The sequence below is a fragment of the Pseudarthrobacter sp. HLT1-7 genome, assembly GCF_059383435.1.
Genome location: NZ_JBWZCH010000004.1, coordinates 1 through 54,707, shown reverse-complemented (window position 1 = coordinate 54,707; position 54,707 = coordinate 1). Strand labels below are relative to the sequence as shown.

The following is a 54,707-nucleotide window of genomic DNA, read 5'->3' as shown; positions in this document are numbered from 1 at the left end:
TCCGACGCGGCTTGGGGGCGGTCTCGATCGTTGTCACTTGTCCCCCTCGCAACCGGGAGCGGCCGTCGTCGGAGCGGGCGCCGTCGGAGCGGCCGACGGTGCGGCCGTCCCGGTGGCCCCGGGGCTGGGGTTAGCCCCGGTGGCGGTGGCTGCAGTGGAGGGAGTGAGGCATTCATCCGCGGGTGCCGTGGTGCCGGTCCGCTCAAGGTTCTTCACGATCCGCTGCGCGTCGTAGAGGTCCCGCGCGGGGACCGTCTGGCGCACGCGCTGTTGGGAGAATTCGGGGAGGTCTGACATCCGGATTTTGGTCACCGCTTCCAGGGTGGAGAGCTGGATGGGTCCCAGTCGCTGGGAAACCCCGTTGAAGATCGCCACGTGCTGGTCTTGTTCGCCGATGTAGTACCGCGTTTGGGTCCAGGCATAGCCGAGCCACAGGCCAACGGCCAGCAGCGCCACGATGGCCGCTGCAACGGAGACAGTGAGCCAGCGGCGCCGGGCCGGCTTGTACTCCCCGGCTTCCTCCGTGACCTGCTCCGCTTTGTGGGTAAGCACCGTGGCCGCCCGTCGGGCCACGGTGCGTCCGGCAATGGACGGGATGGATCCCGACTCCGCTGCGGAGGCGGCGGCGCCCACGAGCTCGTGCGGGCGGCCGGAGAGCTCCTCCCGGAGGACTTCTGCCGAGAGATGCTCGCCGAGGTGCGGGTCGGTGGTCGTCTCGGGCTCTTTCGTGTCCGTTCCCTTGTCTGCCGCCCGCCCGGCCCGCGTCCCGTCGTCGGTCGTCGGGGAATCGGCGGGCTCCGCGGGGGCGCCAAAGGTGCTGCCGGTTTCCGCTGCGCCGGCATCCGTGGACGCTGCGGCAGTCCTGTCTGCCGTGATAACGGCCGTGACGCTCGCCGCTGCAGCCGGGGCCGCGACGATTTCGACGGCGGCGGTCCGGACGTCGTCGGGCGTCTGTTCGGCGATGTCCACCAAAACAACGGTGACATTGTCCGGGGCGCCGGCTTCGAGGGTGAGTTCGACCAGGCGTTCGGCGCAGTCGCGCAGGCTCTTGGTCTCGCGGACGGTGCGCTCCACGACGTGTCCGGCGACGTAGTTCAGGCCGTCGGAGCAGAGCAGCCAGCGCTCACCTGACTGGACCTCGAGGGTGTCGAGGTCCAGCTCGGGGCTCGCGTCGACGTCGCCCAGAACGCGCATCAGGACGTTCTTGTGCGGGTGCGTTTCCGCCTCTTCGGGGCGCAGCCGGCCCTCGTCGATGAGGCGCTGGACGAACGTGTGGTCCACGCTGACCTGTTCGAAGTCACCGTTACGCAGCCGGTAGGCGCGGGAATCTCCGATGTGGGCAAAATGGAGCTTGCCGTCGGCCAGGAGCAGCGCTGTGACCGTGGTGCCCATGCCCGCAAGCTTGGGGTTGATGTGTACCAGTTCGGAAAGCAGCGAGTTGGCGGTCTGGATCTCGTCGGCGAGGACGGTTTCGGCGTCGCCGTCGTGGTTGTCATGGTCCAGATGGATCATGTCCAGCACGGTCGCGGCCGAGGCCACATCGCCGCCGGCGTGGCCGCCCATGCCGTCGGCTACGACAGCGAGGTGCCGGCCCGCGTAAGCCGAGTCGTCATTCTTGGCGCGAACACGGCCGACGTCCGACCGCGCGGCGTAACGCATGACGAGCGGCCGCGTCGGGGCGGCTCCTTGTCCTGCTGCCTGGTCTGCGGGGCGGTCCGGTGCAGCCATGGCTACGGCCTCAATTCGATGACCGTCTTGCCGATTCTCACGGGGACACCCAGCTCTACGGGCAGGGCCCGGGTCAGCTGCTGGTCTGCCAGATATGTGCCGTTGGTGGAGCCGAGATCCTCAATGAACCAGCGGCTGCCCTGCGGAAACAGGCGGGCGTGGCGGCCCGAGGCGTAGTCATCCTCGAGGACGAGCGTGGCTTCCTGGGCGCGGCCGAGCAGGATGGGGCTCGCGGCCAGGGCGATGGTGGTGCCTTTGAGCGGGCCTTCGGTCACCACGAGCTGGCGCGCCTGCTGCTTCACCGGCGCCGCGGGCGGCTCGGCCAGCGCCGGGTTCTTGCGGACCTGGCGCGCCGTGGGGGCCCCGGCTGCCGCCTTGCGTCCAATCATCAGGTCCCGGCGCATGGCTGAGACGATGCTGAAAATCAGCACCCAGAGGAGCAGGAGGAACCCGAAGCGCAGAGCGGTGATAGTCAACTCACTCACTGGCGGCCCCCTGGGTTGGCGGGCAAAAGGCGGAAGATGATCTTGGTCCGTCCCATCGTGATCGTGGAGCCATCCGTGAGTTCTGAACTCCCCACGATCTTGTGGCCGTTGACGTAGCTGCCGTTCGTGGAACCCAGGTCGATGGCCTGGGTGGCGCCCGGGCTGGAGCGGATTTCCAGGTGGCGGCGCGAAACGCCGGTGTCGTCAATAAGAATGTCCGCTTCGGAGGAACGCCCAAGCACAACGGACGGGGCGTTCAGGGAATAGCGCTGGCCGTCGATATCCAGCACCGGCTGCATGCGGGACGGCTGGCGCGTCGGGGCGGCCGGCATGGTGCCCTTCGCGCCGGGCTGTGCCGGGGCGGAGGCTTTCTCGGTCCGTGACTTGATTTCGAAATCGCCGGCACGGCGTTCTTCGTCACGGCGGAAGCTGATCCGGACGGGGCCCTGGAGCGTGTACCCCTGGCTGCGCACGTGGTTGATGACAACGTCGCACAGTTCCTCCGCAAGTGGCGTTCCCCATTCCTGGGCCCGCTGGAAATCATCATCACTGAGAAGAACGTCGAAAACGTTGGGTGCCAGGGTGCGGCCTGCGGCGATGGTGATGGCCTTGTTGTCCACTTCGCGGCGGAGGTGGCTGGCGATCTCGACCGGCTCAACCTGGGCACGAGAACCGGTGGAGAAGACTCCGCGGACGGCCTTTTCGATGCCGCGCTCGACTTTGTCCAGCAATCCCATGGTCCTTCTCCTTTCCTGACGGCTGCGGGGCAGCATTCGTTCCGGAACTCGGTTTCCAACATTTGAAGGAGCCCGCCGTAGACGGGCACTCCCACATCAGATACTACTGGGCGAGGCTGGGAATGGCCTTAATGCGGTCCGCCACTCCGTAGGGAAAAGTCGTTGCGGACCGGTCCTGACATGCGGTGACACCGACCGGGCCGGCATGCCTGCGGGGTCCGGCGAGAGGTCGGGCAGCGGCCTTGAAGCGGCCAGGCCAGCCCGCTTCCAAGGCTTGCTGAGTGGGGATCGAAGGTGACTACGCGCCACGATTGGTGTTTTCCTGAGGTTGTCCGTTATGCTGAATCTCGCTGCTTTTACGAGGATGGCGGTCCGGGAATCGGACCTGATTCCAGGTGAAGGAAGTTGCGCGCGAGTGGCGGAACGGCAGACGCGCTGGCTTCAGGTGCCAGTGTCCGAAAGGGCGTGGGGGTTCAAATCCCCCCTCGCGCACGCAAATACGTAGAGAACCCCGGTCTTCGGACCGGGGTTCTTCTGGTTTAAAGGCCCACGTAACTCTAGTTGCCGAGGCGTGGCTGAACCGGCCCGAGCTTGACGCGGGCCCTGCCGGACCAGGGCCATGCCGCCCGGGCGGGATTCCAAAGCCGGGCCAGTCCGTCCGGAGCTGCAGCAACCGGCCGGCGCCACGGGTTAGGACCGAAGCTCGCCGAGCCCGGCGATGAGCGTCTCAAGGCCCAGGCTGAACGCGACATCGGCCTGGTTCTGGTCGCCCTGCTCTGCCAGCCGTGCGACCGCGGCCGCGAAGTTCGGGGTCGACGCCGCCATGCTGCCGGAATCGAAGATGTCCGCCGGGGCCGTGACATCGTAGGCGGAACCGAAGATGAAGGACTCCAGGGCCACTATGGCCGGGATGATCCGCTCCTGCGGGAAGCCGGCCCGGCTGAACCCGGCGCTGACGGCCTCATACATGGCCAAGGTTTTCGGCGCGTCGGTCACCGGCAGCACAGCGATCACCGGGATCAGCGGGGTGTGCTTGGAGAATACATCCCGGTAGCTCCAGGCCCAGTCCCGGACGGCCGCACCCCACGGCTCGGCGTCGAAAGCGGACACGTCCACGAATGAGGTCAGGTGGTCCTGGATAAGGACCAGCACCTCCCGTTTGGACGAGACGTGGTTGTAAAGGGCTGACGGTGCCACATTCAGCGTGCGGGCAAGGGCGGCCATAGTGAATCCGTCGTAGCCACTTTTCCGGACCAGCTGCAGGGCCGCGGCTGTGATGCCGTTCTGGTCCAGTACGGCCGCGGCAGGCCGGCCGACCCGGCGGCGCGGCCTGGCCTCGGGGCGGTGGGAATCAGCGGGGGCGCTGGCGGCTGCCGACATTCCGGACCTCTCTACGGGGGGTGTGCGGGGTGACTCTATTGTGCCCTTCTTTACGGCCGCGGTTCGATATGTAGCTTTCTTCGTCCAGGGTCTTCCCCGCCGGAGAGGAAGGGGCTATAGTCAAGTCTAAATGAATGGCATTCATTTAGTGGTCCGCATCACTCCCGCGGCCACAGAGAGGACACCATGCTGGAACTTGACCGCGACGTCGTCATCGTCGGAGCAGGCCCCGCCGGGCTGACCGCTGCCCGCGAACTGAAGAAAGCCGGCCTGAGCGTCGCCGTCCTGGAGGCGCGCGGCCGCGTCGGCGGCCGCACCTGGACCGACACGATCGACGGAGCCATGCTCGAAATCGGCGGCCAGTGGGTATCCCCGGACCAGACCGAACTGCTGGCGCTCCTGGATGAGCTCGGCCTCAAGACCTACTCCCGGTACCGCGAGGGTATGTCCGTCTACATCGGCGCGGACGGCAAGCGCATCTCATATTCCGGGGACTCTTTCCCGGTCGGTGAGAGCACCGCGGCCGAAATGGACAAGCTCACCGCGCTGCTGGACACCCTCGCCGCCGAGATTGGCCCCACCGAGCCGTGGGCGCACCCGAAGGCCCGGGAGCTGGACACCATCTCCTTCCACCACTGGCTGCGCGCGAACTCCGCCGACGAGGAAGCGTGCAATAACATCGGCCTCTTCATCGCCGGCGGCATGCTCACCAAGCCCGCACACGCCTTCTCCGCGCTGCAGGCAGTGCTGATGGCCGCCTCCGCCGGGTCCTTCACCCACCTCACCGACGAGGACTTCATCCTCGACAAGCGGGTCATCGGTGGAATGCAGCAGGTGTCCGTGCTGCTGGCCGGGGAACTCGGTGACGACGTCGTCCTTGACAGCCCGGTGCGGACCATCAACTGGGGTGTAGCCTCCGCAGGGGAAAATACCGGCGGCCACCGGGTGACCGTCGTATCGGAGCGGGCCACCGTGAAGGCGCGTTTCGTGATCATGGCCGTACCGCCGAACCTCTACTCACGGGTCTCCTTCGATCCGCCGCTGCCGCGCCGCCAGCACCAGATGCACCAGCACCAGTCATTGGGCCTGGTCATCAAGGTGCACGCCGTGTACAGCACGCCGTTCTGGCGCGAGGACGGGCTCTCCGGCACCTGCTTTGGCGCCGAGGCCATGGTCCAGGAGGTGTACGACAACACCAACCACGAGGATCCCCGGGGCACCCTGGTGGGATTCGTTTCGGATGAGAAGGCCGACGCGGTGTTCGAGCTCAGCGCCGACGAACGCCGGCGTGCCATCCTCGAATCGATCGCCGGATTCCTGGGGGACAAGGCCCTCGATCCCGAGGTCTACTACGAGTCGGACTGGGGCTCCGAGGAGTGGACCCGCGGCGCCTACGCCTCGAGCTACGACCTTGGCGGGCTGCACCGCTACGGCAAGGACCAGCACGCTCCCGTGGGACCGATCTACTGGTCATCCTCCGACCTCGCTGCCGAGGGGTACCAGCACGTTGACGGCGCGATAAGGATGGGACGGACGACGGCGGCCCGGATCGTCGCCGCGGCGGACCGCGCCTCAGTCTCTTCCCATTCAGCTAATTCCTAAGAATCCGCCCAACAGCTCAGAAAGGATCGGCCAGATGCGCTACGTAGTGGGGTATTCCGCCAATGCCAGAGGCCATGATGCCGTGAACCTGGCCATCTCGCTGGCCCGAGGCCGGGGAGCGACCCTGGACCTGGTGCTGGTCATTCCCGGAGGTGCGCACTCCGGTGCTCCGCATGCGACCAAGGCGGGATTCGAGAATCTGCTGAACGAGCAGGCCCGGCACTGGCTGGACGAAGCCCTGGCCCTGGTTCCGGCCGATGTCCCCGCAGAGGCCCACATCCGCAGCGGAGACTCCGATGCCCAGACGCTGATCGGGGCGGCAGAGGAGCTGGGTGCGGACATCCTCGTCATCGGGGCAACCAGCAACGGCCTGTTCAAACGGTTCACCATCGGTTCGGTGGCCAGTACGCTGCTGCATGCCTCCACCGTTCCGGTGGCCCTGGCACCCCACGGCTACCACCGCAAGGAGGCCCTGACCCGGATCAGCTGCGGACTCGGAACCCGGGCGGGAGCCGGGAAACTGCTCGACTTCGCCATCGGCATGGCCGCGAACCGCAAGGTCCCGCTGCGGGTAGTCTCGCTCCTGGCGCTCGACGACGGCGACTCCCCCGATGCGGCCGGAGCCGCGCGTGAGTACGCGGAGAAGACGGTCGCGGCAGCTGCGCCGGTCAACCAGTCGGGCGTCCAGCTGGCGGCCACGACGGAGGTGGTCGTTGCACAGGGCCGCAGCATCGAGGAAGCAGTGGACCGCCTCGACTGGGAAGACGGCGAGGTCATGGTGATCGGCTCCAGCCGGCTGGCGAGGGATCGTTCCATCTTCCTGGGCAGCACGGCCAACCGCATCCTGCGGGCTCTTCCCGTGCCCATGCTCGTGGTTCCCAGCGGCTACGAACTCAAGCAGCAGCCCCATTCAACGTCGAATGACCACTCCGGAGAGGCACAGCAATGAGCACCGAACACGCGACGTCCAGGACCTCGCAAAACGAACACGCAGGACTGAGCGCCAAGGGACTCAAGGCCGGGTCTGTGGGGCTGATCGGCGCCGTCGTCATCGGTGTTTCCTGCATTGCCCCCGCCTATACGCTGACCGCGGCCCTGGGGCCCACCGTCTCGGAAGTCGGGGTTCAGCTGCCGGCGATCTTCCTGGTGGGCTTCGTCCCGATGCTGCTGGTCGCGTTCGGCTACCGCGAACTGAACAACGCCATGCCCGACGCCGGCACCTCCTTCACCTGGGCATCGCGTGCCTTCGGGCCCTGGATCGGCTGGATGGGCGGCTGGGGGCTGATCGCGGCGACCATCATCGTGCTGTCCAACCTGGCGGCCGTGGCGGTGGACTTCTTCTACCTCATGCTGGCCCAGCTTTTCGGAAACCCTGAACTGGCAGACCTCACGCTGAACCTTCCGCTGAACATTGTCACCACCCTGGTTTTCATCGCCCTGGCCTGCTGGATCTCCTACCGCGGCATGGAAACCACGAAGGGAGTGCAATACGTCCTGGTGGCTTTTCAGCTGGTTGTGCTCGGCTGGTTCGCGGTCGCAGCGTTCAGCCACGTTGCCAACGGCACGGCCTTCGACGCTACGGCCATCACGCCGGAGTGGTTCAACCCGTTCGCCGTCGAGTCCTTCTCGGCCTTCGCCGCCGGGGTCTCGCTTTCAATCTTCATCTACTGGGGCTGGGACGTGACCCTGACCATGAACGAGGAAACGCGCAACCCGGAGAAGACCCCGGGCCGCGCAGCAACGGTCACTGTGCTGGTCATTGTGATCATCTACATGACCGTCGCGCTGTCCACCCTGACCTTCGCCGGCATCGGCGAGGAAGGCCTCGGCGCCGGCAACCCGGAGAACCAGGGCAGCATCTTCGCCGTCCTCGCCGGACCGGTGATGGGACCCTTCGCAATCCTGATGTCGCTGGCCATCCTGAGCAGCTCGGCGTCGTCGCTGCAGTCCACCTTTGTCTCACCGGCGCGGACGCTGCTGGCCATGGGGCACTACAAGGCGCTCCCGCACAAGTTCGGCAATATCAGCCCGAGCTACAAGTCCCCGAGCTACGCGACCATCGCTTCCGCCGCAGCCGCGGCCGCGTTCTACGTCGTCACCCGCATCCTGTCTGAGAACGCGCTCCAGGACACCATCACGGCCCTGGGCATCATGATCTGCTTCTACTACGGCATCACGGCCCTGGCCTGCGTCTGGTACTTCCGGGCTGAGGCGTTCAGCGGCGCGAAAGCGTTCCTCTTCAAGTTCCTGTCCCCCCTGCTGGGCGGCGTCATCCTGCTGGTGATGTTCTTCAAGACCGCCTACGACTCGATGGACCCGGCGTACGGCTCCGGGTCCTCGGTGGGCGGGATTGGCCTCGTGTTCATCCTCGGGATGGGCGTGATCCTGCTCGGCGTCGTGCTCATGCTGGTCATGTCCAGGATCCGGCCCGAGTTCTTCAAGGGGCAGGTCCTGGCCAGGGGCAAGGGTGTCAGCACGCTGTCCCGCTAGATCCGGACTGTAGACCCGGACAGAGACGGTCCTCCTTTTGCCGGCCCCGGTAAGTAAGCACACTCACCAACGGGCTGGTAAAAGGGGGACCTTCCCCCGTCCGGAACCGGAACGAGGTGGCAGCCTGCCGGATGCTCGATCATCAGTGGGTGTGGGTACGGCCTATTCAATAATTTTCAGTCCGGTGCCCCAATTGAGCGTTCCGTAGGCCGGATTGGCCTGCAGTGCCATGACCAGCAGCTGGAATCCCTCCAGTTCCCTGGCGTGGTGCAGCCCGCCGACCTGCAGCGGCCGGAGCCCCGCGGCGGCGGCAAACGCCGCAACCTCGTCGCGGGCCTTCTCGGAGTCCGAGGCGATGAAGACGTCCAGTGGCAGCCCGCCCGTGGTGCCCGCCGTCAGCGGACCGGCGAACGTCGTATTGAAGGCCTTCACGACGGCGGCGCCGGGCAGCAGCGCGGCGATGTCCTCGGCGGCAGAGGTGCCGGGTTCGACAACGAGGGAATCGAAGGTCTCCATGTTGACGGGGTTGCTGATCTCCACGACGATCTTGCCGCTCAGGGTGTCGCCATAGTGTGTGGCGACTTCCTTGGCCGGGCCGAAGTACAGGGCAAGGACCACGATGTCGCCTTCCGGGACGTCACCGAGGCCCCCGGAGGTGGTGCCGCCGCCCAGTTCGGCTGCGAGCGTGGCGGCGTGCTCCGGGGTCCGGTCCAGGATCTGGACCGCGCGCCCTGCGGCGACAGCCCGCGTTCCGATGGCCCGGGCCATGTTGCCGCTGCCGATGATGGTGATGTAGGTCATGGTGCATCCTTCCTAGATAACCAAGGACTGGCCGAGGCCTGACCGGGGACCGGCGGGCTCAGCTGCGCGCCGGATCCGCGGTGCGCGGTCCGGTGGTGAGCGGTCCGGCCGTGGGTCCGACGCCGGCGGCCCGCTCGGCCTCGGACAGCGCCTGTTCCAGCCGGGCAACCGCCGGTGCGTAGCCGGCATCGGCCGCGTCCCGGAGCTGCTCGGCAGCTTTCATGGCCCTGATCAGTGTTGCCGTTTCCTGCTGGTGAAGGTCGCTCATGGCCGGGTAGTCGATGCACTGGGCCGGATCCAGTTCGTACCGGCGCCACCGGGCCAGCGCGCTCTGGTGCCGGACCGCGGCAGCTGCATTCGCCGCTTCCGCCTCCCGGGCGGTCCGGCGGAGTTCAGACCGGCTGAACAATCGCGGCGTCCACAGATTGGCGCCCACAGCCGTGCCCGCGGCGACAAATCCCAGCAGCAGTCCGGCCCATGGGGAGGCCAGGGAAGGCAAAATCACCGCGGGTCCGACGACGGCGAGACCAGCGAAGCCATCCCAGAACACCGCATCCGGCAGACCGCCGTCGGCCGCCAGATGCTTCCGGGCCAGATACACGGTGCCTGCAACCGCGCAGACGACGACGGCGGCCAGGGCAAGCAACTGCCAGGCCGTTAGCGGGGTGGGTTCGAATAGAGCCGGCATGCCAACACCTCCAGGGACGCTGCCCGGGGCGGGCGCAGTTCCACTAATTCCATTGGAATCCATGGCGGCCGGGGCGTCAATGGTCCGCGGCATGCCCGGCCACAAGACACGTTCACATGCGGGCCGGTTCGGGCGCTCGCTCGTCGGCGCGCCGTTTCGATGGTTCCCAGCCAGCTAGACGGTTCGGAGCGTCGAGTGTGCACGGAACCGTCGAAACGGCTGCAGAGCGCGCACCGGCGGCTGGGCTACTCGGCCGCGGCGCGGGCCTTCTTGGCGTCCTTCTTTTCGGCCTCGTCCTTGACCCGCTGGGCTTCGGTGCGGACGGCAGCATGGGTGGAGCGCTCGGCCACCAGCCACGCGGGGGGAGCCTGCAGCAGCGCGGTGATTTCCGCCGTCGTGAGGGCTTCCTCAACGCCGCCGCGGGCGAGTCCGCTGATGGAGACGTTCAGCTTCTGCGCGACCACAGGACGGGGGTGCGGGCCGGTGCGGCGCAGTTCCGCCAGCCACTCCGGCGGGTCGGCCTGGAGCCCGGCGAAATCGGCGCGGGTGATGACCGAATCCTGGAACTCCTGGGGTGTTGCGGGCAGGTAGATGCCAAGCTTTTTGGCAACGGTGGCCGGCTTCATGGACTGGGAGTTTGCAGAGGTCATACTTCAAGGATATCCGGCCCGGGAGCTCGCAGGGCACCAGGCAGGCACCGGGGCGGGACCATACTCCGGCACTGGCGGTACTGTGAACATGTGTCCGCAGAAGATGAATCCTCCCGATCCCCCGACGAAACACCCGACGTAAAACCCGACGTAACTGACGCCGTCCCAGCCGTTGCGGCAGCACGGGAGCTGCGCTTCGCTTACGTCGCCGGTGTAACCCCGGGCAAGTGGATCCGGCGCTGGGAAGAGCGCATGCCTGATGTTCCGCTGCGCTCCTTTATGTCCGACGACGGCGCCCAGCTCACTGTGTTGAGCGACGGTTCCGCTGACCTCAGCTTTGTCCGGCTTCCGGTGGAGCGCGACGGCCTGAGCGTCATCCCGCTGTATGAGGAACAGCCGGTGGTGGTGGCGCCCAAGGGTCACGAGATTTCGGTGTTCGAGGAAGTGGCGCTGGCGGACCTGGCCGCCGAGACCTTCCTGGACGTGGCCGAACTGGGCGGGCCCGAGACGGCCCTGCAGATGGTGGCGTCGGGCGCGGGCCTGGCGATCCTGCCGATGTCCGTGGCCCGCCACTTCAACGTCAAGGACACCGTGGCGCGGAAGCTCACGGGGGCGCCGGTCACGGAGATCGCCCTGGCCTGGCCGCTTGACACCATGGATGAAGTGATCGAGGAGTTCATCGGGATCGTCCGCGGGCGTACCGCGGCTAGTTCACGCCAGCCCTCTGCCCAGCAGGAAAAACCCAAGAAGGAACCCAAGCCTGACCGGCGGGGAACCGGAGTCAAGAAGCCGAAGGTCGCCCAGCGGTACGCGCCGAACCCGGACAAGGGCCGCGGCAAGGGATCACGCAAAAAGGGCAAGCGCTAGGCCGAATTTTGTGGGCGGATGCGTTCCTGGTCACAGCCGCTACTCGGCGCAGGCGTTCCGCTTGGCGCAGGCACATCGCGTGGCGCCGCTACTCGGCGTAGCCGCAACTCGGCGCAGCCGCACCTCTGGGCGCAGGCGCTACTTGGCGCAGGCGTCCTTGAGGGCCGTAACGGACTCAGCCGGAACCTGATCTCCCGAGGCGGCGATCTGCCTCAGCGGGGTGATGATGTCGGACGGGACCCCAGCGGTTTCCGCGCCGGCAACGAGGCCGCCGAGGAGTTCTTTGTCCTTCACGCTGACGAGGCCGTCCTCGACAAGGGCGCAGGCCTGCTTCTTCACCTCGGTGGCGGCTGCCGTGGCAACCTGCGAGGCGCCGTCGTTAACGGCTTTCTTGGCGGCATCCTCGACCTGTCCGCACCCGGTCAGGGCGATCAGGAGGGTGGCGGCGGACACGGCGGCGAGAGTGCGTTTCATCTGTCCAGCCTAGCAACCGGGGCTGACGAGCTAAACAAGCGGGGCTGACGAGTTCTGTCCAGTCCACGAAGGAGCCGACGAGCCTGCTCGGGCCGGGAAACGACGCGCAAAGTTCCCCGCGACGCACAAAATTTCCCGCGACACGGGAAAACCGGTATCGGCAGGAATTTTACGCGTCGCAGGGCTGAATGCGCGTCGCGGAGCGCGGACGTCCATGACCTCAGCCGCCGTAGACGGCGGTTTGCTTCGCTTCCGAGCGGTCCAGATAGGCCAGCAGCAGGTCGCCGGCCCTGTCCAGCTCGCCGGCTTCGAGTGCCGCGCAGATCTCCTCGTTGTGGTCGAGGTAGCCGCGGTAGAAGTGCGCGTCCACGGTGGCTTTGTGGAAGAACAGGCGCATCTCGGCGAGGACCTGGGACATGACCGTGTCCAGCCGGCGGCTTTCGGCCAGCGCCACGATGGCGCCGTGGAAGTGCTGGTTGGCGGTGCCCAGGGCTTCATCGTCGTCGGCGGCCGCAGCGACTTTTCCCTCCTCGACGGCGGCCCTGACTCCGGCAATCCGTTCGGGACTGCCCCCGCCGCGGATGGTGATCACTTCGATGGCCCGGCGGACCGTATAGACGTCATGGACGTCGCCAGGCCCCAGGCTTGCCACGAACACGCCGCGGTTGGGGAGCCGGACCACAAGCCGCTCCGCAGCCAGCTCGGCAAAGGCTTCCCGGACAGTGTTGCGGGACACCCCGAGGTCCTCCGCGATGGTCGATTCGGTCAGCCGGGTGCCGGGCAGCAGCACCCCTTCGGCCAGCTGAAGGCGAAGCTCGGCCGCCACCCGGTCGGCAACCGAAGGGACCGTGACGCGCAGCCGAGCCGCTGCTGCCGCCTGCGCTGCTGTCGCAGCTGTTGCTGAAGCCGGCCGCGCCGCCTGCGCTGATGCTGCCTGCGCTGACGCCGGCGCCTGGCCGCGGATCCCCGTCTCGGAAGTGGTCATAGGGCCGAATCTACACGATTGTTCCAGAGTAGAATCGTCAGATTGTTGAACAATCGGCCAATGTGATGCATCCTTGGATGGGGCTATCATGAGATGAGGATCACAAATGGCAACCATCGACCTCAACAGCGACGTCGGCGAGTCCTACGGCCGATGGTCGTTGGGCGATGACACCGCAATGTTCCGCTCGGTGTCCAGCGCCAACGTCGCCTGCGGCTTCCACGCCGGCGACCCCAGCGTCATCCGCCACACCTGCCGCGGGGCCGTTGCGGCCGGCGTCGTAATCGGCGCCCACGTGGGCTACCGGGACCTCGCTGGTTTTGGCCGCCGGTTCCTGGACATCGATCCCCTCGAACTGGCGGACGACGTTGTCTACCAGATCGGCGCGCTGCAGGCGCTGGCCGCCGCAGAAGGCGGCACAGTCCGGTATGTGAAACCGCACGGCGGCCTCTACAATGCGATCGTGGCGCACACCGGCCAGGCCCAAGCCGTCGTCGACGCCGTGAAGTCCGTTGATCCGACCCTGCCCATCCTTGGCCTGCCAGGTTCGGAAGTGCTGCGCCTGGCCGAGGCCGCCGGACTCCGTGCCGTGACAGAAGCCTTCGCCGACCGTGCCTACAACCCGGACGGAACGCTCGTTTCCCGTACGCTCCCCGGAGCCGTCCTGCACGAGACCGCGGAGGTCACGGAGCATGTCCTTCGGATGGTCACCGATTCTGCCGTCCGCACCATCGACGGCTCCATCCTAAAGATCCGCGCAGAGAGCATCTGCGTCCACGGCGACTCCCCGGGAGCCGTCACCATGGCCGCCGCGGTCCTCGAGGCCCTCACTGCCGCCGGCATCGCTACCGCGGCTTTCGTCTAGCCAGGCGTTCGCCCAGCCAGGCGTTTGCCCAGCCGTGTTCGCCCAGCCACGCAGGGCATCACCCCGGTCCCGCCGGGATCAGCCGTACTCACACCAAGCCACGGGCAGCACCCGCGCACCTGGAGGAACACCATGACCGCACCGCACCAGGCCGCTCCGGCCGCCACCAAGAATGCCACCAAAAAGAAGTTGCCGCCCGGCGCCCTCAAGGCCTATGCCGCCAGCCTCACGGGCACCTCGCTGGAGTATTACGACTTCGCGATCTACTCCGTGGCCTCGGCCCTGGTGTTCCCCAAAATCTTCTTCCCGGGCAACGACGAATTCGTCGGCCTGTTGCTCTCTTTCTCCGCCTTCGCGGTGGGCTACCTCGCCCGCCCCATCGGCGGTGTGATCTTCGGCCGGCTCGGTGACAAGATCGGCCGCAAGCACGTCCTCGTCGTCACCCTGCTGCTGATCGGCATCGCCACGGTGCTGATCGGGTTGCTTCCGGACTACTCCATGATCGGCATTGCCGCCCCGATCATCCTGGTGCTGCTGCGCCTGGCCCAGGGCATCGGCGTCGGCGGCGAATGGGGCGGTGCCGTCCTGCTCTCCAGCGAATTCGGCGACGCCAACAAGCGCGGCTTCTGGTCCTCCGCAGCGCAGATCGGCCCACCCGCCGGGAACCTGATGGCCAACGGCGTCCTGGCCCTGCTCGCCGCGACCCTCAGCAACGAAGCCTTCCTCTCCTGGGGCTGGCGTGTCGCCTTCCTCGCCTCCGCCCTTCTGGTGGTCTTCGGCCTGGTGATCCGGCTCAAGCTCGAGGAAACCCCCGTTTTCAAAGCCATCCAGGCCCACGGCGAGCAGCCGAAGGCCCCTGTCAAAGAGGTCTTCACCAAGGAACCGCGCGCCCTCGTGGCCGCCGCCCTCTCCCGGGTCTGTCCCGACGTGCTCTATGCCCTGTTCACCGTCTTCGTGGCCGTCTACGCCACCAGGCAGCTGGGCATGACCACCGGCAACGTCCTCGGCGCGATCCTGATCGGCTCCGCTTTCCAGATCTTCCTGATCCCGGCGGCCGGCGCCCTCACCGACCGTTTCAACCGCCGCCTGGTCTACGGCATCACCGCAGTCGGCACGGCCCTCTACATCCCGCTGTTCTTCCTCATGATTCAAGGCAAGTCCGTCGCCATGCTCACCATCGGCGTCGTGATCGGCCTGGCCTTCCACGCCTTTATGTATGGCCCGCAGGCCGCCTACATCACGGAGCAGTTCCCGGCCCGGCTGCGCTACGCCGGTAGTTCGCTGGCCTACACCCTCGCCGGCGTGATCGGCGGCGCCGTCGCACCGCTGATCTTCACCGCCCTCTACCTCGCCACCGGCAACTGGTACCTGATCGCCGGCTACCTTGGCGTCGCCTCGCTCGTGACCGTCGTCGGACTGGCCCTGGGCCGCAACCCGCACACCGACGAGGAAGAGCGGCTACTGCAGAAAGCGCACGCCTGAGCCGTGCGAACCCTTCTCGCCGGCAACAGGCACGATGAAAGCAACTGATGATCGAGAGAGCAGCGGAAATCCCGGCAGGACAGCAGGCGGCAGCGCACAAAGTGAGTTCCGTGCGGGCGGTGGGAACCCGGGCGGTCCTCGCCGAGCTCTCCGGCACCCAGGACGTGCTCGCCCTGCAGGCGCTGTTGCTCGAAAACCCGCTGCCGGGACAGCTTGACGTCCTGGCCGCCGCCGAAACTGTCCTGGTCACCGCGGACTCGCCGGCTTCGGCCCGGCGGATCGCCGCCCGGCTGCTTCGTTTCGAGCTCACTGCCCCTGTGCAGCGGGACGGTGAGCTGGTGGTCATTGACACCGTGTACGACGGCGGGGACCTCGCCGAGGTTGGGGAGCTGACCGGACTCGGAACGGACGGAGTGGTCGCAGCCCACACCGGGCAGATCTGGACCGTTGCCTTCGCCGGCTTCGCCCCGGGCTTCGGCTACATGGTGGGGCAGAACCAAGCGCTTGAGGTGCCGCGGCGCAGCTCCCCGCGCACCGCCGTCCCCTCCGGTTCGGTGGCGCTGGCCGGGAATTACTCAGCCGTGTACCCGCGACGTTCACCCGGCGGCTGGCAGCTGATCGGCCGCACCGGCGCGAAAATGTGGGACCTGGACCGGGAGCAGCCTGCCCTGGCTGCCCCCGGCCACCGCGTGCAGTTCCGCGTCGTCCGGGATGCCGTGGCGCTGGCGGAACCAGTTGCGGTTCCCGCGGAAGCGGTGTCGCCGAATACTGGGGCGCCGGATGCTTCGTCGCCGGATGCTTCGTCGCCGGAAATGGCGACTCCGCAAGGTTCTTCCCCGGACATTGCCTCCGGTCTCCGGATCGTGTTCCCGGGCCTGCACAGCCTCATCCAGGATCTCGGCCGGCACGGCTATTCCGCCCTGGGCGTCTCCGCGGCGGGGGCACTGGACCGGGCTTCGCTCCGCCGGGCCAACCGCCTCGTCGGCAACGCGCCCTCGGCGGCCGCGATCGAGACCGTCGCCGGGGGCCTGTTGATCCGGGCCGTCGGGGACCAGATTCTCGCCGTTGCCGGCGCGCCGTCGGAGCTGACCATCGGCCCGCCGCCGGAGGTCTATTCCGACGGGGAAGCCGTGGAAGCCGGCGAAGCCGTGCAGCGGACCGCCCCGATGGCCACCCCCTTCGCGCTGCTGGACGGCGAAATCCTGAGTATCGGCCAGCCCAGGACCGGCTTTCGCAGCTACGTGGCCGTCCGCGGCGGCGTGGACGCCGCGCCGGTGCTGGGCAGCCGTTCCACCGACACCATGTCCGGCATCGGACCGGCACCACTGGCCGCAGGCCAGTTCATCGCCGCCGGCGGCGAAGCCGAATCCGGCGTCGTGGGACACCCCGAACTGCAGCCGGACTACCCGGGCGCCGGGGTGACTGTTCTCGACGTCGTCCCCGGCCCACGCGCCGACTGGTTCGATCAGGACGCCCAGGATTCCTTGACCGGCCAGGACTGGGAGGTGAAGCCGCAGTCCAACCGGGTGGGCATGCGCTTGACTGGGACCCCGCTGGCACGCAGCCGGAGCGGTGAACTTCCCAGCGAGGGCACTGTCGCCGGGGCCATCCAGATTCCGCCGGAAGGGCTGCCAGTGCTCTTCCTGGCCGACCACCCCGTCACCGGCGGCTACCCGGTGATCGCCGTCGTGGTGGACCACCAGCTCGACACCGCAGCCCAGGTCCCGATCGGCGGCACGATTCGCTTCCGCTGGGCTCCCGGCCGGATGTCTCCCGAACAGGTCACGCCTCTAAACGAAAAGCGAACAACTGACGCGACGGGTCCTGATCGCTGAACGCGGAGAAAATGGCCATCCGGGGTGCCCGGACCTTCGACGACACGCGGCTGGCCTCCGTTACTGCTGGAGCGGTGCTGGCCCTGATCGGGTAGCGGCTGATTGCTGCGCCTGTGACGGCAGTACCCCGGCCTCCTGCGTCTCCGACTGCTGGGTCGCGGCCCAGCTGGCGAGCACCCGAACGGCGTCCTCGGTGGTCGAGCCGGGCTCGGCGGTATAAACGAGCAGCGACAGCCCGGCGTCGGCCGAGAGGTCCAGGGCCTCATACATGAGGTGGAGGTCACCGACCACAGGGTGCCGGAGATGCTTGAGTCCCGTGTAGTGCTGGCGCACATTGTGGGCGGCCCACCGGGTACGGAACTCCTCGCTGCGGGTGGACAGTTCCCCTACCAGGTCGGTCAGGCCGCGGTCGTACGGGTCCCGGCCGGCCGCGGTGCGCAGGATGGCCACCGTGTCATTGGCGGCGCGGTCCCAGTCCGGGTAGAGGTCGACCGAACGGTGGTCGAGGAAGATGAAACGGGCGTGGTTGGCCGGCCGGACGGGGCTGATGTACATCTCGGAATACAGGGCAAATCCGAGCTGGTTGGCGGCGAGGACGTCCAGGCGCCCGTTGTGAACGAACGCCGGTGCGTTGGTGATCGCGTCGAGCATGAGTTGCACGCCCGCGCGGACGGGCTGGGCGGCGGCGCGGCGGCGCGGCGGCTTGCGGGCGGTGCTCGCGGCCCGGGCCAGATCGAACAGGTGCGCCTGTTCCGCCTCATCCAGCTGCAGCGCCCTCGCCAGGGATTCCAGGATGCCCTCGGAGACGCCGGAGAGGTTTCCCCGTTCCAGCCGGGTGTAATACTCCACACTGACTCCGGCCAGCATGGCGACTTCCCCGCGCCGCAGTCCTGGGACCCGGCGGGTACCGCCGTAGAAGGGCAGTCCCGCCTGCTGGGGAGTGATTTTGGCCCGCCGGGTGGCCAGAAAGTCACGCGTCTCGCTCTGATTGTCCATGCCTTTAACGTTAGGGGGTGCGGCGCCGTGAGGGAGGCCCTGCCAGTACCCCTATCAGCAGGGCCTCCCTCACGGGCAGCCATTCGTGTTTGATGGATACTGCCCCCGATGACGTCCGGGCCGAAAGGCCGCACCTGACCGGTGCCGAACGCCGGGGCAACCCCCTGAACCATCCACATGCAGGAGATCCATGCTGACCGTTAACGCTTACGCCGCCACCTCGGCGACGGAACCCCTCGTTCCCACCACCATCGAGCGCCGGGACGTGGGCCCGCACGACGTCCTGATCGACATCAAGTTCGCCGGCATCTGCCACTCGGACATCCACACCGCCCGCGGCGACTGGGGACCGGCCAGCTACCCGCTGGTTCCGGGCCACGAAATCGCCGGCATCGTCAGCGAGGTCGGCCCGGCCGTCACCAGGCACGCCGTCGGCGACCGGGTGGGCGTCGGCTGCATGGTCAACTCCTGCCGCGAATGCGTCAACTGCCTGAAGGGCGAAGAGCAGTTCTGCGTGAAGGGCAACATCGGCACCTACGGCGTCGTGGACAGTGACGGCACCGTCACCCAAGGCGGCTACTCCACGCACGTTGTGGTCACCGAGGACTTCGTGGTGCGGATCCCGGAAGGCCTGGAGCTCGACGTCGCGGCGCCGCTGCTCTGCGCCGGCATCACCACCTTCTCGCCGCTGAACCACTGGGGTGCCGGCCCCGGCAAGAAAGTCGCGATCGTGGGCCTGGGCGGGCTGGGCCACGTCGGGGTCAAGATCGCGCATGCGATGGGCGCCGAGGTCACAGTGCTGTCGCAGTCGCTGAAGAAGCAGGAAGACGGGCTGCGCCTGGGCGCGGACCACTACTTCGCCACCAACGATGAGTCCACATTCGAGCAGCTGGCCGGCTCCTTCGACCTGATCCTGAACACGGTCAGCGCGAAGATCGACCTGAACGCCTACCTGTCCCTGCTTGCCGTTGACGGAGCTATGGTCAACGTCGGCGCTCCGGCGGAGCCGCTCTCCCTCAACGTGTTCTCGCTGATCGGCGGCCGGCGGTCGTTCGCCGGCTCGCTGATCGGCGGCATCCGGGAGACCCAGGAAATGCTCGACTTCTGCGCCGAGCACAAGCTGGGCGCTGAGATCGAGGTCATCCCGGCCGGGAAGATCAACGAGGCCTACGAGCGGGTGCTCGCCTCCGATGTGCGGTACCGCTTCGTGATTGATACCTCCACCCTGGTGTAGTCCACTCCAGGAGAAGGGGGCACGGCCGGTTCGAACCGGCCGGGCCCCCTTTTTGTTCTCCGCCGGGACGAAGGTTGTTCCATGCCCGCGCCTGTTCGACGGTCGCACTGCAGGACGGCGGCGGGGCGCGAATGCCGGAGCATGCCGGCGACGCAGAGGGTGTGGACCGGCCCGATGCCGGGGCCGCGGCTTGCAGGTATGGTCAGTCGATTGATCCGGTTCGTCCCCAGCGCGCCATGGCTTCGCTGATGTGTCCCGGTGCGAGCATGAACATCGGGGTCAGTTCTTCCCATCCGGGTTGTTTGACCCGGCGGCTGTAGGCGGCGTGCAGGGCATCCAGCGGGCGGGACTCGTCGAGGCCCCCGCTTTCGCTACCCATCAGACTCACGTGATACATCCACAGGGTGCCGTCGGCTTCACGGTGCTTGAACGTCGCCTCGAAGACCTGTCGTTCATTGGACAGCGCGCCTTCGTGCTCGCCGTAGCGATCGTTGAGCGCCGCCATCCACTGCTCAAATTCGACCTCCTTGCCGGGGACTATCGGGGAGCGGCTGAGCTCCAGCCGGAGCCCGTCGGGTACGGAAATCGGCTTCGGGTGATCCGGGGACCAGTCCCGTGGTTCCGGGCGGAAGGGGGTGAACGGTTCTCTTTCGGTCATGCCGAACGCCGGAGCCGTCCCCGCAGAAGCACGAGCAGAACGGCTGTGATGACAGCTGCGAAAATTCCGCCCAGAAGATCTGACCAAGAGATGACGGGAAGCTTGGTCATCACAAACAGAAGTTGAGTGAGCGCGCTCAGGCCGGCAGTGACGGCGCCGGCGGTCAATAGTGTGGTGGTGTTGTCCATCCGCCCCCCCAATACGTGGGCTGATCAGCAGCCCGCTCGCGCTCAGCCTATACGACGGCTCTTCTCCTGTTCCGGAGTGTGGTTTCCCACCCGGCGGATGAAACACCACCAACCCGTCCCGGCATCGCCCAGGGGCAGGTTCCCGGCGGACGCGACCCCGACCGATCGGATGGCCCGGAACTGAAAACGAAGAAGGGCATGGCCGTCTACGCCCGGCGCAAAGCCATCGTCGAACCGGTCTTCGGACAAATCACGGCTTCACCGCATCGCATTCACGACCGCGCGGAAATGCGCAGTTAGCGAGCAGCGGCGGGCACTCTGCGCCACTGCGCCGCGTGCACGATGACGAGCGCGAGCAGCACCACCTCGATGACGCTGCCGAAGACGTAGTACCCCCATTCGCCGATCGCGGCGCCGATGATGGTCACGCCGTAGAGCGCGGGGAGCACGATGTTCACGATTCGGTTGGCCCGGTGCGGCAGAACCAGGCTGAGATAGACCATCGCGGCGGGCACCGCAACGTAGACGGTGACGAGAAGCAGGAAGACCTGACCGACCTCGAAAACCGCGATGGTCCCCTGCTCCAGGCCGGCGCGCACGTCCGGGCGGTACAGGGAGAACAAATCGACGTAGGCGAAGACGAGCATCGTGGCGGCCCAAAGCGCGGCGATCCGCAGGCGCACGTCGATCCGCGGCAGGCGGCCGGCGGCCTTGGATGCCGCGGCGACATCGGTGGCGGTGGTGCTGATTCTGGACATGATGGACCTCTCGGGGTTCGTCGAACGCAAGACTTACGCATGTAAGGGTCGATCATGAGTTTAGTCTTACGCCCGTAAGTGCGCAAGGATGGGACTATGGCGCCACGCACACCCCTGAGTAGAGACCGGATCGTCAACGCCGCCGCCGCCGTCGCCGACCGCGCGGGGGTACCTGCCGTGAGCATGCGCAGTGTCGCGAAGGTGCTCGGCGTGGAGGCGATGTCGCTCTACCACCACGTCCCAAGCAAGGAGGCACTGCTTGATGACCTGGCCGACTGGGTGTTCGAGAGGATCGAGATGCCCGAGGTCGGCGATACCTGGCGGGAGGCGATGACCGCCCGGGCGCGATCGGCACGGTCGGTGCTCACCGCTCATCCGTGGGCGCTCGGGATGATGGAATCGCGCCCCAACCCGGGCCCGGCGCTGCTGCAGCACCACGACCGGCTGATTGGCGTGCTTATGACCGAGGGCTTCAGCGCCGCGCTCGCGACACACGCGTTCTCCGCGATCGACGCCTACGTGTACGGGTTCGCGCTGACCGAGACGAGCCTGCCGTTCGAACCGGGGGACGGCGCCGAGGGGGCGTTCGCCGCCAAGGTCGCGCCGTCGGCGGAGCAGTATCCGTATCTCGTGCGCTCGCTCGCCGAGCTGCTGGGCGATGGCGGCTACGCGTTCGCGAACGAGTTCGACTACGGGTTGGAGTTGCTGCTGGAGGGCCTGGAGCGTCGGGTCGCCGACGCGAAGTCCGGGCTGCGCGAGCATTAGCACAACCACCGCAGGACCTCGCGCCGCAGCCGGGTGCCCCCGGAAGCGGCGGAAACACCGCGCCTGATTCCGGCGTGCGCGGCCAGGCTGGGGCAGGATGAGCGGGTGACTTCCGATGATGAGCGACTCTTTCTGGGCTATATCCAAAGTAATCCGGTCAACCGGCAGATCCTTCAATTGGCGCCGGGGCTCGGTGTCGGGGACTGGTGGCTGACTGCCGGGGCGCTGTTCCAGACCGTTTGGAACGTACTGGACGGCCGGGACCCCGGTGCCGGCATCCGGGACTACGATCTGTTCTATTTTGACGAGGACACCTCGTATGAGGCGGAAGACGCGGTGATCCGCCGGGCGCGAAATCTTTTCAGGGACCTGGGCGCGGAGGTCGAAGTCCGCAACGAAGCCCGCGTGCATCTCTGGTACGAGGAGCATTTCGGGGTTCCCGCGGTGCCGTTCACCAGCACCGCCGACGCCATAAATCACTTCGCCGCGAAGACCTGTTGCTTCGCAGTCACGGCGGACGAAAACGGTGGCCTCACGACGTATGCGCCGTACGGTTACGATGACCTCTTCGCCCGCAAAGTGGTGCCGAACCCAGTGCTGGCGCCCAGGGACGTGTACTTGACTAAAACCAGGCGGTGGAGCACGGAATGGCCCTCGCTGACGGTCCTGCCGTGGCCCACGGTACAGGTTTAGGAACGCCCCCGCCGCCCCGCCCGGCGCCCGGCGCCCCCGCCGCGCGACAGCTCCTCCGTCTGGACGCGGCTCCGGAACCGTTCCAGGTTCCGCGAAGTGCATAGCAAGGCCGCCATTTCAGGCTGCGATTTAGCCGCCGCACAAAGTTCACAGTCATAGCCGGGCGTCCGAAGCGCGCTGTTGGTCAGCCCCATCGCGCTGACCTGCCGATCGTCTGCCGCCCACGGCCTGCATCAGGCCAGGTTCCGGCCCAGGAACGAGACGACATCCGGGAGGATGGATCGCCAGTAGCTGGTGTCGTGGCCGCCGTCCTGGAAACCTCCCGAGTGCTCACCCGGGAGGTCCTGCACATAGTCCTTCACGCTGAAGAGCAGGTTGTCGGCTGTGCCACAGTCAATTCTCTTCGGCAGTGCCGTCAGCTCCGGCCGTAGGGCAAAGATGTCGTTGGCCGCAAAGTCCGCGGCGTTGTCAAAATTGTCGGACCGGCCGGCGTCGTACAGGCTCCAGACTGCTGGGCTCATGGCGGCCACGGCGCGGAGACCTGGGAGGCGGTGCTGGGCGGCAAGGAGCAGGGCGCCGAAACCGCCCATCGACAGGCCGAAAACTGCGAGCCTGCCGGTGTCGATTCCCTGGCCGGCCAGCAACGGGAGGAATTCTTCCATCAGCATGGACGGCGTGTCTGTGCCTGAGGCGCGGCGGTGCCACCAGCTTTCGCCTCCGTCCACAGCCGCGATCGCGAAGGGCGTCCCGCCGCGCGCTATATGCCGTGCCAGTACTCGGGCCGCGTCCAGGTCGTCGAAGACCATACGGTGGTCCGCGTGCGCGCCATGCAGGAAGAGAGCCACTGGCAGGGAGCCGGGGACGGCGCCACCGGTGGAGTCCGCCATTGCCATGGACCAACCCGTAAGTTCCCGCGGGCGAAACCGTGACGTGAAACTGCCGGCGCGCAATGCTACGGGCGGGGCATTGCTGGACGAGGTCCCGCCGGCGCATCCTGCGAGCGACGCGGCGACCGACGCGGCGGCCACGGCGCCGGCTCCGAGCCCCAGCAGGCGCCGTCGGGGAATTCCGGGCGATCCCATGACGCCGATCATAAGTCCGGCTCAGCGGTATGGCAGTCCTTGCCGTGCGGGAGGAAGCTCCATTGCGGGGTTGGAAGCGCGGTCACCAGAATTTCTGCACGCCGGGCACGGCGTCGTGTAGCTGGGAACTGTCAAAGGAAATGGAGCACTCCGCCAGGCCGAAGTCTTTCCACTCTGCGACCAGCCGGAGTTTCCCGGCCGGTGGCAGCGGCCAGAGCCAGAGCGTGCCCGAGCCGGAGAACTCGTCGTCGCCGCCGTTCCCGCCTCCGTTTCGCAACAGGAGGACCGGCGGAGCCGGCTCCTCGGTGCCTTCGAACAATCCGAACGGGTGCGAGCCGGTGCTCGATTTTGAACCGTCGGGGAAAGCCGCGCCGAACAGGAGCGTCGAAGCTCCGCCGGAGCCGCTGCGGGCGCCCGGCCAGGGACGAAAGAACACGGCGTTGAGATCTGCCCACTCCTCATCCGTCTGTTCACCCCGACGGATGGTCCAGGACAGGTCGAAGGAACAACCCGTTGAGAAGACGTCCGCGCTCTTGACGGACATCACCATCGTGGGGCTCCGGTGCAGGAACTGACCGATGTGTACTACGCCCGGGAGTTCGTACGGCGGGGCTCCGGCCCAGGCCGGCGGCACGTACGTCTCTGCCCGCCCACGCGGGGGAGCGGGCGGCACCGGGAAGTCCTGGAAGAAGGTCATGGAAGATCCTTTTGTTGTTGGGCGGCCGCAGTCACTGCGCCAGGCCTGCGAGGCGGAGAGTGATGGGTTGTGTTGCCATGGGACCGCCGCATTCTTCCGAGCCGCCCACCCTGGTCCATTCCAGCCGGGACTGCCGCTCGGCGGTCAGCGTGCCGTCGTTGGCGAGCACGCGAGTTGTGACTTCGCCGGGCAAGTGGCCACGGACGGTGAACAACCAGGAATTGACCGCCGTCCGGGTGAAAGTGAAGGGGGCCGTGGACGGCGAAGGGTCCACCGGAGAGCTGGGAACCGCCGATTTCGGTGAAGCGGGCTGAGGCGGGGCTACGTCGGGAACCGAGCAGCCCTCCTGGGCGCACAGTTCAACGCGGTCGACGGCGGTGATGTCACCTTCGAGCCGCACAGTGATGGTGCTGACCCATCCGACTGCCGGGCAAACGACGTCGGTCACGCCACAAGCGGTCAGCGGCAGGCCGGCAACCATGACGACGGCGGCAGAGCCGAAGATCCCCCAATTCGACCTCATTGCGCCAGTCTAGACAGATTTCCGACGGACCGCTTGAGTCCGCGCAGTGGGGCCAGGGGTCTTTCGTGGAGCGAAGGTGGCGCCCCGGGACCGGGGCAAACGACTGGCCGGCAATCCCGGCTCCGGATCCGGATGCTGAACCGCCGCTTTGCCGCCGCTGTACCGTGGAGGCCGATGACTACTTCGAAACAGCTGCTCATGGCCTACGATCAGCAGCTCCGAACGGATGCGGAGACCCCCGGCGCGATCGCCGTCGAGTGGCTGGGTCCCCTGCGTCTTGTGACCTTTGCCGGCGGCCGGGGTTTTGTGACTTATCAAGACCTGGACGGAGCCAGCGCCGAAACGATCGCGCAGTGGGTGGTGGAAGCGCTTGCGTTCTACCGTGGGGATCCGGCAATCGTGCGGGTCGAGTGGAAGACCCGCGGTCACGATCATGCGCCCGGGCTCAGTGCGGCGCTGCTCAAGAACGGATTTATGCCTGAAGAGGCAGAGTCGATCATGATCGGCCCGGCCAGCGCGCTGGGTGTGGATGTCACCCTCCCGCCCGGTGTGAGCCTGCGGAGAGTGACCGAAGAACCGGATATCCGGGCCATGAGCGCCATGCAGGACAAGGTTTTCAGTAGTCCCGTCTCCGACGGCAATGCTGACGCAATCCTGCGTCGGGTGGCCCACGACGACGGGATGGAACTGTGGGTGGCCGAATATCGGGGGCTGATTGTCAGTGCGGGCCGTCTGGAACCGGTTCCGGACACGGAATTCGCGGGCATTTGGGGCGGGGCTACACGCGAAGAATGGCGCGGCCGGGGGATTTACCGCGCCGTCACCGCGGCCCGGGCTCGAGCCGCCTTGTCGCTGGGCAAAAGGTTCATCCACAGCGATTCAACGGAATATTCGCGACCGATTCTGGAACGCTACGGCCTGCTCCGAGTGTCAACGACGACGCCGTTTTGCTGGCGCCGCTGAGATCCCGCAGCTCGCCGGATTCCCGGGCGCCCGAGTGGACGACGTCAGACAGGGCCCGAGCTGTCCGCACGGTCAACGGACACGGCTGACTGGCAGGTGCGGTGCCCCGGCCCGCACTGGTCCTGCCCGGCTATCAGCGGACGCCGGGCCATGACAAACTGCGGCGATGAGTATCGAGCAATGGTGGCCAAAGCTGCGGCCCTCGACGCGGGAACGGCTGATTGAAAACAACGGCGACGCAGTTCCGGCGGAGACTCTGGTTGAGATCGCGAATGCCGGCGGCTCTGTCGATTTCGACGCCTGGTGGGTGGGGGAGATCGGGCCCTCTGGCTTTCATTTCTCGGACGAGGCCGTCGACTGGATTGAGGCCGTCGGAAACGGCGAAGCACCCGGCGATCGTTGAGGCAGCCGCAATTCACCAGCGGCAGGGGCTACCCTCGGGAGCATGACGCAGACGTGGGAGGCTGGGACGGAGGGAGTCCTCGAACTTCCATCCGGCCGCCTCATCCGCGGCCGCGGCCTGCGCAGGCCGCTTCCGGCCGGCCCGTACCCCGGCTTTGGGCTCTACCTGCTGGGCGAGGCTCCGGAGCCGCCCGGCTGGGACTCCCGATGGGTCCGGTGGCGGGATCTCCGGCTGCCGGCCGACGACGCCGACACCCTCGTTGCGCTGACGGACGCCTGGCGCCGTGCCGCGGACGGGCGGGTTGAGGTCGCGTGCTTGGGCGGCCGCGGGCGAACCGGTACCGCCCTCGCCTGTATCGCCATCCTGGACGGAGTGCCGGCAGCAGACGCGGTGTCCTTCGTCCGCCGGAACTACCTCCCGGGTGCCGTGGAGACACCATGGCAGCGGCGGTACGTTGCGAGGTTCCAGGGCCCGAAGGCATGACGCGCGAACCACCCCGCGACGCGCCAACCCCACCATGACGCGCATAATTCCTGACGCGGCCGGTATTCCGGTAGCGCCAGGAATTTCGCGCGTCGAAGACGCGACGGGGCCGCGCCTGCCGGCCCGTCACCCTCCGCGGGCCGGTCGGGACTGGGGCAGGACCGGTGAGGACCCGGTGAGGACCCGGTGAGGACCGCCCCGCCACCCCCGACAAATTAGCTCACACAATTGGGTCTTTTTGATTGCGCAGACCGGGCCTACCGTGGACTAAAGGAGCCGCCCAGCCCGGGTGGCCAGACCACGAAGGACCTTCCAATGAGCACTCACGTAGCCGACTGCAGCGTTAGCAATTGCTCTTTCAACGATCACTCTTCGTGCAACGCCGCCGCCATCACGGTGGGCGGTGCCGAAAATCACGCCTCCTGCGCCACATTCATCGATATCGGCGTCCACGGCGGCCTGCCCAAGGTGCTGGCCGACGTCGGAGCCTGCCAGCGCTCTGAATGTGCCAATAACGACCACTTGATGTGCAATGCCGCCGAGGTGCATGTCGGGCCCGGCGCCGACAATGCCGACTGCCTAACCTACGCCCACAGATAGGGCCGAACACAGCGCCCGGAGGAATTAAGTCATACAAACTTGACGTTAAGGTGCGCCTAAGTAAGGGTTGGCTAAGTATTGACAACGTCAACCAAAGGATTCCTCTGTGACGCCTCGAACTCCTGTGCCCAATCACGCATCCCCGCCCGGGCCGGCGACCCTGTGTGAGTCCCGGACGGAGCTGGTGAAATCGGCCACCGCCCACCTTTTCAATGCCCGCAACGCGGCCCGGTATTCGGCCCAGGTGCTGCAGGGTGTGGAGGCTGCGGCCGCCAAGGTATCGCGCTGCACGCGTCCGTTCACCGGTGTCACGCCCGGCGAGATGAAGTCCCGGGTCGACAGCGTGGATCTCGACACCCCGCTGCCCGATACTGCGGCTGCGCTCGAGGAACTGGAGGAGGTCTACCTCCGGGATGCCGTCTACTTCCACGATGTAAAGTACGCGGCCCACCTGAACTGTCCCGTCGTCATCCCGGCCCTCGTTGCCGAGGCTGTCCTGTCTGCGGTGAACTCCTCGATGGACACCTGGGATCAGAGCGCCGGTGCAACGCTGATTGAGCGCAGGCTCATAGCCTGGGCCGCAGCGCAGCTTGGGCTGGGAGCAGCCGCGGACGGCGTCTTCACCTCGGGCGGGAGCCAGTCCAATTTCCAGGCCCTGCTGCTAGCCCGGAACCAGGCCGTGGAATGGCAGAGGCTGGATCCGGAAAATGACGGGCTCAGGCTGCCGTCGCTCCTGGAGAAGCTGCGCATCTTTACCTCGGCGGACAGCCACTTCAGCATCGAGAAATCTGCGTCGATGCTGGGGCTGGGGTACGACGCCGTCGTGCCGGTGCCGTGCGGGCCGGACCACCGGATGGATCCCCGTGCCCTGACCGGCAAATTGGCACAGGCCCGGGACGAGGGACTGGTGCCGATGGCGATTGTGGCCACGGCCGGCACCACCGACTTCGGCGCGATTGATCCCCTCGCGGAGCTGGCCGCAGCGGCGCGCGGGTCCGGCGCCTGGTTCCACGTGGATGCGGCGTACGGCGGCGGATTGATGGTGTCCGGCCGGCACCGGCACCTGCTGGACGGGATCCACCGGGCAGATTCGGTCACCGTCGACTTCCACAAAACGTTTTTCCAGCCGGTCAGTTCCAGTGCCCTCCTGGTCCGTGACGCGGCCACGCTCCGGTATGTGAAATACCACGCCGACTACCTGAACCCGGCCGCCGCCGTCGACCGACCCAACCAGGTGGACAAGAGCATTCAGACCACCCGCCGTTTCGACGCCCTGAAACTCTGGCTGACGCTGCGGATCATGGGAGCCGGCGCGCTCGGCGCGCTCTTCGACGAGGCCATTGACCTGGCATCGGACGTGGGGGCGGTGCTGGCCTCGGACCCCGACTTTGAAATCGCCGCACCGCCCCAACTGAGCACCCTGGTGTTCCGCTTCCGGCCGCTTCACCCGGACGGCAGCCGCGTGTCCGACGAGGCCGCGGACGGCCTTAACCAGGACATCCGCTCCGCCGTCTTTGCCTCCGGAGAGGCCGTCGTGGCAGGTACGAAGGTGGCGGGCCGGCACTACCTGAAGTTCACCTTGCTCAATGCCGAGGCGACGTTGGAGGACATCCGCGGCATCCTCGAGCTGCTGCGGTCCACCGGGGCGTCGCTGCTCGCCCGGCAGGAGGCGAGGGCATGAGCGCCCGCAGCGCACAGGCGCCGCAGCGCGTCCACGACTTTGCCGCCGTCGGCGTCGGGCCCTTCAACCTCGGCCTCGGGGCGCTGAGCGAGCCCGTCGACGGGCTGGACGGCATTTTCCTGGAACGCCGGGAATCCTTCGACTGGCACCCCGGAATGATGCTGGAACCGGCCCACCTGCAGGTTCCCTTCCTGGCCGATCTGGTGACCCTCGCCGATCCGACGTCGCCCTTTTCCTTCCTGAACTTCCTGAAGCAGACGGGACGGCTCTACCGCTTCTACATCCGCGAAAGCTTCTACCCCCTGCGCGCCGAGTACAACCAGTACTGCCAGTGGGTGGCCGGCCAGCTGGAGTCCGTCCGCTTCGGCACGGACGTCCGGGGGATAACGTATGACGGCGGCGTCTACCGGCTGGCGGTGGACGGTCCGGACGGGCCGGAGGTGCTGCACGCTCGGCGGCTGGTGCTGGGCACCGGAACCTCGCCGTTTGTTCCGGCGGCCTGTGACGGCATCATCGACGGCGGCGGGCTGGTCCTCCACAACGCCGGGTACCTGCCCCGGAAGAGTGAACTCCAGCGCCAGCAAAGCATCACGATCGTGGGCAGCGGGCAAAGTGCCGCGGAAATCTACTACGAGCTGCTGCAGGAGATCGACGTCCATGACTACCAGCTGAACTGGGTCACCCGGTCCGGCCGGTTCTTCCCGCTCGAATACACCAAGATGACGCTGGAAATGACGTCGCCGGAGTACGTGGACTACTTCCATGCTCTCCCGCAGGAGCAGCGCGACGGCCTCGTCAAGAGCCAGAAAAACCTCTACAAGGGCATCAATTCCGAGCTCATCGACGCCATCTACGACCTCCTGTACACCAAGAGCCTCTCCGGGATGGTGGATACCCGGCTGCTCACCCACTCGGCGCTCACCGGCGCCTCCTGGGACGCGGCGGCGGGACTTCACACGCTGCGGCTGCGGCATGCGGAGACCGGCGCCGGCTACGCGCTGGAGACCGGGGCCGTGGTGCTCGCCACCGGCTACGCGTACCGGGAACCGGCGTTCCTGGCGGGGGTACAGGACCGGATCGCGCGGGACAGTAACGGCAGGTTCGCCGTGGAGCGCAACTACAGCACCGGCGTCGAACCCGGCGAGATATTCGTCCAGAACGCCGAACTGCACACCCACGGCTTCGTCACGCCGGACCTGGGCATGGCCGCCTACCGCAACTCCTGCATCCTGCGCGAGATCACGGGCCGCGAGATCTATCCGGTGGAGCGCAGCATCGCGTTCCAGCACTTCGGCCCGCCGCCGCAGCCAGGATCCCCGGCGGGCTTCCCCGAAACAGCGGACGTTTCGGCATGAGCTTCACGTTCCGCTGCCTGGATCCAGTGGCCGACGCGCCGCTCCTCCACAGCTGGGTGACACGGGAGTACGCCGGTTTCTGGGGCATGCTCGGCTGCACCGTGGACGACGTCGTGGCGGAGTACTCAAGAATCCAGTCGAGCGGTCACCACCACGCGTTGCTGGGGCTCGACGACGGCGTCCCCGCCCTCCTGCTGGAGGAATACCGTCCGGCGCTGTCGCCGCTGGCCCCTGTGTACTCCGTCCAACAGGGGGATCTCGGGATGCACCTCCTGGTCGCCCCGCCGGCCGGCCCGGTCCGGCCGGGCTTCACCGCCGCCGTCATGGAAGCCGCCCTGGAACGGCTTTTTGCCGCCACGGAGGTGGAGCGCATTGTGGTGGAACCCGACGCCCGCAACACGAAAATCCACATTCTTAACGCACGGTTGGGCTTCGAGCCCGCCGGATTCGTGGAGCTACCCGGCAAGCGGGCGCTGCTCAGCTTCTGCACCCGGAAAGCCTTCCACTCGGCCCGCACCGGGCTTCACCTGTCCCCGACCCGCCAGGGAGCACCACTATGACCACCGCCGCACGTGAATTCGTTCTGACCTCCAGCACCGCCGCAGCCCATCTGACGCCGGAACGCTGGGCCGCCGCCAACCGGCATCTCATCCGCAAGGCACTCGCCGAGTTCTCGCACGAACGGATCCTGGTGCCGGAACTCGTGGTGCCGGAGGGGTGTGGAGCTGAAGGGTTCGGGCCTGGCAAACCTGGGCCGGAACGGCGTGGGGCCGAACGGCCCGGCCTGGTCGAACCCGGCCCGGACGTACCCGGCCAGGACGAACCCGGCCCGGACGCCCCGGGGGTCGCGCGGAAACCGGCCGACTACCGCATCATCAGTGACGACGGCGCCGTGGAGTACCGCTTTACGGCCCGGAAACTGGAGCTCGAGCACTGGTCCATCGCGGACATGTCCATCCGCCGCCTCGACGCGGGGGCACGTTCCGATATGCCCGGTACGGGGGCCGAAGAAGGGGCATGTCCCGCGGAGGAGGGGCTTGAGCTCGATGCCCTGCGCTTCATCACGGAATTCCGGGGCAGCCTGGGAATCCGCGAGGAGATGCTCGCGGTCTATCTCGAGGAAATCAGCAGCACGCTTGCCAGCCACGCGTACAAGCAGTGGAGGGGCCAGCCGTCTGCCGGGGAGCTGGCAGCCGGCGTGACCGGCGGGGCCGACGCCGCCATCGACTTCCAGGCCATCGAGCGGAGCATGACCGAAGGCCACCCCTGCTTCGTGGCCAACAACGGCCGGCTGGGCTTAGGTATTGCCGACTTCCGCGCCTTTGCGCCCGAGGCCGGCGCCCCCGTGCAGCTGGAGTGGATCGCGGTGCACCGGAGCAAGGCCGTCTTCACCGCCAGCGGGGGGCTCGGCTACCGGAACCACCTCGACGCCGAACTGGGGACGCCCGCCGTCGCGTACTTCACCGCAGAGCTCGGCGCCCGGGGACTGGATCCGGCGGAGTACTTCCTGATGCCGGTCCACCCCTGGCAATGGGACAACAAGCTCACCGTGACCTTCGCCGCCGAATTAGCGCAGCGGCACATCGTCCATCTGGGGACCACGGCGGACCGTTACCAGGCCCAGCAATCCATCCGGACGTTCTTCAACACGGTGTCGCCGGAGAAGTGCTACGTGAAGACCGCCATGTCGGTGCTGAACATGGGCTTCATGCGGGGCCTGTCACCGCAGTACATGAAAGCCACGCCGGCCATCAACGACTGGCTCCACGGGCTGATCCACAGTGACGCCGCGCTGCAGAAGCGCGGCCTGAAAGTGATCCGGGAAGTTGCTGCCATCGGTTATCACAACGGCTACTACGAGGCGGCAACCGCCAAGGATTCGCCGTACCGGAAGATGCTCTCCGCGCTGTGGCGGGAGAGTCCGCTGCCCCTGCTGGAACAGGGGCAGCAACTGACCACCATGGCCGCGCTCCTGCACATTGACGCCGCGGGCAAGCCGATGGTTTCCGCGCTGATCGAGCGTTCCGGCCTGGAACCCGCGGAGTGGCTGCGCCGATACTTCGAGGCTTATCTCGTCCCGCTGGCGCACTGCCTCTATTCCCACGAGCTGGCCTTTATGCCGCACGGCGAGAACGTCATCCTGATCCTGGAAAACGGCGTCCCGGTCAGTGCCGTCATGAAGGACATCGCCGAGGAGATCGTGGTCATGGGTGACCGGCTGGATCTGCCCGAAGATGTGGCACGGATTAAGGTGGAGATCCCCGACGAGGAGATGGTCCTCGCCATCTTCACCGACGTCTTCGACTGTATCTTCCGGTTCCTCAGCGCCCTGCTGGAGGAAGACGGCAAGCTCAGCGGCGACGAGTTCTGGCGGACCGCCGCGGCCGTCCTCCGGAGCTACCAGGGCGAGCACCCCGAGCTCGCGGAACAGTTTGCCCGGCATGAACTGTTCGCGGAGGATTTCGAATTGTCCTGCCTGAACCGGCTGCAGCTGCGCAACAACCAGCAGATGCTGGACCTCACCGACCCGTCCGGTGGCCTGCAGAAATCCGGCCGGCTGCGGAACCCCCTGGCGCGCTTCGCCTGACCCCGACGCGCAACCCGCCCTGCGACGCGCAAATCCCCTGGCGCTACCGGAATTCCGGTAGCGCCGGGGAATTTGCGCATCGAAAAAGCCCGGGAGGTCCGGCCGCCTGTACGCTCGACTCCACGACCGCACTTCCCCGTCCAAGGAGGACCCCGCCATGGCTGCCGAAAGCCCGACAATTCTTGCGACCTCCGGTGGCTACAAACCTGGGGCGCGGACACGGCTGGAATTCAACAAGCTGGTCCATCACGCGGTGGACTTGTCCGGTGCCACCGGCCGGGCGCCCAAAGTTGCCCACGTCGGCACCGCCAGCGGGGATCAGCGGTGGTTCAACAACGAGATCAGCGAAGCGGGGAACGCCGCAGGCTTCCGGCTCACCCACCTGAACCTGTTCACCATGCCCAACGTGGACAACGTCGAGGAATACCTGCTCGGCCAGGACGTCGTCTGGGTCAACGGCGGCTCGGTGGTCAACCTCCTCGCCGTCTGGCGCGCCCACCAGCTGGATGACATCTTCCGGCGCGTCTGGGAGGCAGGAGTAGTGCTGGCAGGGGTGTCGGCCGGATCGATCTGCTGGTTCGACGGCGGGACCACCGATTCGTTCGGACCCGAGCTTCGCGCTGTGGGCAACGGGCTGGGGCTGCTGCCGTACGACAACGGGGTCCATTACGATTCCGAAGCTGCACGCCGTCCCCTCGTTCACCGTCTGGTGGCGGACGGGACGTTAGGCGAGACCCACTGCACCGATGACGGCGTAGGCTTGCTCTACCGCGGGACCGGACTCGTCGAAGCGGTCACCGAAGTGCCAGGCAAAGCCGCCTACCGGGTGCGGCTGGAAAAGTCCGGAGGCCCAACCGCTGAAGTGCTCGAGGAACGGCTGGAGCCGACCGCGCTCTAGGATCAGCGCGTTCCCTACCCCTCCGTCAGCCGGTACCGCTCAATCTGCTTCAGCCGCCGCAGGAGGCTGTCGCGCCGCGGGTGCGGGACGGCGTCGGCCGGTTCAGCGGTGAGTTCGATGTGTTTGGTGCCGTACTGCCAGAGCAGCAGGTCATCCAGCAGCCGGTCCGGGCCGGGGGAGTAGCGGTGGTCCAGGGCCTTGCGGACCTCGGTGATCCGGTTGGCTCTGAGCAGCCCGGCGAGCTGCATGGTCTGGTTGAGCCCGTGCGCGGCCATGAGTTCGGCGGCCCAGCCCCAGTCGTCGTCGACCTTCCGGTCCACGTGCGGCAGCAGCGTCCGCCACACGTCGCGGATCCGGTTCGGGGTGAGCGGCGCGGCTCCTTCGCCGTCCATGTCCCAGTAGCTGCGGACCTCCTCGTAGCGCTCGTGCAGGTCAGCGAACGCCCCTTCCACGGTTTCGAGCATGGCGGCCGTGGCGGTGAACTGGCGGTCGAAGTGCGGGGTCCAGGCACGCGGGTCCTCGGCCTTGAAGCGGATGTCGTGTTCGATCTCGCTCCAGGCATGCGCGAACACGGTGCGGATCTGGCATTCGAAGAAGTAGCTGCCGTTCGGCTGGACATCAGGATTAACGGCCTGCTGGTACTCCTTGACGGCCTCGTTCTGGATGGTCCGCAGGATCAGGTGCCGGCTGGAGTAGCCGTAGGTCCCCGACTCGATCGAGCCGATGTCCTTCTCGCGGTCCCCGCGGCAGTCGAAGAGCTGACGCTGGCGCTTGATCAGGTTGGCCACCACCGCGTTTTCCGCCGGCAGCTTGGTGATCACGCGGATGCCCACCATGTCATTCAGGGTCCGGAACGGGTCGGGGAACTTAAGTACCGGAGGGCCGCCGGGCTCCAGCGGCTCCTCGGTGCGGGAGATCTTCTCGCGGAAGGATTCCACGGTCTTGGTGCGGCCGGTGACGAACAGCGGGGTCACCTCGGTGCCCTTGAGCATGGACCGCAGCGTCAGCAGGACCTCGCGGGTCACCAGTTTCAGGGCAGGGCGGACCCGCTCGTAGAGTTCCACGTTTTCCTGCACGGATTCGCGCAGGCTCGGTTCCAGCCGATCCCAGTTACTCGCCATGCGTCCAGCTTACGGCGGAGGTACGACGACGGCGCTGCCTTACGCCCCGCCGCGCGGCACCCAAGGTAGGCTCTCCCCATGGCTGATGTGCGGCGTCGGGCTTTGATCGCGGCCGCAGCGGCCGCGACTCTGGGGGCAGTCTCCGCCGCCTGTTCAGCAGGCCCCAAGGAGGACACTGTGAAGCGGCACAAGTACAGCTACGGCGATGACTCCAGCCAATGGGGGGAACTCTTCCTGCCGGATCTTGCCGTGCCCAAGGGCATTGTGGTGGTCATCCATGGCGGCTACTGGCGCTCGCAGTACGGTGCCGAACTCGGCGAACCCCTCGCTAAGGACCTTGCGGCGCACGGAATGGCCGCCTGGAACCTGGAGTACCGCCGCGCCGGCAATGGCGGCGGCTGGCCGAACACCTTCTCCGATGTGCTGGCCGGGATCGACAAACTGCGTGACGTAGCGGCTGACCACGGACTTGGACTGGACAGCGTGGTGGCCCTGGGCCACTCCGCCGGCGGCCACCTCGCCGTCTGGGCGGCCGGACGAAGCCGGCTCGGGCAGCTCGGTGCCCCGGACGCGGACCGCCAGCTGCTGCGCAAGGACGACGACGGCGAGGTGAACCTCACGGGCGTCGTCAGTCAGTCAGGGGTGCTGAATCTGGCCGAGGCGGAAAGGCTGAACCTCAGCAACGGTGCGGTCAGCAACCTGCTGTGCGGCTCCTCGGAAAAATACCCCAAACGGCATAAATACGTGGACCCCATGAGTGCGCTGCCGCTGGGTATCCCCGTATATGCCGTCCACGGCACAGAAGACGACACGGTTCCGGTGAGCCAGTCGGAGTCCTATGTCGCAGCGGCCAAGGCTGCCGGCGCCCCGGTCCAGCTCCTCAAAGTGCCGGGTGACCACTTCGCCCTGATTGACCCAAAGGCCGCCGCCTACCGGAAGTGCCGGGAACTCGTGCAGCAACTGCTGAGCAGAACCCCATCCGGTGCAGCCCCCGCCCGGTGGTAGCGTGACCCCTATGCAAGCTGAAGTTCCCGCGTTCCTGCGCGCCCTGGCGACGGGCTTCACCAAGTTCGCCCGGTCCTTCGCGCCGCGCCACCCTGCCCAGGTGATCGTCCTCGGCTTCGCCGGTGCAGTGGCTGCCGGCACCGGACTGCTTTTGCTCCCGGTGGCCAAGGCAGGCGACGGCGGGGCAACGTTTCTGGAGGCGCTGTTTACTGCCACCTCCTCGATCTGCGTCACCGGCCTGATTACCGTGGACACGCCGGTCTTCTGGACCGGATTCGGCCAGGTGGTCATCCTCGTCCTGATCCAGATCGGCGGTTTTGGTGTTATGTCGTTCGGCACGCTGCTGGGCGTCCTGACCGCCCGCAGGCTGGGGCTGAAGTCCCGGATATCCGCTGCCACGGAAACGAAGAGCAGCGGCTTCGGCGACGTCCGCCGCGTGCTGGTCGGCGTGCTGCTCATCAGCCTCGCCGTGGAAGCGGCCCTGGCGCTGATTCTCAGCATCCGGTTTATGGCCGGGTACGGCTATCCGCTGGGCAAGGCGGTCTGGCACGGGGTCTTCCACTCAATTTCGTCCTTCAACAACGCCGGCTTTGCCCTGTACTCGGACAACCTGATGGGGTTCGTCGGCGACCCCTGGATCTGCCTGCCGATAGCCGCCGCGGTGATCATCGGCGGACTCGGATTCCCGGTCCTCTTCGAACTGGGCCGGCATTACCGGCGTCCGATCCACTGGAGTATGAACACGAAGCTCGTCCTCGTCGGTTCAGCCATCCTCCTGGTAGGCGGCACCGTGTTCCTCACCGCCGTCGAATGGGCGAATCCGGCAACCCTCGGCGGACTCCATCCTGCCGAGCGGGTGCTGGCCGGCTTCTTCCAGTCCGTCATTACCCGCACCGCGGGCTTCAACAGCGTCGATATAGCCCAGATGAATCCGGTTTCCTGGCTGGGTATGGACATCCTCATGTTTATCGGCGGCGGCCCGGCCGGTACTGCCGGCGGCCTGAAGATCACCACCTTCGCCGTGCTGTTCTTCATCCTCAGCACCGAGCTGCGGGGTGGAACGGCCGTGAACATTTTCGGCAAGCGACTGTCCCGCGCCGTCCACCGCCAGGCCATCACCGTGGTGCTCCTGGCGATCGCCCTGGTCACAGGATCCACGATGTTCCTGATGCTGATCACCGACTTCGGGCAGGAGCGGATTCTTTTCGAGGTCATCTCGGCCTTCGCCACGGTGGGGCTGTCCACCGGCATCACCGCCGCAATCCCTCCCGCGGGCCAGCTCGTCCTGATCCTGCTGATGTTTGTCGGGAGGCTGGGTCCGGTGACGCTCGGCGCGGCTCTGGCCCTGCGCGAACGACCCACCCTCTACGAGTACCCCAAGGAAAGGCCCCTCATTGGCTAGGAATATCTTTTCGTCCCACTCCGCCGCCGCCAGCGACAAGGCATCCTCGGTGGTGGTGATCGGCCTCGGCCGTTTTGGCGGCTCGCTGGCCCTGGAACTGGAGGCACAGGGTACCGAAGTGCTCGGCATCGACTCCAACGAAGAAATCGTTCAGTCCTTCAATCGACGCCTCACGCATGTGGTCAGGGCCGATTCCACCAAGGAGGAGGTGCTGCGCCAGCTCTCCGTCCACGAATTCGACCGGGCGGTGGTCGGGATCGGCTCGGATATCGAAGCCAGCATCCTGACGACCTCCCGGATCCTGAAATTCCAGCATCCCCAGATCTGGGCCAAGGCCATCAGTGAACCGCACGCCGAGATCTTGGGCCAGCTCGGCGTCGAGCACGTCATCCGGCCGGAGCACGACATGGGCAAGCGCGTCGCGCACCTGGTCCTGGGTTCGATTCTTGACTATGTGGAATTCGAGGACGATTTCGTGATGATCCGGACCAGCCCGCCCGCCGGGATCCGTGACCGGCCGCTGGGAGTACTGGGCCTCCGGGACAAGTACGGCATCACCATCGTGGCGGTCAAACGTCCCGGCGGGATCTGGGGCCACACGACCGCGCAAACGGTGCTCTACGACGACGACCAGATCATTGTCCAGGGCAGCAAAGCCAAAGCCGAACGCTTCAGCACCATGGCGTGACCCACTAGACTGGGATGCAGGTGCGCCGGGAAGTCTGGTCGGCATAGTTCTGTCGACCCAACTTTTAGGACTCCCGCATGAGCCCCACACCTCCCCCCCGCTCCCGCCTCACCACAGTCCTGGGCCGAGGAAGCTACGCCGAATCCCTCCGGATCGGCGAGATCCTCCGCAAGGAGACGGTCGGCGGCGCCTTGCTCGTCGCAGCCGCCGTGATCGCCCTCATCTGGGCCAACTCGCCGGTTTCGGAGAGCTACTTCGCCCTCCGCGACTTCAAGATCGGATACGAGCCGTGGCATCTTGAACTGAGCCTCGGCGCGTGGTCCGCCGACGGGCTGCTCGCCATCTTCTTCTTCCTGGTGGGCCTTGAACTTAAACGCGAGTTCATTGCGGGGGACCTGCGGCAGCTGAGTAAGTCGATTGTGCCGGTCGCTGCGGCCGTGGGCGGCGTCATCATCCCGGCGGGCATCTACGCCGTCGTCAACCTCGCGAGCCCGGAGACCCTGCGGGGCTGGGCGATTCCCACTGCCACGGACATCGCCTTCGCCGTCGCCGTGCTGGCCATCATCGGCTCGCATCTGCCCAGCGCCCTGCGCATCTTCCTGCTCACTCTGGCTGTGGTGGACGACCTGATCGCCATCACCATCATCGCCATCTTCTACTCCAGTGATATCCAGGCCCTGCCGCTGCTGTGGGCGCTCATTCCGCTGGCCCTTTACACCTTCCTGGCCCAGAAGTACCGGCGGTTCTTCGGCGTCAACGCACAAGCCGCCTGGATCATCCTGCTGCCGCTGGGCCTCGCTACCTGGGCCCTGGTGCACGCCTCCGGGATCCACGCCACTGTCGCCGGCGTCCTGCTGGGGTTCGCCATCCCGGTGCTGCGGTCACAGGCGAGCGGCGGGCCGGACGCCGGACCCGGCCTGGCCGAAATCTTCGAACACCGCTCCCGCCCGATCTCCGCCGGAATCGCCGTCCCGATCTTTGCGTTCTTCTCCGCCGGAGTGGCCGTGGGGGGCTGGGAAGGACTCGGCTCGGCCCTGACTGATCCGGTGGCCGTCGGCATCATTCTGGCCCTCGTCCTGGGCAAACCAATCGGGATCCTGGGCACCACCTGGCTGCTGACCAAAGCCACCCGGGCAACGCTGGACAGCTCGCTCAAGTGGATCGACATCTTCGGCGTGGCACTCCTGGCCGGGATTGGCTTCACGGTCTCCCTGCTGGTGGCCGAGCTGAGCTTCGGGCACGGCAACATCCACGACGACCACGCCAAGGTGGGGATCCTCGCGGCCTCGGTGCTGGCCGCCCTACTGGCCACAGCCGTGCTGCGCACCCGGAACCGCCACTACCGGAAGGCGGAGGAAGAAGAGAAGATCGACTCCGACCAAGACGGCATTCCGGATGTCTACCAGCAGGGCGGCTCCGCCCGATAGCCCGTCCGGCGGGGCCACCGGGATTACCCCGGACACGGCCCCGTAACTTTCGGGCGCCGTAACCGCGGCCCCGGCGACACCGGCCGCCGGCGACATTGGCGCCCCGGGTCGGGGTTTTCTGGCAGAGTATGAGCATGCTCACAGTTATTGGCGAGGGCCTTGTTGACGTGGTCCAGCGTTCCACCGGTACCCAGGCCCACGTCGGCGGAAGCCCCCTCAATGTGGCGGTGGGGCTGGCGAGGCTGGACCATCCGGTGCAGTTCATCGGCCGCTACGGGCGCGACGCCTACGGTGAATCTGTTGCGGCGCATCTGAAGAGCAGTTCCGTGTTGTTCCCGATGGGGCCGGACGGGCTGCCGACGTCCGTGGCCACCGCCCTGATCGACGACGACGGCGCTGCCAGCTACACGTTCGACCTCGCCTGGGAGCTGCCCGGCCTCGCGGACCGGTTGCCGTTCCTGCTGCAGGGCACCACGCTGCTGCACACCGGCTCGATCGCCACCATGCTGGCGCCCGGCGCCGCCGAGGTGCTCGCCGCCGTCGAGCATGCCCATTCTTTGGCGACGATCAGCTTTGATCCGAACTGCCGGCCCAGCATCATCACGGACGTTGGCTACGCGCGCCGGCAGGCCGAAAAATTCGTTGCGCTGGCCGACGTGGTCAAGGCTTCCGACGAGGACCTTGAATGGCTGTATCCGGGTGCGGATTCCCTGGATTCGGCCCGCCGCTGGCTCTCACCCGGCGGTTCCGAAGGCCCGGCCATAGTGGTGGTTACCCGCGGTGCCGAAGGGCCCTGGGGCGTCACCGCTTCCGGCGAAACGCACTTCCCCGCGCCTTCCGTGACCGTGGCGGATACGGTCGGGGCCGGGGATTCCTTCATGGCGGCGTTGCTGTCCGGCGTGGTGGATCTGGGCCTGGTCGGGGCGCAGAACCGCAAGAACCTCCGTGGGATTTCCGCCGGTAGCCTTCGAAAACTCCTGGCCCGTGCCGCCTTCGCGGCAGCCGTGACGGTGTCCCGGGCCGGCGCCAACCCGCCCAACCGCGCGGAACTGAACCGGATGGAGCAGAGGGCGCAGGCCCCGGACGGCACCGGCACCTAAAGGCCCGTTTCGACGGTTCCGTGCGCACTCGACGTAAACAAGCGTCGAGTGCGCACGGAACCGTCGAAATGGCGCCCGCAGGACGGTGGGGCCCCTATGCGCCAGGCTGCGCGGAATGGGAACCCGCCCCGGCCCGCCGACGTAGACTGGCGGTATGCGGCTGGTAGCAAGTGATATTGACGGAACGATCCTCGGCCACGATGGCAGAATCAGTGACCGGACTGTCCGGGCATTCCATGCCTGCCGCGATGCCGGAGTGGAACTCGTCTTCGTCACCGGACGTCCGCCGCGCTGGCTCCACCCCCTGCAGGACCGGCTGGGTCACGCCGGAACCGTCATCTGCTCCAACGGCGCGGTGGTCTGGGACCTGTCGGCGGACCGGATGGTTTCAGCCCGGGGCCTGCAGCTCGACGCGGTCTTCGAGGCCCGCCGGATCATCCAGCGCCTGCGCCCCGCGGCGCTGTTCGCGGCCGAAACGCTGACCGGCTTCCACCTCGAGCCGGGGTTCATCGAGCACGGCTCAAGCAGGCTGCTCGCCGAATTCACCCCCGCGCCGCTGCACAGCACCCTCTCGGCGGCCGACTCCGTGGTGAAGTTCCTGGCCGTCGTCCGGGAGGGCAGCGCCGATGAATTCCTGGCCGAGGTGACGCCCGCCGTCGCGCATCTGGCCGCGGCCACCCACTCTGCGCCGAACATGGCGCTCCTGGAACTTTCCCTCCCCGGGGTCAACAAGGCCGTCACCCTCGCAGAATACGCTGCAGGACTGGGTATCGGATCACATGACGTGGTGGCATTCGGGGACATGCCCAACGACATCGAGATGCTGCGCTGGGCCGGCGACGGCTACGCGATGGCCAGCGGCCACCCGGAGGCCATCCGCGCCGCAGGCCAGCAGGCCCCGCATTTCGACGACGACGGTGTCGCCCAGATCCTCGAGGCCAAGCTCGCAGCCCTGGGCGTCCGGCTGCCCTGAGCCGGGATCGGCGGCCCAAGGCCCCCGCGTTCGCCGACTGCGGCGCCCACGGCGCGGCACTCGCGGAACCCGCGGCACCGGACTCACAGCTTGCGGTCAACTGGCGTTCATCTTCGCCTCCTACGCTGAAGATTCGCGACGGATTGTTCACTGATGGTGGGGAATTATGGCTAAGTACCGCACACGCAACCTGCACGAACAGCCCCTGCGCCGGGTGGATCCGGATGCCCGGTGGCGGAGCCTGCGGCAGGGTGACCGCATCCGCGTGCGCCTGGCGCCGGGCTATGAAACGGGCGGCCTGGTACATGCCGTCACTTCGGATCACACCGCCGTCTGGGTAGACCTCGACGGCGGACGCGGCCGCACGCTGCTGCACTGCAGCGACGGCGTCGAAATCTTCCCGCACGCTTCCTGATCCGGACACCCGGGCGGACAGCTCCGGTACGCTTCAGGGGTGACGAACCCGCATCCCTTTTTCGCCCCCGGCGGCCCGGGCGACGACGGTGATGCCGCGCCGGGAGTACCCCTTGCCATGGCTCACCGCGGTTTCTCCCGGGACGGCCTGGAGAATTCCATGGCCGCGTTCCGCGCCGCCGTCGAACTGGGGTACCGGCACCTGGAAACCGACGTCCACACCACCGCCGACGGCGTCCTGCTGTTGTTCCACGACGACACCCTGGACCGGGTCACGGACGGCAGCGGCCGGATCTCGGAGCTTTCCGCCGAGACTGTTGCCCGCGCCAGGATCAGCGGGGCCGAGCCCATCCCGCTTTTCGAGGAACTCGTCACTGCCTTTCCTGCGGTCCGACTGAATCTCGACGTCAAGGACTGGAGGTCGGTGGACGCCCTGGCCGCGGCGATCGAACGTTACGGACTGCATGACCGCGTGCTGATCGCCAGCTTCTCGGACCGCCGGCGCCGTGCCGTGCTGAAACAGCTGAGCCGGCCCGCCGCGGGCTCGGCCGGAATCGTGTCCAACGCCTTGTTTGTCCTGCTCGGCCCGGTGCTGCCGGATCCCTTCCTGCGCCTCGTGGCGGCACGCGCGCTCAGCGGCGTCCACGCCCTGCAGGTCCCCGTCAGCTACGGCGCCGTGACTGTGGTGACGCAAGGATTCGTCCGGCGGGCCCACCGGCACGGCCTGCAGGTGCATGTCTGGACCGTCAATGATCCCGCCGAAATGCACCGGCTCCTGAACCTCGGCGTTGACGGGATCGTCACGGACCGCGCCGATCTGCTCAAGGAAGTCCTGCAGGAACGCGGCAGCTGGCTGCCCTGACGGCCGGGCAGCCAGCTGTCTGCGGCTGCTGGCAGGATAGAGCCATGCGTATCCTCATTGCCCCGGACAAGTTCAAGGGCTCCCTCACCGCCGCCGAAGCCGCAGCAGCCATCGCCGAAGGTGCCCTGCGCGTCTACCCCGACGCCGAGGCTCTCCAGTTTCCGGTGGCCGACGGCGGCGAAGGGACGCTTGACGCGGCCATCGCCGCCGGATACGAAGAGCGGATCAACGCCGTCGTCGGCCCGATCCTGGCGCCCGTCGGCGCCGCGTGGGCCCTCCGCCAGGACGCTTTTGGCGGCGGCACCGCCGTGATCGAAACAGCGCAGGCTTCCGGACTGGCGCACATGGACCCGACTCCGGCCAATGCCCTGCGCGCCCACAGCTACGGCTGCGGCCAGCTTATCGCCGCGGCACTGGACGCCGGCGCCACCGAGATTGTGCTGGGCTTGGGCGGCTCGGCCATGAGCGACGGCGGAAGCGGCGCCCTCCGCGCGCTGGGACTCAAGCCGCTCGACGCCGCCGGCAACGTGGTCCCGCTGGGCGGCGGTTCCCTCGCGGACGTGGTCTCGGTGGATACCAGCGGCCTCGACCCGCGGCTGACCGCCGTGCGGTTCCGGATCGCCGTCGACGTCCGGAACCCGCTGTTCGGCAGTGACGGAGCCGCCCATGTCTTCGCCCCGCAGAAGGGTGCGGACGGGGACGCCGTGGAGCTGCTTGACGCAGGCCTGCGGAACTGGGCCTCGGTGCTGCGAGGTGCAACCGGCCGGGACGTCAACGTTCCGGGCGCCGGTGCGGCCGGCGGCTTCCCGGCGTCGTTCCTGGCCTTTGGCAACGCGGCGCTGGAAGGCGGCTTCGAGCTGGTCGCCGGACTCACCGGCCTCGCCGGGAAGCTCGCCCGGGCGGACCTTGTGATCACCGGTGAGGGTTCGCTGGATTCCCAGTCACTCACCGGCAAGGCGCCGATTGCGCTGGCCGATGCCGCGCAGAAACTGGGGATCCCGGTGATCGTGGTGGCCGGACGGATCCTGGTCACTCCGGAGGACCTCGCCACGCACGGCGTGGTAGCCGCCGTCCAACTGCTGGATCTCGCCGGAAGCCCGGCCGACGCCGTCGCCAATGCCGCGAAGTACCTCACCTGGGCTACCAGCCAGGTGCTCGAAGGGGCCTGACGCCGGCCGGCGGCGCGTGCGGGACCCCAGGACCCGAATGATCCGAGCCAGTACTAAGTTTGCTGATTATGGTTCGGATAGGGTGGAACTGTTGACTACGAAGGAAAAGATTCTAGCGGCCGGTTTGCGCCGGTCGCCGGGGAAAGTCCCTCGAAAACCGACACCTTGGGCAGGCGGACAATGTGTGATGGAGGATTGAAATGACCCAGGACAACCAGCATGAGCCCCTCGAAGAGACCGGCGGCTATGGAACGCCGACGGTGGAACAGGAATTGCCCGGCGGAGGTGCGAAGAAGTTCGCCCAGCCCCGCGAGGAAGAGGCGTTCGACGCCGCCGGACTCAGCCAGGACAGCCCGGACGGGGAGACCTACCCGGCCGGCGCCCCGGACCTGAGCCAGTTCGGCGCCGAAGACCAGGACAGTGCAGGAGAACCCGGGGCAGGACGCTTCGGAGGAACGGAGGACCAAATGAGTTCAGAAAACGCCAGCACAACTCCCGGCTACGACCCCGACGTTTCGGAAAATTCCGAGGTGGCCATGCCGTCAGCGGACGCCGAGATGAATGACTCCAACACGGAAGAGCCCGACGCCGGGCGGCCGTTCTCCTCGGAGCCAGGCCAGGACGCCGCGGGACTGCCCGACGGCTCCGGGACGGATCAGCCCGAGAGTGAATCTCCGAAAGACGCCAGTGACGAAGAGGAACCGTTCGACGCCGGCTAACCCGCTCGGCGGCCGGGGGCCGGCACCCTGCCAGCATCCGGTGGCAGGACGCCGGCCTTTCCGCTCGGTCCGGGAGCGCTTAGCGCCGTTTCTTGGGCGCGCGCTTCGCCGCAGCGCTGGCGGCAGCCTTCGACGCAGCCTCAGCAGCGGGCTCTTCGGTTTCCGGCTCCGCGACCGTGCCGCGGACCTTCGCGATGGCCTTCATGCCGTGGTAGATCACCAGGGCCGCGGCTGAACCCAGCGCGATGCCGGTGAACTTCAGGTCACCGATGGTCCAGGTGTAGTCCGCGATGCCAACAATCAGCGCGACGGCGGCCGTGGTCAGGTTGATGGGATTGGAGAAGTTCACTTTGTTCTGCACCCAGATCTTCACGCCCAGGACGCCGATCATGCCGTAAAGCATGGTGGCCGCACCGCCCAGCACGCCGGCCGGGACGGTGGCGATGAGTTCGCCGAACTTCGGCGAGAAGCTCAGGACCACGGCGAAGATGCCGGCCACCCAGTAGGCCGCAGTCGAATAGACCTTGGTGGCGGCCATCACGCCGATGTTTTCCGCGTAGGTGGTGGTGCCCGAGCCGCCGCCCAGGCCTGCCAGTACGGTGGCGGCGCCGTCGGCCATCAGCGCACGTCCGGAGACGCCGTCGAGGTTCTGGCCGGTCATGGCCGCGACGGATTTCACATGGCCGATGTTCTCGGCCACCAGTACCAGCACCACCGGCACGAAAAGGCCGATGACGCCGGGGTGGAACTCGGGGGTTTGGAAGTGCGGCAGCCCCACCCACGCCGCTGCGTCGATCTTCGAGAAGTCCACTTCGCCGCGGAGCATCGCCACGAGGTAGCCCACCACGACGCCCACCAGGATGCTCAGCCGGCCCAGGATGCCGCGGAAGAACACACTCACCAGGATGATCGTGGCCAGCGTGATCAGGGCCGTGATCGGGGCGGCGTCGAAATTGTTCTTCGCGGCGGGGGCGAGGTTGAGGCCGATCAGCCCCACGATGGCGCCCGTGACGATCGGCGGCATCAGCCGGTTGATCCACCCCGCGCCGAACTTCTGCACCACTGCACCGATGATCGCCAGCGCGCCGCCGGCCAGCACCACGCCGCCGAGCGCACCGGCGACGCCGTACTGCTGCTGTGAGGCCATGATCGGGGCGATAAAAGCGAAACTGGAGCCTAGGTAGCTGGGCACGCGGCCCCTGGTGATGACCAGGAACAGCAGCGTGCCGATGCCCGAGAAGAACAAGGTAGTGGCCGGAGGCATGCCCGTGATGATCGGGACCAGGAAGGTGGCGCCGAACATAGCGACAACGTGCTGGGTCCCCACGCCGATGGTCAGCGGCCATGCAAGGCGCTCATCCGGTTTGACGACCTCGCCGGGGCGGATGGACTTGCCGTTGCCGTGGAGCTTCCATTTGGTTCCGAGCATGCTCATGGCGGGCCTTTCAAAGAATCAGCGGCGGGGCGGGATGGAATCGTCCGGAGCAACTTTACCGTGCCCGGGTTTCCCGGAAATCCCCAACGCGTCAGGTGCCCCCGGCGGGACCTGACGCGGAGGTGCCCCCGGCACCATGGGGGACAGGCCGGAGGCACTCGGGACGCAATTCTGCGGTTGAGCGCAAGGCCGCATCCGGGGCCGCTTTCCAGTTTAGTCCGGATCCGGGCCTTATCTAAAGGGGTAGGCGGTCCAGCTGCGCCGGCTCCGTGGCAGACTTTTTCCCATGCGGAACCTGATTGTCGTGGCCTTTCTGGAGCCCGTTGCCGAGGGGTTCGAATTCCTCCGTGATGACTGGCCGTTGCACATCACGCTTGTCAGGTTCGACGTCGCAGATCATCCACCCGCACCCGCACCGGCACCCGCACCCGCACCCGCACCCGCACCCGCACCCGCGGGCGAAGCGGACCGGGTGCCGGCCGCCGGCGACCCGCTCGCAGAACGGATTGCCGGACGCCTGGCGGAACCGGTCGCGGCGGCGCTCGGCAGCCGGATCACGGCCGGGGGCGAATCGCGTTTCGGCCGGTCCGGGTTCATCCCGGTCACCCTGATCGCACCGAGCTTGCCGCTGCAGGAACTGCACGAGGCGCTGGTGGCCGTCGTGGCGGAGCTGTCCGGCCGGATCCCCACCCCCGGGTACACCCTGGCGGGATACCGCCCACATGTGTCCCACCGGGGACACGACAGGGTCAGCGAGGGCGACGAACTGGTCCTGAGCTGGATCGCCCTCCTGGACATGGCGCCCGACGGCGGCCACACGACCCGCCGGATCCTCAAGCTCTGGAGCGCCTAAGCAGGTTGTCGTAACAAGTCGCAGGAACAGGCCGACCCAACTCGGCGGGCGGCCACCGAGCCCAACAGCCTCCGGTGAGGGTCTTGCGGAACTATTTCGGGCGATATTCATGGTTCATTGGCCGGGGTGCGATACTGATGGAAATCGCGGCGCTGGTCGAAACGATCTTGTGTCAACTACGCGCGGACCGGGGGCCTCGATATGGTACTGGATACCTCGACCGTTCGTGTTGTGTTCGCTGTTGTGGCCCTGACGCTGCTGCTGCTGTTCTATTTCCTCAGTTTCCGCCGGACGCGGGCGGCCTACAGCGGCTGGTGGTGTGCGTCGCTGATCCTGCTCCTCACCGGGTCCGCGGCATACCTGCCGGATGGCACGGCGCATCAAGTCTGGGCCAACCCGCTGGGGAACGTGCTGCTGGTCGCCGGCGCCGCGAGTGTGTGGGCCGGTGCCCGTTCACTTCGGACAGCCGCACCCAGGATTTCTTCCCTTGCGGCCGGGCCCGTCGTGGTTGCCGTGGCCTCGGTGCTGGAAAACCCGGCCACCAACAACTGGGCTGGTGGTGCAGTCCTTCTCGGTCTCATGAGCGTGTTGATCGGGCTGTCGTCCCGGGAACTCTTCCTGCTGGACTCCACGTACTCCCGGGTGCACCGCACGCTGGCCGTGGGCACGGGCATCCTGTCCGTCTACTACCTCGGCCGTCTGCTGGCCTTCCTGGTGGAAGGGCGCAACGGTCCGGCGTTCACGACCGTTTTTGGATCCGCGGCCACCACCATCTTCGCCGCCGTGCTGCTGGTGGTGGCATCGTTCACCATGGCCGAACTCAGCTTTGAACAGCAGACCCGGGATCTCCGTGCCCGCGCCACCCTGGATGGGCTGACTGGGCTGTTGAACCGCTCGGCTTTCCTGGACCTTGCCGAGGATGAACTGCGCCGCCTCGACCGCGCCAGAACCACGGCGTCGCTGATCCTGGCTGACCTGGACCATTTCAAGGCCATCAACGACGAGTTTGGGCATTCAGCGGGGGACACGGCACTGCAGACGTTTGCTGATGCCTGCACCTCCACGGTGCGCTCCTCGGACCTCGTGGGCCGGTACGGCGGAGAGGAATTCATCATCCTGCTGCCGGGCGTGACACCCGACCGGGCCGGGGAAATTGCGGCGGATATCAGCCGCCGGCTCCGGGCCTCCCCGTCAAAACTGATCCCCCGCCTGCCAACCTCAAGCTACGGGATCGCGTCGACGGCACCCGGCCGGGTGGATCTTGAAGCGATGATCGCCGCTGCGGACGCCGCCCTCTACGAGGCCAAGGCGCTGGGCCGGGACCGCGCTGTGTTGGCCGGCAGTCTCCCGGAGGATAAATCAGCCTGACTGCCGGTGCCGGCGGCCGCGGTGCGTGGATGAACGCTCCTAGGAAATGACGCCGTCCACCAGTGCCTTTGCCTCGGCCTGGACCTGCTTGAGGTGCTCGGCTCCCCTGAAGGACTCGGCGTAGATCTTGTAGACGTCCTCGGTGCCGGAGGGGCGGGCCGCGAACCAGGCGTTCTCGGTGACCACCTTGAGCCCGCCGATCGCGGCGCCGTTGCCCGGTGCTTCGGTGAGCTTCGCAGTGATGGTCTCGCCGGCGAGTTCCGTGGCGGTGACGTCCGACGCCGAGAGCTTTCCCAGCGCTGCCTTCTGCTCCCGGGTGGCGGCGGCATCGATCCTTGCGTACACGGGGTCGCCGAACTGGTCAGTGAGGCCCTTGTAGAGCTGGGACGGCGACTTCCCTGTCACGGCGGTGATTTCCGAGGCCAGCAGGGCCAGCAGGATGCCGTCCTTGTCCGTGGTCCAGACGCTGCCGTCTTTTCTGTTGAAGGACGCGCCGGCGGATTCCTCGCCGCCGAAAGCACCCTCGCCGGAGAGCAGCCCGGGAACGAACCACTTGAAGCCGACCGGTACCTCCACGAGCTTCCGGCCCAGGCTGTCGGCCACGCGGTCGATGATCGAGGAGGAGACCAGGGTCTTTCCGATCACGGATTGCGGGTTCCAGCCGGTCCGGTGCCGGTACAGGTAATCGATCGCGACGGCGAGGTAGTGGTTCGGGTTCATCAGCCCGCCGTGTCCATCAACAAAAGGTGTGACGATACCGTGGCGGTCGGCGTCGGCGTCGTTGCCGGTGGCGACGTCAAACGCCGTCTCGCCGGGACCGGCCTCTGACATCCGGTTGATGAGGGAGGCCATCGCTGACGGCGAGGAGCAGTCCATCCTGATCTTCTCGTCCCAGTCGAGGGTCATAAAGGCCCACTGCGGGTCGACGGTGGGGTTGACCACGGTGAGATCCAGGTGGTGTCGTTCGCCGATCTCGCCCCAGTAGTCCACCGAGGCGCCGCCCATCGGGTCGGCGCCGATCCGGACGCCGGCTTCGCGGATCGCGTTAAGGTCCAGGACCGAGGGGAGATCATCCACATAGCTGCTGAGGAAGTCGAACTTGCCGGTGGTGCCGGCGCCGAGGGCTTCGGCGAGGGGGGTGCGCTTCACCCCGCGCAGCCCGTTCTCCAGCAGTTCGTTGGCGCGGTTGGCGATCCAGCCCGTGGCGTCCGAATCCGCGGGCCCGCCGTGCGGGGGGTTGTACTTAAAGCCGCCGTCTCCGGGCGGGTTGTGGCTCGGGGTGATAACGATACCGTCGGCCTGCGGAGCCCCGGCGGGGGAATTGTTGTTGTGCGTGAGGATCGCATGGCTCAGCGACGGCGTGGGCGTGTAGCCGTGGCGGGCATCGATCAGCACGTTGACGCCATTCGCCGCGAGCACTTCCAGGGCGGAATTCTGCGCCGGTTCGCTCAGTGCATGGGTGTCCTTGGCCAGGTACAGCGGGCCGGTGATGCCCTGGCCTGCCCGGTATTCCACGATCGCCTGCGTGATGGCGAGGATGTGCGGTTCGTTGAAGGAGGCTTTCAGACTTGAGCCCCGGTGGCCGGAGGTTCCAAAAACCACCCGCTGGCCCGGGTCGGTCAGATCCGGGGTCACGTCGTAATACGCATCCAGGAGTGCAGTGAGATCAACAAGGTCTTGGGGTTGGGCAACAGTGCCCGCGCGGCTAGCCATTGCACCAGCATGCCAGACGACGACCGGCGGCAACACGGTCTGGGCGCAATCCGGCCCCTATGACGAAAGAATCATCAGGATCTTTGAGCAGCGCGGCGGTACCCTGAAGTCAGACACTTCAAAAGGGGAAAACCATGACTGACCAGCCGAAACAGGGCAACGACGGGACACCGGAGGGCTACCAGCCGCCGTCGGATCCGCCTCAGGGGTCCGGCGAGCAGTACACCCAGCCCGCGGATCCTTTCGGCGCGACGTACGGCACAGCACCGCAGCAGCCCTACGGTGCCCGGAGCCGGCAGCCGTATGGCCAGGAGCAGTACAGTGCGCCGGCACAGTATGGCCAGCCGGGCAGCCCGCTCAACGCCTACGGCCAGCCGGCCTACTACGGGCTGCCGCCGGAACCAAAGAGCCTGAGCATCGCCAGCCTGTGCTGCGGCATCGCCGTCTTTGCGGGGCCGGGCGTCTTTCTCCTGCCGCAGCTTGCTGCGGTCATCCTCGGGCACATGGCGCTCAGGCGCGAGCCGGCGGGCAGGGGCATGGCCATTGCCGGCCTGGTTCTGGGGTACGTGGGGATCGCGCTGACGGTACTGGTGATCGTGCTCATCGCGCTGGTGCTGGCCATGGGGGCTTCCGGCGGCACGGCCTACAGGGCGTAAGAACGTCAAACCATCGGTTTTCCGCTCCAGTCAGATGGTGTAGGCATTTTCCAAGCTTGCCGACAAAAAGAAGCCGGCTCCGGCCAGGGCATATTTGTATGATGCATTCCTGAATGCAAAGCCTTTTGGGGGGGCTCATGTCTGCGTGGCAGATGCATGATCGATAATTTATCCTCAAAGAATAGTCCTGAAATTCTCTGAACGGAATCTAGTTGTCCAATCTGCATTTGCTCCGGGCGAGTCAAACGCCCACGCCACGAAGTTCAGCCCGTCTGTCATCCGGTCCCCCTGGGATACGCGGAGGAGACCTTCCGTCTGGCCAACACGGCCGCAACTGCCGTAAACGTCAAATTTTCGTTGGGCCGGGCAGTGTTCGGGCTCATCTTCTTCCTGGTCAGCTTCCAGATGCTCAACAATGTTTTTGGCTGGATCTTGCTGCTCCTGGGCGTTTCCATGCTCCTGAACGCACTCAGCGCCCGCTTCAAAATCACCAACAACGGCGGCGGAAGCACATTCCTCCAGGTATCAATTCTTGAAAAAGCTAAAATGGAGCAGTTCCGCAATGAGTTTAATGCGCGCCTTTTCGCTGATCATCAGGGACTCCGGCACGAGGAGACCATGGATATGCACGCCAAAAATCCCCTCAACCAGCAGGCCCAGATCAATCTGCAGCAGCAGCTGAATTCCAATTTGGCTGGAAACACTCACGCCGGCGGTGAGATCGCCCGGCCCCACCACGCCGGCGGTGAGATCGCCCGCCGGCGTGAGTTCGACGTCGGACGCCTCACCTGTTGCCTCGCCGGCTGCGGGGACGTAACTGCCGGACTCAACCGGCGGCGGGCGCATTGAACTCAGCGGCTCAGCGAACGCCGCCCATGAGCTTCTTGATCGACGGCGAGGCCGCAGCCAGGCCGACGGCCAGCAGCATAGCGGTGCCGCCGATGCCGATGAAGTACGGCAGTTCGTCCGTCGGGTTGTAGAGGCCGGACAGGATGCCGGCCAGTGTGGTGCCAAGGGACACCGAGAGGAAGAACAGCGCCACCATCTGGGTGCGGAAGGCCTCCGGAGCCAGCTTGGTGGTCACGGACAGGCCGATGGGGGAGAGGAACAGTTCCGCGAGGGTGAACAGGAGCAGGATCCCCACCAGCGCCAGCAGCGGCGTCTTGCCCTCACCTGCAAGTGGGATGAACGCCAGGAACGCCAGGCCCATCGTGAACAGGCCGACCGAGAACTTCAGCGCCGAGCCCGGCTGCTTGCGGCCCAGGCGGGTCCACAAAGCGGCCAGGACCCCGGCGAAGATGATAATGAACACCGGGTTGATGGACTGCACCCAGGCCGCCGGCATTTCCCAGCCGAACAGGTTGCGGTCCAGCTTTTCCTCCGAGTACACGGCGATGAAGGTGAACTGCTGCTGGAACAGGGCCCAGAACGCTGCGGAAGCGATATACAGCGGGATGAAGGCCGCTACTCGGCGGCGTTCGGTGCCGTTGACTTTCTTGCTGCTGAAAATCAGGGCGAAGTACAGGACGGACGCGGCGATGGCCGCGTACGCCATGGACATGGCCAGGTTCGCGGCGTTCACGATGCCGGTGGCGAGCAGCACGGCGATCGCGGCGGCGATACCGGCGAACCGGAAGCCGTACTTGGTGCGATCGGCGGCGGGCAGCGGGTTGTGCACCCGGTGCGCCTCCGCGGGTAGCTTTTTGCGGCCGAAGGCATAAATGGCAAGACCCACGGCCATCCCGACGGCGGCGGCACCGAAGCCCCAGTGGAACCCTTGGCTTTCCTGCAGCCAGCCGGTCACCAGCGGACCGATAAGGGCGCCGGCGTTGATGCCCATGTAGAAGATGGAGAAGCCGGCGTCGCGGCGTTCGTCCGTCTCGCGGTACAGGCTGCCCACCAGCGCCGTGGCGTTGGCCTTGAGCCCGCCGGAGCCGACGCCCACCAGCACCAGGCCGGTGATCAGGCCGGGGATGCCTGGAAGTAGGGCCAGCGCGATGTGGCCGGCCATGATCATGACGGCCGAGCCGAACAGCACGCGCTCGGATCCGAAGAGCCGGTCCGCGAGCCACGCGCCGAGGATGGTGGAGAGATAGACGCCGCCGCCGTAGGCGCCGATGAGGCCGGCGGCCAGGCCCTTCTCAATCTCCAGGCCACCCTCAGCGGCGGAGAAGTACATGTAGTAGAGGAGGATGCCCTGCATTCCGTAAAAGGAGAAGCGCTCCCACATTTCTACGGTGAAGAGGCTGGCCAGCATCTTTGGGTGGCCAAAAAAGGAGGTATCGCCCTGCGTTGTAGCGGGGGGCTTTGGTAAATGAGTAGTGCTCATTTACTTAATGCTGACAGTGTGACGCGCGATTGTCACATTCACAGCCGCCCTGGGCAAGTCACGCGGCAAGTCACGGGCTCACCCCATCCCACCCCCCGTTGACCTATCAGTAGATGTCGCTCTGGACCAGGGATAGCACCTGCAAGTGATAGCGCAACCCGGATGCGGGGCTACCCGGCGTCGAACATGATGACCTGGCGGACGGCTTTCCCGTCGGCGAGCTGGTCCATCGCCTGGTTGATGTCCGCCAGGGCGATGCGGGCGGAAATTAGCTCCTCGACCGGCAGGTTCCCCTCCCGCCAAAGTTGGGCGTATTTGGGGATGTCCCGGGCCGGTACCGCGGAGCCGAGGTAGCTGCCGACGATTGTCCGGGCCTCGGCGGTGATGGTCAGCGGCGATATCCGGGCGCGGGCATCCGGGTGCGGCAGGCCGGCGGTGATCGTGGTCCCGCCGACGGCGGTGGCGGCGAAGGCGGTCTCGAAGGCGCGCGGGTTGCCGGCGCATTCAATCACGTACTTCGCCTTGACGCCCTGTTCGAGAACCTGCTGCGGGGTGTACGTCTCGTGGGCGCCCAGCCGGCGGGCGTGTTCGAGTTTTTCGTCCAGGGTGTCCACGGCGACGATCCGGGAGACGTTCTGGGAGACGGCCGTGATCAGGGCCGCCATGCCGACGCCGCCGAGCCCCACGACCATGATGCTGTCCTCCGGCCGGGGCTTGGCCGCGTTGAGGACGGCTCCGCCTCCTGTGAGCACGGCGCAGCCGAGGACGGCGGCGATGTCGGCGGGGATGTCGTCGCCGACCGGCACGGCCGAGGCCCGGTCCACGACGGCGTGCGTGGCGAAGCCCGAGACACCGAGGTGGTGGTAGATCTTCTCGCCGGCCCGGCTGAGGTGCATTGAGCCGTGCAGCAGTGTCCCCTCGCCGTTGCTCCTCGAGCCTGCGGTGCAGGGGAGTCGGCCGTCCTCGGCGCAATTCTCGCACTGTTCGCAGCGCGGCAGGAATGACATCACCACACGCTGCCCCGCCTGCAGGTCCGTGACGTCCGGGCCGACCTCGACGACGCGTCCGGCGGCCTCGTGCCCCAGCAGCATCGGGACGGGGCGCAACCGGTTGCCGTCAACGACGCTCAGGTCCGAGTGGCAGATTCCGGCGGCTTCGATTCGGACCAGGATCTCGGTGGGTCCGGGACCGGCCAGCTCCAATTCGGAGATGGTGATGGGCCTGGAGTCCGCGAACGGGCGCGGGCGGCCGGCTTCTTCAAGTACTGCACCGGTGATCTTCATCGATCCCTCTCGTGTTTCAGCTCATGTCGCTTCACGTCCGTGTCGCTTCACGTCCGTGTCGCCTCGAGGCGTCGCGATGCCATCACGCAGCCCTGCTAAACCGTAACGGTACCCGGCCGGGAATTCACCCTGCCCCACCGGCCGGCCGCTGATATGTAGGCCCGGTTGTCAAGAGGCATGGATGAGCGGCTCCTGGGTTTTGTTCCGGGGGCCGCTCATCTTGTGCCTGCCGGGGGACGGTGTCGGTGCTGGCGAGTCTTTTCTCGACTGCAGTGTCAGGCTGATATTCGCGGGTTGGTTACCGCATGACGATGTGTTCGGCTGGAGCGTATCGGTGTCTAAAATCGAGCGTCAACGGATCTGTGGTTCGCTTGCTCATAGCGGAATCTCGAGTTAGCTCCTTGTGCTGCCACGTCACTTCCATCAGTGCCCCCGGGGCACGTCTTTTCAGGCCGCGTTCATGCGTTCTCCTCGGTGCAGGGGCGCGGCCAGTGACCAGCACCAGCCGGCGAGCTCGCGGGCAATCGCGGTGTTGGCCTTGACGGACATTTTGTGGC

The 54,707-nt window shown here is 66.8% G+C and carries 56 protein-coding genes and 1 tRNA gene (1 of these 57 running past the window's edge); 35 read left to right on the top strand and 22 right to left on the bottom strand.

What is annotated here, in order from left to right:
• The 4 genes in view from AC50X6_RS05210 to AC50X6_RS05195 are tightly spaced (at most 2 nt apart) and all read right to left on the bottom strand, a layout consistent with a single transcriptional unit that may run on beyond the window.
• A protein-coding gene (locus AC50X6_RS05210) for an FtsW/RodA/SpoVE family cell cycle protein (protein WP_494965203.1) crosses the window boundary here: on the bottom strand, positions 1 to 37 show its 5' end (the start). 1,433 nt of this gene lie to the left of the window's left edge; 37 of the gene's 1,470 nt are visible here — the first part of the coding sequence; its start codon is at positions 35 to 37; its stop codon lies off the left edge, out of view.
• Positions 34 to 1,728: a PP2C family protein-serine/threonine phosphatase gene (locus AC50X6_RS05205; RefSeq protein WP_494965202.1), complete on the bottom strand. Its 1,695-nt coding sequence runs from the start codon at positions 1,726 to 1,728 to the stop codon at positions 34 to 36. The genes AC50X6_RS05210 and AC50X6_RS05205 overlap by 4 nt, the downstream gene beginning before the upstream one ends.
• A 2-nt stretch (positions 1,729 to 1,730) precedes the next feature.
• Positions 1,731 to 2,213 (bottom strand): FHA domain-containing protein FhaB/FipA, encoded by a 483-nt coding sequence (locus tag AC50X6_RS05200; protein WP_494965201.1) that lies wholly within the window; start codon positions 2,211 to 2,213, stop codon positions 1,731 to 1,733.
• A complete protein-coding gene (locus tag AC50X6_RS05195) occupies positions 2,210 to 2,950 on the bottom strand; it encodes an FHA domain-containing protein (protein ID WP_494965200.1) in 741 nt (246 codons plus the stop codon). The genes AC50X6_RS05200 and AC50X6_RS05195 overlap by 4 nt, the downstream gene beginning before the upstream one ends.
• Before the next feature lie 409 nt (positions 2,951 to 3,359).
• Here AC50X6_RS05195 and AC50X6_RS05190 point away from each other — a divergent pair.
• A tRNA-Leu gene (locus tag AC50X6_RS05190) sits at positions 3,360 to 3,442 on the top strand.
• Positions 3,443 to 3,640: 198 nt separating this feature from the next.
• On the opposite strand, the gene AC50X6_RS05185 is transcribed toward AC50X6_RS05190, so the two are convergent.
• Entirely contained in the window at positions 3,641 to 4,330 is a 690-nt protein-coding gene (locus AC50X6_RS05185; RefSeq protein ID WP_494965199.1) for a TetR/AcrR family transcriptional regulator, read from the bottom strand.
• A 186-nt stretch (positions 4,331 to 4,516) separates the two neighbouring features.
• Here AC50X6_RS05185 and AC50X6_RS05180 point away from each other — a divergent pair, with 186 nt between their 5' ends.
• Genes AC50X6_RS05180 through AC50X6_RS05170 form a run of 3 tightly spaced genes read left to right on the top strand, consistent with a single transcriptional unit; the run spans position 4,517 to position 8,422 of the window.
• Positions 4,517 to 5,932, top strand: coding sequence for a flavin monoamine oxidase family protein (locus tag AC50X6_RS05180; RefSeq protein WP_494965198.1), 1,416 nt, complete (start codon positions 4,517 to 4,519; stop codon positions 5,930 to 5,932).
• 34 nt (positions 5,933 to 5,966) lie between these two features.
• On the top strand, positions 5,967 to 6,881 hold the full coding sequence (locus AC50X6_RS05175) for a universal stress protein (RefSeq protein ID WP_494965197.1): 915 nt from the start codon (positions 5,967 to 5,969) through the stop codon (positions 6,879 to 6,881).
• Positions 6,878 to 8,422, top strand: coding sequence for an APC family permease (locus AC50X6_RS05170; RefSeq protein WP_494965196.1), 1,545 nt, complete (start codon positions 6,878 to 6,880; stop codon positions 8,420 to 8,422). Before AC50X6_RS05175 ends, AC50X6_RS05170 begins: the two co-directional genes overlap by 4 nt.
• Positions 8,423 to 8,584: 162 nt before the next feature.
• Here AC50X6_RS05170 and AC50X6_RS05165 read toward each other — a convergent pair whose 3' ends face one another.
• From AC50X6_RS05165 to AC50X6_RS05155, 3 genes are all read right to left on the bottom strand, one after another.
• A complete protein-coding gene (locus tag AC50X6_RS05165) occupies positions 8,585 to 9,223 on the bottom strand; it encodes an NADPH-dependent F420 reductase (RefSeq protein ID WP_494965195.1) in 639 nt (212 codons plus the stop codon).
• A 58-nt stretch (positions 9,224 to 9,281) separates the two neighbouring features.
• Entirely contained in the window at positions 9,282 to 9,911 is a 630-nt protein-coding gene (locus tag AC50X6_RS05160) for a hypothetical protein (RefSeq protein ID WP_494965194.1), read from the bottom strand.
• Positions 9,912 to 10,156: 245 nt separating this feature from the next.
• Complete coding sequence (locus tag AC50X6_RS05155) at positions 10,157 to 10,561, bottom strand: DUF5997 family protein (protein ID WP_494965193.1); 405 nt, start codon at positions 10,559 to 10,561, stop codon at positions 10,157 to 10,159.
• 189 nt (positions 10,562 to 10,750) lie between these two features.
• On the opposite strand from AC50X6_RS05155, the gene AC50X6_RS05150 reads away from it, so the two are divergent.
• A complete protein-coding gene (locus AC50X6_RS05150) occupies positions 10,751 to 11,428 on the top strand; it encodes a LysR family transcriptional regulator substrate-binding protein (protein ID WP_494965370.1) in 678 nt (225 codons plus the stop codon).
• A gap of 138 nt (positions 11,429 to 11,566) precedes the next feature.
• Here AC50X6_RS05150 and AC50X6_RS05145 read toward each other — a convergent pair whose 3' ends face one another.
• Both AC50X6_RS05145 and AC50X6_RS05140 read right to left on the bottom strand, forming a co-directional pair.
• Complete coding sequence (locus AC50X6_RS05145; protein WP_494965192.1) at positions 11,567 to 11,902, bottom strand: hypothetical protein; 336 nt, start codon at positions 11,900 to 11,902, stop codon at positions 11,567 to 11,569.
• Between the two features lie 220 nt (positions 11,903 to 12,122).
• Positions 12,123 to 12,887, bottom strand: a complete 765-nt coding sequence (locus tag AC50X6_RS05140; RefSeq protein WP_494965191.1) for a GntR family transcriptional regulator — start codon at positions 12,885 to 12,887, stop codon at positions 12,123 to 12,125.
• Positions 12,888 to 12,993: 106 nt separating this feature from the next.
• Here AC50X6_RS05140 and AC50X6_RS05135 point away from each other — a divergent pair, with 106 nt between their 5' ends.
• From AC50X6_RS05135 to AC50X6_RS05125, 3 genes are all read left to right on the top strand, one after another.
• The gene (locus tag AC50X6_RS05135; RefSeq protein ID WP_494965190.1) at positions 12,994 to 13,752 is read left to right on the top strand and encodes a LamB/YcsF family protein; all 759 of its coding nucleotides are present in this window, start codon (positions 12,994 to 12,996) and stop codon (positions 13,750 to 13,752) included.
• A 132-nt stretch (positions 13,753 to 13,884) separates the two neighbouring features.
• The gene (locus AC50X6_RS05130; RefSeq protein ID WP_494965189.1) at positions 13,885 to 15,234 is read left to right on the top strand and encodes an MFS transporter; all 1,350 of its coding nucleotides are present in this window, start codon (positions 13,885 to 13,887) and stop codon (positions 15,232 to 15,234) included.
• Positions 15,235 to 15,281: 47 nt separating this feature from the next.
• Positions 15,282 to 17,069 (top strand): 5-oxoprolinase subunit B/C family protein, encoded by a 1,788-nt coding sequence (locus AC50X6_RS05125; protein ID WP_494965188.1) that lies wholly within the window; start codon positions 15,282 to 15,284, stop codon positions 17,067 to 17,069.
• A gap of 60 nt (positions 17,070 to 17,129) precedes the next feature.
• On the opposite strand, the gene AC50X6_RS05120 is transcribed toward AC50X6_RS05125, so the two are convergent.
• Complete coding sequence (locus AC50X6_RS05120; protein ID WP_494965187.1) at positions 17,130 to 18,065, bottom strand: helix-turn-helix transcriptional regulator; 936 nt, start codon at positions 18,063 to 18,065, stop codon at positions 17,130 to 17,132.
• Positions 18,066 to 18,255: 190 nt separating this feature from the next.
• On the opposite strand from AC50X6_RS05120, the gene AC50X6_RS05115 reads away from it, so the two are divergent.
• Positions 18,256 to 19,299 (top strand): NAD(P)-dependent alcohol dehydrogenase, encoded by a 1,044-nt coding sequence (locus AC50X6_RS05115; protein WP_494965186.1) that lies wholly within the window; start codon positions 18,256 to 18,258, stop codon positions 19,297 to 19,299.
• A 202-nt stretch (positions 19,300 to 19,501) separates the two neighbouring features.
• Here the strand turns inward: AC50X6_RS05115 and AC50X6_RS05110 are convergent, their stop codons facing one another.
• The gene (locus tag AC50X6_RS05110) at positions 19,502 to 19,957 is read right to left on the bottom strand and encodes a DUF6176 family protein (RefSeq protein WP_494965185.1); all 456 of its coding nucleotides are present in this window, start codon (positions 19,955 to 19,957) and stop codon (positions 19,502 to 19,504) included.
• Positions 19,954 to 20,145 (bottom strand): hypothetical protein, encoded by a 192-nt coding sequence (locus AC50X6_RS05105; protein WP_494965184.1) that lies wholly within the window; start codon positions 20,143 to 20,145, stop codon positions 19,954 to 19,956. Before AC50X6_RS05105 ends, AC50X6_RS05110 begins: the two co-directional genes overlap by 4 nt.
• Positions 20,146 to 20,223: 78 nt before the next feature.
• Here AC50X6_RS05105 and AC50X6_RS05100 point away from each other — a divergent pair, with 78 nt between their 5' ends.
• Positions 20,224 to 20,445, top strand: a complete 222-nt coding sequence (locus tag AC50X6_RS05100) for a hypothetical protein (RefSeq protein WP_494965183.1) — start codon at positions 20,224 to 20,226, stop codon at positions 20,443 to 20,445.
• Here AC50X6_RS05100 and AC50X6_RS05095 read toward each other — a convergent pair.
• Positions 20,442 to 20,903, bottom strand: a complete 462-nt coding sequence (locus AC50X6_RS05095; protein WP_494965182.1) for a DUF6326 family protein — start codon at positions 20,901 to 20,903, stop codon at positions 20,442 to 20,444. The genes AC50X6_RS05100 and AC50X6_RS05095 overlap by 4 nt on opposite strands.
• Positions 20,904 to 20,999: 96 nt before the next feature.
• Between AC50X6_RS05095 and AC50X6_RS05090 the strand changes: the two genes are divergently transcribed.
• The gene (locus AC50X6_RS05090; RefSeq protein ID WP_494965181.1) at positions 21,000 to 21,668 is read left to right on the top strand and encodes a TetR/AcrR family transcriptional regulator C-terminal domain-containing protein; all 669 of its coding nucleotides are present in this window, start codon (positions 21,000 to 21,002) and stop codon (positions 21,666 to 21,668) included.
• Positions 21,669 to 21,773: 105 nt separating this feature from the next.
• Positions 21,774 to 22,361, top strand: coding sequence for a nucleotidyltransferase family protein (locus AC50X6_RS05085; RefSeq protein WP_494965180.1), 588 nt, complete (start codon positions 21,774 to 21,776; stop codon positions 22,359 to 22,361).
• 233 nt (positions 22,362 to 22,594) lie between these two features.
• Here the strand turns inward: AC50X6_RS05085 and AC50X6_RS05080 are convergent, their stop codons facing one another.
• The 3 genes from AC50X6_RS05080 to AC50X6_RS05070 all read right to left on the bottom strand — a co-directional run bounded on the left by AC50X6_RS05080 (position 22,595) and on the right by AC50X6_RS05070 (position 24,663).
• A complete protein-coding gene (locus AC50X6_RS05080) occupies positions 22,595 to 23,443 on the bottom strand; it encodes an alpha/beta hydrolase (protein WP_494965179.1) in 849 nt (282 codons plus the stop codon).
• A gap of 82 nt (positions 23,444 to 23,525) precedes the next feature.
• A complete protein-coding gene (locus AC50X6_RS05075) occupies positions 23,526 to 24,140 on the bottom strand; it encodes a hypothetical protein (RefSeq protein WP_494965178.1) in 615 nt (204 codons plus the stop codon).
• 31 nt (positions 24,141 to 24,171) lie between these two features.
• Positions 24,172 to 24,663 carry a hypothetical protein gene (locus AC50X6_RS05070; protein ID WP_494965177.1) on the bottom strand — a complete coding sequence of 164 codons (492 nt, stop codon included), beginning with the start codon at positions 24,661 to 24,663 and terminating at the stop codon, positions 24,172 to 24,174.
• A 198-nt stretch (positions 24,664 to 24,861) separates the two neighbouring features.
• Here AC50X6_RS05070 and AC50X6_RS05065 point away from each other — a divergent pair, with 198 nt between their 5' ends.
• The 9 genes from AC50X6_RS05065 (at position 24,862) to AC50X6_RS05025 (ending at position 33,633) form a co-directional block, all read left to right on the top strand.
• Positions 24,862 to 25,626 carry a GNAT family N-acetyltransferase gene (locus tag AC50X6_RS05065; protein WP_494965176.1) on the top strand — a complete coding sequence of 255 codons (765 nt, stop codon included), beginning with the start codon at positions 24,862 to 24,864 and terminating at the stop codon, positions 25,624 to 25,626.
• 166 nt (positions 25,627 to 25,792) lie between these two features.
• Entirely contained in the window at positions 25,793 to 26,029 is a 237-nt protein-coding gene (locus tag AC50X6_RS05060; RefSeq protein WP_494965175.1) for a hypothetical protein, read from the top strand.
• A gap of 42 nt (positions 26,030 to 26,071) precedes the next feature.
• Entirely contained in the window at positions 26,072 to 26,512 is a 441-nt protein-coding gene (locus tag AC50X6_RS05055) for a protein-tyrosine phosphatase family protein (RefSeq protein WP_494965174.1), read from the top strand.
• Positions 26,513 to 26,827: 315 nt separating this feature from the next.
• A complete protein-coding gene (locus tag AC50X6_RS05050; protein WP_326966578.1) occupies positions 26,828 to 27,112 on the top strand; it encodes a DUF1540 domain-containing protein in 285 nt (94 codons plus the stop codon).
• 124 nt (positions 27,113 to 27,236) lie between these two features.
• Positions 27,237 to 28,793 (top strand): pyridoxal phosphate-dependent decarboxylase family protein, encoded by a 1,557-nt coding sequence (locus AC50X6_RS05045; protein ID WP_494965369.1) that lies wholly within the window; start codon positions 27,237 to 27,239, stop codon positions 28,791 to 28,793.
• On the top strand, positions 28,790 to 30,148 hold the full coding sequence (locus tag AC50X6_RS05040; RefSeq protein WP_494965173.1) for a lysine N(6)-hydroxylase/L-ornithine N(5)-oxygenase family protein: 1,359 nt from the start codon (positions 28,790 to 28,792) through the stop codon (positions 30,146 to 30,148). Before AC50X6_RS05045 ends, AC50X6_RS05040 begins: the two co-directional genes overlap by 4 nt.
• Positions 30,145 to 30,708 carry a GNAT family N-acetyltransferase gene (locus AC50X6_RS05035; protein WP_494965172.1) on the top strand — a complete coding sequence of 188 codons (564 nt, stop codon included), beginning with the start codon at positions 30,145 to 30,147 and terminating at the stop codon, positions 30,706 to 30,708. Before AC50X6_RS05040 ends, AC50X6_RS05035 begins: the two co-directional genes overlap by 4 nt.
• Entirely contained in the window at positions 30,705 to 32,735 is a 2,031-nt protein-coding gene (locus AC50X6_RS05030; RefSeq protein WP_494965171.1) for an IucA/IucC family protein, read from the top strand. Before AC50X6_RS05035 ends, AC50X6_RS05030 begins: the two co-directional genes overlap by 4 nt.
• A 157-nt stretch (positions 32,736 to 32,892) precedes the next feature.
• Positions 32,893 to 33,633: a Type 1 glutamine amidotransferase-like domain-containing protein gene (locus AC50X6_RS05025; protein ID WP_494965170.1), complete on the top strand. Its 741-nt coding sequence runs from the start codon at positions 32,893 to 32,895 to the stop codon at positions 33,631 to 33,633.
• 14 nt (positions 33,634 to 33,647) lie between these two features.
• Here the strand turns inward: AC50X6_RS05025 and AC50X6_RS05020 are convergent, their stop codons facing one another.
• A complete protein-coding gene (locus tag AC50X6_RS05020; RefSeq protein ID WP_494965169.1) occupies positions 33,648 to 34,754 on the bottom strand; it encodes a GTP pyrophosphokinase in 1,107 nt (368 codons plus the stop codon).
• Between the two features lie 177 nt (positions 34,755 to 34,931).
• Between AC50X6_RS05020 and AC50X6_RS05015 the strand changes: the two genes are divergently transcribed.
• From AC50X6_RS05015 to AC50X6_RS04970, 10 genes are all read left to right on the top strand, one after another.
• Complete coding sequence (locus tag AC50X6_RS05015; RefSeq protein ID WP_494965368.1) at positions 34,932 to 35,759, top strand: alpha/beta hydrolase; 828 nt, start codon at positions 34,932 to 34,934, stop codon at positions 35,757 to 35,759.
• A gap of 10 nt (positions 35,760 to 35,769) precedes the next feature.
• Positions 35,770 to 37,161, top strand: coding sequence for a TrkH family potassium uptake protein (locus AC50X6_RS05010; protein WP_494965168.1), 1,392 nt, complete (start codon positions 35,770 to 35,772; stop codon positions 37,159 to 37,161).
• Entirely contained in the window at positions 37,154 to 37,849 is a 696-nt protein-coding gene (locus AC50X6_RS05005) for a potassium channel family protein (protein WP_494965167.1), read from the top strand. Before AC50X6_RS05010 ends, AC50X6_RS05005 begins: the two co-directional genes overlap by 8 nt.
• A 77-nt stretch (positions 37,850 to 37,926) precedes the next feature.
• Positions 37,927 to 39,276, top strand: a complete 1,350-nt coding sequence (gene nhaA, locus AC50X6_RS05000; protein WP_494965166.1) for a Na+/H+ antiporter NhaA — start codon at positions 37,927 to 37,929, stop codon at positions 39,274 to 39,276.
• A gap of 134 nt (positions 39,277 to 39,410) precedes the next feature.
• Positions 39,411 to 40,376 (top strand): carbohydrate kinase family protein, encoded by a 966-nt coding sequence (locus AC50X6_RS04995; RefSeq protein WP_494965165.1) that lies wholly within the window; start codon positions 39,411 to 39,413, stop codon positions 40,374 to 40,376.
• Between the two features lie 154 nt (positions 40,377 to 40,530).
• Positions 40,531 to 41,349, top strand: a complete 819-nt coding sequence (locus AC50X6_RS04990) for an HAD family hydrolase (protein WP_494965164.1) — start codon at positions 40,531 to 40,533, stop codon at positions 41,347 to 41,349.
• A 166-nt stretch (positions 41,350 to 41,515) separates the two neighbouring features.
• On the top strand, positions 41,516 to 41,764 hold the full coding sequence (locus AC50X6_RS04985) for a hypothetical protein (protein ID WP_494965163.1): 249 nt from the start codon (positions 41,516 to 41,518) through the stop codon (positions 41,762 to 41,764).
• Between the two features lie 39 nt (positions 41,765 to 41,803).
• The gene (locus AC50X6_RS04980; RefSeq protein WP_494965162.1) at positions 41,804 to 42,625 is read left to right on the top strand and encodes a glycerophosphodiester phosphodiesterase family protein; all 822 of its coding nucleotides are present in this window, start codon (positions 41,804 to 41,806) and stop codon (positions 42,623 to 42,625) included.
• Positions 42,626 to 42,669: 44 nt separating this feature from the next.
• A complete protein-coding gene (locus AC50X6_RS04975; protein WP_494965161.1) occupies positions 42,670 to 43,794 on the top strand; it encodes a glycerate kinase in 1,125 nt (374 codons plus the stop codon).
• Between the two features lie 200 nt (positions 43,795 to 43,994).
• Positions 43,995 to 44,513 carry a hypothetical protein gene (locus AC50X6_RS04970; RefSeq protein ID WP_494965160.1) on the top strand — a complete coding sequence of 173 codons (519 nt, stop codon included), beginning with the start codon at positions 43,995 to 43,997 and terminating at the stop codon, positions 44,511 to 44,513.
• A gap of 79 nt (positions 44,514 to 44,592) precedes the next feature.
• Here AC50X6_RS04970 and AC50X6_RS04965 read toward each other — a convergent pair whose 3' ends face one another.
• Entirely contained in the window at positions 44,593 to 45,948 is a 1,356-nt protein-coding gene (locus tag AC50X6_RS04965) for a uracil-xanthine permease family protein (protein WP_494965159.1), read from the bottom strand.
• A 286-nt stretch (positions 45,949 to 46,234) separates the two neighbouring features.
• Here AC50X6_RS04965 and AC50X6_RS04960 point away from each other — a divergent pair, with 286 nt between their 5' ends.
• On the top strand, positions 46,235 to 46,801 hold the full coding sequence (locus AC50X6_RS04960; protein WP_494965158.1) for a 2'-5' RNA ligase family protein: 567 nt from the start codon (positions 46,235 to 46,237) through the stop codon (positions 46,799 to 46,801).
• Between the two features lie 231 nt (positions 46,802 to 47,032).
• Positions 47,033 to 48,169, top strand: a complete 1,137-nt coding sequence (locus tag AC50X6_RS04955; RefSeq protein ID WP_494965157.1) for a GGDEF domain-containing protein — start codon at positions 47,033 to 47,035, stop codon at positions 48,167 to 48,169.
• Positions 48,170 to 48,208: 39 nt separating this feature from the next.
• Here AC50X6_RS04955 and pgm read toward each other — a convergent pair whose 3' ends face one another.
• Positions 48,209 to 49,882 carry a phosphoglucomutase (alpha-D-glucose-1,6-bisphosphate-dependent) gene (gene pgm / locus AC50X6_RS04950; RefSeq protein WP_494965156.1) on the bottom strand — a complete coding sequence of 558 codons (1,674 nt, stop codon included), beginning with the start codon at positions 49,880 to 49,882 and terminating at the stop codon, positions 48,209 to 48,211.
• Positions 49,883 to 50,016: 134 nt separating this feature from the next.
• Here pgm and AC50X6_RS04945 point away from each other — a divergent pair, with 134 nt between their 5' ends.
• Both AC50X6_RS04945 and AC50X6_RS04940 read left to right on the top strand, forming a co-directional pair.
• Positions 50,017 to 50,538: a DUF4190 domain-containing protein gene (locus tag AC50X6_RS04945; RefSeq protein ID WP_494965155.1), complete on the top strand. Its 522-nt coding sequence runs from the start codon at positions 50,017 to 50,019 to the stop codon at positions 50,536 to 50,538.
• Between the two features lie 369 nt (positions 50,539 to 50,907).
• Positions 50,908 to 51,387 carry a hypothetical protein gene (locus AC50X6_RS04940; RefSeq protein ID WP_494965154.1) on the top strand — a complete coding sequence of 160 codons (480 nt, stop codon included), beginning with the start codon at positions 50,908 to 50,910 and terminating at the stop codon, positions 51,385 to 51,387.
• Positions 51,388 to 51,397: 10 nt separating this feature from the next.
• Here AC50X6_RS04940 and AC50X6_RS04935 read toward each other — a convergent pair whose 3' ends face one another.
• Complete coding sequence (locus tag AC50X6_RS04935) at positions 51,398 to 52,867, bottom strand: peptide MFS transporter (protein WP_494965153.1); 1,470 nt, start codon at positions 52,865 to 52,867, stop codon at positions 51,398 to 51,400.
• A 170-nt stretch (positions 52,868 to 53,037) separates the two neighbouring features.
• On the bottom strand, positions 53,038 to 54,150 hold the full coding sequence (locus AC50X6_RS04930; protein WP_494965152.1) for an alcohol dehydrogenase catalytic domain-containing protein: 1,113 nt from the start codon (positions 54,148 to 54,150) through the stop codon (positions 53,038 to 53,040).
• Between the last annotated feature and the right edge of the window lie 557 nt (positions 54,151 to 54,707).

What these genes read in the sequence shown, in the direction of transcription:
- AC50X6_RS05205 (WP_494965202.1), bottom strand. Translation starts at nt 1,728, where the DNA reads ATGGCTGCACCGGACCGCCCCGCAGACCAGGCAGCAGGACAAGGAGCC.
- AC50X6_RS05195 (WP_494965200.1), bottom strand. Translation starts at nt 2,950, where the DNA reads ATGGGATTGCTGGACAAAGTCGAGCGCGGCATCGAAAAGGCCGTCCGC.
- AC50X6_RS05185 (WP_494965199.1), bottom strand. Translation starts at nt 4,330, where the DNA reads ATGTCGGCAGCCGCCAGCGCCCCCGCTGATTCCCACCGCCCCGAGGCC.
- AC50X6_RS05180 (WP_494965198.1), top strand. Translation starts at nt 4,517, where the DNA reads ATGCTGGAACTTGACCGCGACGTCGTCATCGTCGGAGCAGGCCCCGCC.
- AC50X6_RS05175 (WP_494965197.1), top strand. Translation starts at nt 5,967, where the DNA reads ATGCGCTACGTAGTGGGGTATTCCGCCAATGCCAGAGGCCATGATGCC.
- AC50X6_RS05170 (WP_494965196.1), top strand. Translation starts at nt 6,878, where the DNA reads ATGAGCACCGAACACGCGACGTCCAGGACCTCGCAAAACGAACACGCA.
- AC50X6_RS05165 (WP_494965195.1), bottom strand. Translation starts at nt 9,223, where the DNA reads ATGACCTACATCACCATCATCGGCAGCGGCAACATGGCCCGGGCCATC.
- AC50X6_RS05160 (WP_494965194.1), bottom strand. Translation starts at nt 9,911, where the DNA reads ATGCCGGCTCTATTCGAACCCACCCCGCTAACGGCCTGGCAGTTGCTT.
- AC50X6_RS05155 (WP_494965193.1), bottom strand. Translation starts at nt 10,561, where the DNA reads ATGACCTCTGCAAACTCCCAGTCCATGAAGCCGGCCACCGTTGCCAAA.
- AC50X6_RS05145 (WP_494965192.1), bottom strand. Translation starts at nt 11,902, where the DNA reads ATGAAACGCACTCTCGCCGCCGTGTCCGCCGCCACCCTCCTGATCGCC.
- AC50X6_RS05140 (WP_494965191.1), bottom strand. Translation starts at nt 12,887, where the DNA reads ATGACCACTTCCGAGACGGGGATCCGCGGCCAGGCGCCGGCGTCAGCG.
- AC50X6_RS05135 (WP_494965190.1), top strand. Translation starts at nt 12,994, where the DNA reads ATGGCAACCATCGACCTCAACAGCGACGTCGGCGAGTCCTACGGCCGA.
- AC50X6_RS05130 (WP_494965189.1), top strand. Translation starts at nt 13,885, where the DNA reads ATGACCGCACCGCACCAGGCCGCTCCGGCCGCCACCAAGAATGCCACC.
- AC50X6_RS05125 (WP_494965188.1), top strand. Translation starts at nt 15,282, where the DNA reads ATGATCGAGAGAGCAGCGGAAATCCCGGCAGGACAGCAGGCGGCAGCG.
- AC50X6_RS05120 (WP_494965187.1), bottom strand. Translation starts at nt 18,065, where the DNA reads ATGGACAATCAGAGCGAGACGCGTGACTTTCTGGCCACCCGGCGGGCC.
- AC50X6_RS05115 (WP_494965186.1), top strand. Translation starts at nt 18,256, where the DNA reads ATGCTGACCGTTAACGCTTACGCCGCCACCTCGGCGACGGAACCCCTC.
- AC50X6_RS05110 (WP_494965185.1), bottom strand. Translation starts at nt 19,957, where the DNA reads ATGACCGAAAGAGAACCGTTCACCCCCTTCCGCCCGGAACCACGGGAC.
- AC50X6_RS05105 (WP_494965184.1), bottom strand. Translation starts at nt 20,145, where the DNA reads ATGGACAACACCACCACACTATTGACCGCCGGCGCCGTCACTGCCGGC.
- AC50X6_RS05095 (WP_494965182.1), bottom strand. Translation starts at nt 20,903, where the DNA reads ATGTCCAGAATCAGCACCACCGCCACCGATGTCGCCGCGGCATCCAAG.
- AC50X6_RS05090 (WP_494965181.1), top strand. Translation starts at nt 21,000, where the DNA reads ATGGCGCCACGCACACCCCTGAGTAGAGACCGGATCGTCAACGCCGCC.
- AC50X6_RS05080 (WP_494965179.1), bottom strand. Translation starts at nt 23,443, where the DNA reads ATGGGATCGCCCGGAATTCCCCGACGGCGCCTGCTGGGGCTCGGAGCC.
- AC50X6_RS05075 (WP_494965178.1), bottom strand. Translation starts at nt 24,140, where the DNA reads ATGACCTTCTTCCAGGACTTCCCGGTGCCGCCCGCTCCCCCGCGTGGG.
- AC50X6_RS05070 (WP_494965177.1), bottom strand. Translation starts at nt 24,663, where the DNA reads ATGAGGTCGAATTGGGGGATCTTCGGCTCTGCCGCCGTCGTCATGGTT.
- AC50X6_RS05065 (WP_494965176.1), top strand. Translation starts at nt 24,862, where the DNA reads ATGGCCTACGATCAGCAGCTCCGAACGGATGCGGAGACCCCCGGCGCG.
- AC50X6_RS05060 (WP_494965175.1), top strand. Translation starts at nt 25,793, where the DNA reads ATGAGTATCGAGCAATGGTGGCCAAAGCTGCGGCCCTCGACGCGGGAA.
- AC50X6_RS05055 (WP_494965174.1), top strand. Translation starts at nt 26,072, where the DNA reads ATGACGCAGACGTGGGAGGCTGGGACGGAGGGAGTCCTCGAACTTCCA.
- AC50X6_RS05050 (WP_326966578.1), top strand. Translation starts at nt 26,828, where the DNA reads ATGAGCACTCACGTAGCCGACTGCAGCGTTAGCAATTGCTCTTTCAAC.
- AC50X6_RS05040 (WP_494965173.1), top strand. Translation starts at nt 28,790, where the DNA reads ATGAGCGCCCGCAGCGCACAGGCGCCGCAGCGCGTCCACGACTTTGCC.
- AC50X6_RS05035 (WP_494965172.1), top strand. Translation starts at nt 30,145, where the DNA reads ATGAGCTTCACGTTCCGCTGCCTGGATCCAGTGGCCGACGCGCCGCTC.
- AC50X6_RS05030 (WP_494965171.1), top strand. Translation starts at nt 30,705, where the DNA reads ATGACCACCGCCGCACGTGAATTCGTTCTGACCTCCAGCACCGCCGCA.
- AC50X6_RS05025 (WP_494965170.1), top strand. Translation starts at nt 32,893, where the DNA reads ATGGCTGCCGAAAGCCCGACAATTCTTGCGACCTCCGGTGGCTACAAA.
- AC50X6_RS05020 (WP_494965169.1), bottom strand. Translation starts at nt 34,754, where the DNA reads ATGGCGAGTAACTGGGATCGGCTGGAACCGAGCCTGCGCGAATCCGTG.
- AC50X6_RS05010 (WP_494965168.1), top strand. Translation starts at nt 35,770, where the DNA reads ATGCAAGCTGAAGTTCCCGCGTTCCTGCGCGCCCTGGCGACGGGCTTC.
- nhaA (WP_494965166.1), top strand. Translation starts at nt 37,927, where the DNA reads ATGAGCCCCACACCTCCCCCCCGCTCCCGCCTCACCACAGTCCTGGGC.
- AC50X6_RS04995 (WP_494965165.1), top strand. Translation starts at nt 39,411, where the DNA reads ATGCTCACAGTTATTGGCGAGGGCCTTGTTGACGTGGTCCAGCGTTCC.
- AC50X6_RS04990 (WP_494965164.1), top strand. Translation starts at nt 40,531, where the DNA reads ATGCGGCTGGTAGCAAGTGATATTGACGGAACGATCCTCGGCCACGAT.
- AC50X6_RS04985 (WP_494965163.1), top strand. Translation starts at nt 41,516, where the DNA reads ATGGCTAAGTACCGCACACGCAACCTGCACGAACAGCCCCTGCGCCGG.
- AC50X6_RS04975 (WP_494965161.1), top strand. Translation starts at nt 42,670, where the DNA reads ATGCGTATCCTCATTGCCCCGGACAAGTTCAAGGGCTCCCTCACCGCC.
- AC50X6_RS04970 (WP_494965160.1), top strand. Translation starts at nt 43,995, where the DNA reads ATGACCCAGGACAACCAGCATGAGCCCCTCGAAGAGACCGGCGGCTAT.
- AC50X6_RS04965 (WP_494965159.1), bottom strand. Translation starts at nt 45,948, where the DNA reads ATGAGCATGCTCGGAACCAAATGGAAGCTCCACGGCAACGGCAAGTCC.
- AC50X6_RS04960 (WP_494965158.1), top strand. Translation starts at nt 46,235, where the DNA reads ATGCGGAACCTGATTGTCGTGGCCTTTCTGGAGCCCGTTGCCGAGGGG.
- pgm (WP_494965156.1), bottom strand. Translation starts at nt 49,882, where the DNA reads ATGGCTAGCCGCGCGGGCACTGTTGCCCAACCCCAAGACCTTGTTGAT.
- AC50X6_RS04945 (WP_494965155.1), top strand. Translation starts at nt 50,017, where the DNA reads ATGACTGACCAGCCGAAACAGGGCAACGACGGGACACCGGAGGGCTAC.
- AC50X6_RS04935 (WP_494965153.1), bottom strand. Translation starts at nt 52,867, where the DNA reads ATGAGCACTACTCATTTACCAAAGCCCCCCGCTACAACGCAGGGCGAT.
- AC50X6_RS04930 (WP_494965152.1), bottom strand. Translation starts at nt 54,150, where the DNA reads ATGAAGATCACCGGTGCAGTACTTGAAGAAGCCGGCCGCCCGCGCCCG.